Consider the following 56,589-nt stretch of genomic DNA (forward strand, 5'->3'; position numbering starts at 1 on the left):
TGTCGCCGAACAGCGCGCCGAGCAGGCGGCCGATGCGGCCGGGTTCGCGGAGCGATGATGGCCGGTCGTGACGCGCAAGCATCACGACCGACCATTCGAGCGCCGAAAAGCCTGCGGGACGGGCTTTCGGCGCCGCGGAGGCCGCCACGGGGGCAAGGGCGGCGACACGAGCGGGGGCAAGGGCGAAGTCGAGCGCTTCGTTGACGGCGAGATAAGCCATGATTGTCCTCCTTGAATGGGGGTGCCGGGCACAAGGGGGCAGAAGCCCCGGGATGCTTGCGCCCGGCGAGGGGAGATTGTGGATGAGCGAAAGGGTTCGTCCGCCGCGTGAAAACGGGGTCCGTCGCCTGATCGCGAGAATGTTGCTTATGTGCCCGGGCGGTCCCTAGGCGGTTCTACATGTCCTGGTGCGCATCGGCGTTCCCTTCGCGTCTTCGCAGCCTGCCTAACCGCCAAGCCACCTTCTGTACTGTCCGGTATATAACCTGAATCAGGATCGCGTCAAGAGTTTTATACCGCCCGGTACGAAATAATTTAATCTGGCGTTCAGGCGCGCATTTGTCAGGAACTGGGCCAGAGCGTCATGCTGGTATCGACCAGCCGTTCGAGCTCGGCGCGGGTCGCGCCGGCACCGGCCTGGACGGTGATGCCCTGGAGCAGCGCATAAAGGACGCTGGTCAGCCCCTCGGCGTCGACATGGGCGGGGATATCACCCTCGGCCTTGGCGCGTTCGAAGCGCTCGACGAGCAGGCGCTGCGACGAGGCGCGGCGGCGGACGACATCGGCCTTGATCGACTCGGCCTCGGGGCTGCAGGCGAGCGACGAGATCAGCCCCATGCAGCCCTTGGGATCGCTAGAGCCGCCATGGATTTCGATCGCGCCGCGCAGATAATATTCGGCGACCTTGCGCGCGGTCGGCTGCTCGAGCGCGGTGCGGCCATATTCGAGCTTTTCCTGCTCGTAGAGATCCAACGCCTTGTGAAACAAGGCTTCCTTGTTACCGAAAGCGGCGTAGAGGCTGGGCTTGGTGATGCCCATCGCCTCGGTCAGGTCGGTCATCGACGCGCCGTCATAGCCCTTCGCCCAAAAGACGTGGAGCGCTTCGGCGAGCGCCTGATCGACGCAAAATTCGCGCGGGCGGCCCTTGGGTGCGGAGATGACATCCTGTTCCATAACGGTCGGTATATAATATGCCGCCCGCGAAAGTCCAGAGGCGCCCCTAAAGCCCCTCGCCGCCGGTCCAATGCGCGTTGACCAGTCGCCGCGCGAGCGCGCTGACCTGGTTGCGGATGTCGGGCACCGCGACGACCTCCCACAAATCGCCGCGCGTCATCGGCCCGATCGCGAGGATATGCTCGGCCGGGCGCCCGTCGCGGCCGACGACATGGCCATCGCGGTCGATGTCGAGCCCGAGGCGCAGCGCGTCGGGGCGGATGAGCCCCTGTTTGAGCAGGCGGCGGACGAGCGGGTCGGTGGCGCGGAGCAGGTCGCCCTGCGGCCCGGTGCAGTTGACGATCCGCGCGACGTCGAGCCGCTGGCGGCGATCCTCGCCGCGTGGGCGCCAGTGCACCGCGACCCCGTCGAGCCCGGCGGCGACCTCCTCGATCTTGCCGGCGCGAAAGACGAGGCGGCGCTCGGCGATCAGCGCGTCGATGCGGTCGGCGACCGCGGGGGCGAGGCGGTGGCGGTGGACATCCCAGAAGGGGCGCAGGTGGCGCAGGAAGCGCGCGCGCTTGTCGGCATCGGCCGACGCCCACATCATCTGGGTGATCGGGCGGATCGAATCGACCGTCAGGCGCCAGTCGCCCTGCTGCGCCGCGGTGCGCGCCCAGCGCACCAGGTCGGACAGTTCGGGGGCGGGTTTGGCGAGCACCGGACGCACCGGCGCGAGGCCATCGACATGGCGATGCGGGCGCAGGCCGCGGCGCGACATCGCGACGATCCGCCCTTCGAACCCGCTGGAGACGAGCCGCAGCACGACGTCGACCGCGGTCAGCCCGGTGCCGACGACCAGCACCGTCTGGTCGGGTTTCAGCCCCTCGCTGAGCGGCCCCGTCCACGGGTCGCCGACATAATGCAGCGGCGTCAGCCCGCCGCGCGCGATCGCCGGATGGTCGTGCGGCGGCAAATTGCCGATCGCCAGCGCGACCTTGTCGGCCTCGATCAACCCGCCGTTGACGAGGCCGAGGGTGACCTTGCCGCCATGTTCGGCGATGTCGAGCACCTCGTCATCGATCAGTTGAAGCCGGCGGCCATATTTCTCCATCGCCAGCCCGAGCGTTTCGCGCAGATATTGGCCATAGGTCGCGCGGCTGACGAACGCCTTATCGCAGCCGAGCCCGCGCGCGGCGAGCCAGTCGCAGAAATGGCCGGGGCGATCGGCAAAGGCGCTCATGTTGCCGGCGCGGACGTTGAGCAGATGGTCGGCATCGGGGCTGCTGTACGCGACCCCGGCGCCCATGCGCCGCCGGTCGCGCTCGATCAGCAGGACCTCGACGTCATCCTGTTCGAGCAGGTTGATCGCGAGCAGGGTGCCCGAAAAGCCGGCGCCGACGATCGCGACGCGGGTCGCGGTGCGAAAGCGTGGACGCGGCCCGAGGAGCATCGTGCCGTCGAACTTCACCGCGTCACCACGTCGCCCGACACGGTCACCCGTTCGAGCGCGCGATATTCGGGCCAATAGTCGCCGACCGCATAATGCTGGGTCGAACGATTGTCCCAGATGCCGATCGCATTGGGGGTCCAGCGGAAACGCACCTGATATTCGGGCACCTTGATCCGGTCGAACAGCAATTTGAGCAGCGTGTCGCTCTCCTCCTCGGGCACATCGACGATGCGGCTGGTGAAGGTGTAGTTGACGTAGAGGATCTTCTCACCGGTTTCGGGGTGGGTGCGCACCACCGGATGGCGCACCGGCGGGAAGTCGCGCGCGAGCTGGGCGCGCTTTTCCTCACTCACACGGCCGCCGAAGCTGCGCACGATGTCATGTTCGGCCTCGAGCTCCTCGATGCGGTCCTTCACGGGCTGCGGCAGCCCGGCGTATGCCGCGGCGGTGTCGGCCCACATCGTGTCGCCGCCGAGCGGCGGCAGCACCCGCGCGCGCAGGATCGAGGCGATCGACGGTTGCTGGCGGAAGGTCACGTCGGTGTGCCATTTGTTATAGGCCTGAAACGGCGCGAGGGTTTCGGCGGTGAGCTGCACCCCCTCGACGCCCTCGATGCGCAGGATTTCGGGATAGCCCTCGACATGCGGGATCACCGGATGGCCTTCGAGTTCGCCGAACATGGTGCCGAGCCGGACATGGCTTTCGTGGCTGATGTCCTGATCGCGGAAAAACACGACCTTGAAGCGTAGCCAGGCGGCATGGAGCAGCTCGGCCTCAGCATCGGTCAGCGGCCGGTCGAGGTCGAGTCCGGCGATTTCGGCGCCGAGCGTCGTCGTCGCGGGCGAGATGGCGATGCCCAGCGAGCGGGCCTGTTCGAAAATATCGGGGGTCTGCGGCAGCGTGGCCATGCACGATCCTCTCTTGTCTCAAAGGGCGGGATCGGTCGACTCGGCTTACGTCCCGACATCCGCCCAACATAATTCAACTGAATTAATTGACAAGAGCGCCGCGACAGCCCGCGCGAAAGCCACGACTGGCCGCAGAAAGCACGGCGAGGCTTTTGCACGGTGCTTGGCCGGTTCGGGCGGGAGTGGCCATCAAAGCTTCCCTGTGGCCGCAAGCCATAGGGAGGGGGACCGCCGCCGCAGGCGGTGGTGGAGGAGCCGAAAGCTTGCACGACGCCTGACGGCGTCGGCCCCTCCGTCAGCGGCTTCGCCGCCGCCACCTCCCCATCGCTACGCGACAGGGAGGATCTTACGTAGCCGCCCGAACGGCAGGAATCAGGCGATCGGCAGCGCGCTGGTCGACTTGATCTCCGACAAGGCCACCGTCGAATTGATTTCCTGCACCCCCGGCAGCTTGCTCAGCCGGTCGAAGAAGAATTTCTCGTACGCGTCGATGTCCTTCGCGACGATGCGCAGCATGAAGTCGGTGCTGCCCATGAGCACAAAACAGTCGAGCACCTCGGGGAAATCGCGGATCGCGGCGCCAAATTCGTCGAGATTGGCGCGGCCATGCGCGTTGAGCTTCACCTGCGCGAAGATATGCGCGTTGAGCCCGACCTTGCGCCGGTCGACCAGCGCGACGCGGGCGCGGATATAGCCCTCCTGTTCGAGCCGGTTGATCCGCCGCCAGCACGGCGTCGCCGACAGCCCGACGCGCTCGGCGAGTTCGGCGGTGGTGAGGCTCGCGTCCTGCTGCAATTCGCGGAGGATTTTTTTCTCGAAGGGATCAAGATCAGTCATATCTACTCACATATCGACAATTTCGAGATAATCCATCCCGTAATAGCGGCATTCGTACGCTATTGAGGCAAGTTTCTCCCCGCCAGCCGCGCGATAAGCGGCGCGCAAGGAGGAGTATCCCATGGTCGTACAGGTTTCCCGCATGACGCCCGCCGCCGAGGTCGTCCGGCTCGAGGATCCCGCATCGGGGCTCGACGGGGTCATCGTCATCCATTCGACCGTGCGGGGTCCGGGCGCGGGCGGCTGCCGGTTCTGGCCTTATCCCGACCTTGCCGCCGCGGGCGCCGACGCCTTCCGCCTGGCCGAGGGGATGAGTTACAAGAATGCGATGGCCGGCCTGCCCTTCGGCGGCGCCAAGGCGGTGCTGCGACGCCCGGCGGGCGATTTCGACCGCGAGGCGCTGTTCCGCGCCTTCGGCCGCGCGGTCGCGGAGCTTGGCGGCTCCTATGTGACCGCCGAGGATGTCGGCACGACCGTTTCCGACATGCACAGCATCGCCGCGGAGACGCGCCACGTCGCGGGGCTGGCCGCCGAGGGTGGACGCGCGGGCGGCGATCCCTCGCCCTGGACCGCGCAGGGCGTGTTCGACGCGATGGAAGCCGGTGCGGCGCACGCTTTCGGATCGAGCCTGCGTGGGCTGACCGTCGCGGTGCAGGGCACCGGTAACGTCGGCGGCGAACTGTGCCGCCGCCTTGCCGATGCCGGCGCCGACCTGGTGATCGCCGACGTCAATCCCGAGCGGCGCGATCGGCTGGAAAAGATCCTCGGCGCGCACGTCGTCGATGTCGCCGACATTCATCGGGTCGAGGCCGACATCTTCGCCCCCTGCGCGCTCGGCGGCGCACTGACGCCCGAAAGCGTCGCGGCGATGAAGGCGAAGCTCGTCTGCGGCGGAGCCAACAACCAGCTGGCGTCGCCCGAGGTCGCCGACCTGATGCTGGCGCGCGGCATCGCCTATGTCCCCGACTATGTCGCCAATGCCGGCGGCATCATCAGCGTGTCGGCCGAATATCTGGGCGAAAATCGCGCCCATGTCGTCGCCCGCGTCGCACAGATCGGCCCGCGGGTGGCGGCGCTGCTCGAGGCGGCGGCGCGCGACCGCCGGTCGCCCGCGCTGGTCGCCGACCGCCTGGCCGAACGATTGATCGGCGGCGTCGACCGGATCGCGGCTTGAGCCAGCGATTCGAGATATGGGTGCAGGACGACCCGCAAGCCCTCCTGCGCGTTGTCGGGCTGTTCGCACAGCGATCGCTGATCCCCGAGACGATGACCGTCAGGCGCGCCGACGACACCCTCCATGTCGCGCTTGTCGCCGAACTCGACGCGGCGCGCGCCGACATATTGGTCGCCAGGCTGCGCGAAGGGGTGATGGTCATCGCCGCATCGCGGCACGACGCGGGCGCGGCGCTTGACGGGGCGCCGCCAGCCCGGATGGACTCCGGTACGGGAATGCCGTCCCCGGCTCGCGGGTACGATCGAGCAAGCGCATCCGAGCCACAGCAGATTGCATGCCCCCCTCGCCAAATCCGGCTGTGATGTCTCCGCGCCGCGAGCGGCTTAGCAGCCCTGAAATTCGGGTCGCCGTTTCTGCATGAAGGCGCGCGGCCCCTCGCGTGCATCCTGGGTCGCCGAAACAACCGCCGTAAGCCTGGTTTCGATTTCGAACGCCTCCAGCAGCGGGAGTCCCGTCGTCAGCAACATGGCTTCCTTGGCTTTCTCGAGCGCGACCGGTGCACCAAGGGCGACACGCTCTGCCATTTCGAGCGCAACCCGCATGAGATCGGCGGGCGCGGCTATCTTGTTCGCGATGCCAAGCTGCCGGTGCAGCCGCGACGGCGCGGCGCCGCCCGCGATCATTCCGCGTCGCTCTTCGGTACAGGCGAGGCTCAATCAACGCAGGGCCAGCGACCTTCGTTCGGCGTATAGCGAACGCGAAGCTCCGATACGGGAGGCCCAGATCGGTAAAATCGCGAAGGCCGGCAAATTTTTTCAAGCCATCGGGTCGCTCTGTCGGCAATGGGCCGGTTGCCGCCTGTCCGGTTCTGGCGCGTCCGTTCAAAACGCGGACGGCGTGGGTTGCCTCTGGACCGCCGAAATGCGCCATTGACGCGGCGACAGGCCGAACATCTGGCTGTGCCAGCGGGTGTAGGCGCCGATCGATCCATAGCCGAGCATTTCGGCGACATCGGTGATCCGCGTGCGCGGATTGGCGAGATATTGCGTCGAAAGCTGCATGCGCGCCCGGTTGAGAAGGTCGCTGAAGCTTGTCCCGTCGGCGTCGAGCATCCGCTGCAGCGTCCGCACCGTCGTTCCCATCGATTCGGCGCAATATTGAATCGTCGCGCGCCCCGAAGGCAGGAGGAGCATGATCAGCTGCTCGACCTCTTGCGAGGCGGTGCGCATCGCGGGGTTCATCACCGACGAGATCAGCTCGCGCGCGTGGCCGGCAAGCGCGGAATCGGCATGCGCCGCCGGCCGGTCGAGATCGGCCGCCGCGATCACGAGACCGTTGAACTCGCAGTCGAAGGTGACCGTGCAATGGAACAGCCGCCGATAGACCTGCATCTCGGGCACCGGCGGCCTGGCGCGCGAAAAACAGACCGAGAGCGGCGACCAGCCATCGCCCAGCACGCTCGCGCAGAGGCGCGCGAGAACGCCCAGCGCGAGATCGGAGGACTGCCGATGCGGTTCCGGACTGCTCAGCGCGAAATCTTCGCGCAGCACGACCTCCTCACCGAAGGGTTCGACATGCAGGACGAGGGTCGAGTTGATCTGGTTGCGAAATTCGGTGATCGCCTGAAGCGCGAGGCGAAGCGTCGGCTGATGCGCGATCAACAGGCTGGCGACGCCGAGATTGGCGAGCGCCCGCTCCTCGGCCATGCGAAGGCCGAGCGTCTCGCACCCGGTCGCTTCGGCGCTGCGTTCCAACAGGCGCATCGTGGCGCGCGCCGAAATCAATTGTTCGGGATTCGCGAACAATTCGGGCGACAGGCCGCATTCGCGGAGCAGGGGCCGCGGGTCGGCGCCCAGCCCCTGCATCGCCGGGAAATAGCCGGTCAGCGCCGCAACGCGGACGAGTTCGGCCACGCTTCTCTCCTTCGATCGCGCCATTGGCGTCTATTGCCAAAATTATGTCATGAAATGTGAAAAGTACAAGGGAGCGCTGCTCTACCTCCATCGAAACGGGAGAGTATGAGATGGCAAAAGCCGTTCGCTTTTATGAAACTGGTGGCCCCGAAGTTCTGCGGGTCGAGGATGTGGCGGTCGGCGACCCCGGTGCGGGCGAGGTCCGCATCCGCCATGCCGCCGTCGGCTGCAACTTCGCCGACACCTATTTCCGCTCGGGCTATTATCCCGCACCGCTTCCCGCCGGGATCGGCGTCGAGGGTGCCGGGGTGATCGAGGCGGTCGGCGACGGCGTCACCGGCTTCGCGCCCGGCGACCGCGTCGCCTATAACGGCAGCCCGCTCGGCGCCTATAGCGAGGCGCGCGTCATGCCCGCGGCGCCGCTGTTCAAGCTGCCCGATTCGATTTCGTTCGAGGACGCCGCCGCGTCGACGATGCGCGGCCTGTCAGCGACCTACTGGCTCGCGAAGACCAACCCGTCGATGAAGGCGGGCGACACGATCCTGCTCCACGCCGCCGCCGGAGGGGTCGGGCTGCTCGCGGTCCAGCTCGCCAAGCTGATGGGGCTGCGCGTCATCGGCACCGTGTCGAACGAAGCCAAGGCCGAAAAGGCGCTGTCGCTCGGCTGCGACGAAATCATCTTCTACCGCCGCGAGGATGTCGCGGCGCGGGTCAAGGAATTGACCGACGGCGAAGGCGTGACGACGGTGTTCGACAGCGTCGGCAAGGACACGTTCGTGGGGTCGCTGAAATCGCTGAAGCGCCGCGGCGTGTTCGTCGCCTGCGGCACCGCGTCGGGGCCCTTCCCGCCGGTCGACGCCTTCCAGCTTCTGATGCAGGGGTCGGTCTATTTCACCCGCCCCGGCTTCGCCGACTATTATGCCGACCCCGCCGAGCGCGCCGAATTGTCGGACCTGTGGTTCGGCCATCTGGCGGCAGGCCGCGTCAAGGTCGAGATCGGCCAGCGCTACGCCCTCGACGACTGTGTCGCCGCGCATCGCGAACTCGAAGCCGGCCAGACGATAGGATCATCCATCTTCGTGCTCTGAGGGAGAGAGGCGATGAAGATCGAAAAGCTCACCACCCATATAGGTGCCGAAGTCCGCGGCATCGACCTCGCCGAAGTGGCGCGCAGCGACGATCTGTTCGGCGAAATCCGCGCCGCGCTACTCGCCCACAAGGTCTTGTTCCTGCGCGATCAGGACATCGCCCGCGCCGACCATGTCGCCTTCGCCAGCCGCTTCGGTGCACTTGAGGATCATCCCGTGGTCGGCAGCGACCCCGATCATCCGGGGCTGGTGCAGATCTACAAGGACGAGACGTCGCCGCCCGATTATTATGAGAATAGCTGGCATTGCGACGCCACCTGGCGAGATGCACCGCCGCTGGGCGCGGTGCTCCGCTGCGTGACCTGTCCGCCGGTCGGCGGCGACACGATGTGGGCCAATATGGCCAAGGCCTATGCCGACCTGCCCGACCCTGTGAAGACGACCATCGCGCCCCTGAAGGCACGCCATTCGATCGAGGCGAGCTTCGGCGCGCGGATGAGCGAGGACCAGCGCCACGCGCTGAAGGCACGCTTCCCCGATGCCGAGCATCCGGTCGTCCGCACCCATCCCGAAACCGGCGAGAAGATCCTGTTCGTCAACGGCTTCACGACGCATTTCACCAATTTCCACACCGCCGAGAATGTCCGCTACGGTCAGGATTATGCGCCGGGAGCCAGCCAGCTCCTCGCCTTCCTGATCGGCCGCGCCGCGATCCCCGAATATCAGGTGCGCTGGCGCTGGCAGCCGAACAGCGTCGCGATCTGGGATAACCGCTCGACGCAGCATTATGCCGTCATGGATTACCCGCCCACGATCCGCCGCATGGAGCGCGCGGGCATCGTCGGCGACCGCCCCTACTAATTTCGTTCAAGGAGAGAGAATATGCAGTTTCTCGACGACAGCCTGCGTCCCGAAACGCAGGACAAGCTGGTCATCACCGTGGCGCCCTATGGCCCCGAATGGCACCCCGACGATTTCCCCGAGGATATTCCGCTCACCATGGAAGAGCATATCCAGAAGGCGGTCGACTGCTACAATGCCGGCGCCACCGTGCTCCACCTCCACGTCCGTGAAGAGGATGGATCGGGGTGCAAGCGCCTGTCGAAATTCAACGAGCTGATCGCCGGGGTGCGCGAGCGTGTGCCAGACATGATCATCCAGGTCGGCGGCTCGATCTCCTTTGCCCCCGAAAGCGAGGAGGAAGGCGCCGAAGCGAAATGGCTGTCGGACGAGGTCCGCCACATGCTCGCCGACCTCAAGCCCGCGCCCGATCAGGTGACGATCGCGGTCAACACGACCCAGATGAACATCATGGATCTGATGACCGACGAGGAATATGGCCAGACCTCGCTCGCCAATCCCGCGCTGTATCAGGCCTATCGCGAGATGGTGGTGCCGGCGGGCCCGCAGTGGGTCGAAGAGCATCTGCGCCGGCTGACCGCGGCGGGCATCCAGCCGCATTTTCAGCTCACCTGCATGCCTGACATGGAAACGGTCGAACGACTCGTGCGCCGCGGGCTCTACAAGGGTCCGCTCAACCTGACCTGGGTCGGCATCGGCGGCGGCTTCGACGGGCCGAACCCCAATAATTTCATGGAGTTCATCCGCCGCGCGCCCGATGGATCGACCGTCACGCTCGAATCGCTGATGCGCCATGTGCTGCCGGTCAACGTCATGGCGATGTGCCTCGGCCAGCATGTCCGTTGCGGCATCGAGGACACGCTCTACGACCAGCACGGCAACAAGATGACTTCGGTGCAAGGAGTCGAGCAGATCGTCCGCATCGCAAAGGAGCTCGGCCGCGAGGTCGCGACCGGCAAGGAAGCGCGCGAAATCTACAAGATCGGCGTGCAGTATAATTCGGTCGAGGAAACGCTCGCCAAGCTCGGCATGGCGCCCAACCGCCAGCCCGGCCAGCGCGCGCTGCCGCTGCGCTACGCGGCCTGAGGCGGGAGCGCGGCGATGGCCTTCGGCGGCGACACGACGATCCTCTTCGTTCCCGGGCTTCGGGATCATGTCGAGGATCATTGGCAGACCCATGCCGCACGGGCGATCCCCGGCGCGGTGACGGTCGCGCCGCTCGCCGCCGACCGGCTGAGCCGCGCGGGGCAAGTCGCGGCGCTCGACGCCGCGCTCCGCGCCATCGACGGCGAGGTGGTGATCGTTGCGCATAGCGCGGGGTGCCTGACGACCGTCCATTGGGCGCTGGCGCCGACACGGCCGATCCGCGCGGCGCTGCTCGTCGCCCCCGCCGACATCGAAAACCCGCTTCCCGCAGGTTATCCCGAACCGCCCGCGCTCAAGCAAGGCGGCTGGTTCCCGATCCCGCGCAAGCCCCTCCCCTTCCCGGCGATCACCGTCGCGAGCCGCAACGATCCGCTCGCGGCGTTCGATCGGGTCGCCGGGTTCGCCGACGCGTGGGGCACGGCGCTGCACGACGCCGGTGAGGTCGGGCATCTCAATCCGGCGGCAGGCTATGGTCCATGGCCCGAGTTGTTCGGGTTGCTCGGCCGGCTTGACGATCATGCCCGGAGGGCGGCGCTGTGAGCGCCACCCCGATCAGCGACGCGATGCGCGCGGGCGGCCAGTGGAACGCCGCGTGGGACGAGATGGCGGCGCTCGACCCCGAATGGCTCGAAACCTTCCTCGCCGCGGGCACCTTGCCGTTGCGGCGCGGGGTTCTCGATCCCAAGATTTACGAATTTCTTGCAATCGCGGTCGATGCCTCGTGCACGCATATGTATGCGCCGGGCACGCGCCGCCACATCGCCGCCGCGCTCGACAAGGGCGCGACGCCGGAGGAAGTGATGGCGGTGCTCGAAGCGGTTGCAGTGCTCGGACTGCACTCGGTCGCGCTCGGCGCGCCGATGCTGGCCGAGGAAATGAAGGCACGCGGACTGACGATGGCCGACGGCGGGGCCGACTGACATGCAATCGCCCGCCCATCCTCGAACGACGCAAGGGAGGCGGCAATGGCGGTAATGGCACCTGCGGCGAGTCCCGGCGTCGCGATGAGCGGCCCGCGCGATACGACGCTCTATGGCTGGATCGTCTTCGCGCTGAGCTTCGGGCTCCTGATCTCGGACTATATGGCGCGGCAGGTGCTCAATGCGGTCTTCCCGCTGCTCAAGGCCGAATGGGCGTTGAGCGACGCCGAACTCGGGCTGTTGTCGGGGGTCGTCGCGCTGATGGTCGGGCTGCTGACCTTCCCGCTCTCGCTTGCCGCCGACCGCTGGGGCCGGGTGCGCAGCCTCGCGTTGATGGCGGCGCTGTGGAGTTTTGCGACGCTCTTTTGCGCGGTCGCCGCGAGCTATGAGCAAATGCTCTTCGGCCGCGTGATGGTCGGGGTCGGCGAGGCGGCCTATGGCAGCGTCGGCATCGCGGTCGTGATCAGCGTCTTTCCGCAGCGGCTGCGCGCGACGCTGTCGGCCGCGTTCATGGCGGGCGGGCTGTTCGGGCAGGTCCTCGGCGTCGCGATCGGCGGCGAGATCGCCGCGAGCCACGGCTGGCGCACGGCTTTTGCCGTGATCGGACTCGGCGGTCTCGCGCTTGCAATCCTCTATCCGCTGGTGGTTCGCGAGAAGCGGATCGCCGAGATCGCCGGGTCGACCGGGTCGCCAACCGATGCGCCCGGTGCCGCCCCGCGCGCGTCGCTGCGCGCGCTGTTCGCCAACCGCAGTGTGCGGCTGGCCTATCTCGCAAGCGGGGTGCAGCTCTTTGCTGCCGGCGCACTCCCGGCCTGGCTGCCGAGCTATTTCAACCGCTACTATGCGATGCCGGTCGACGCGGCCGGGCGCATGGCGGCGCTGTTCCTGCTGATCTGCGGCTGCGGCATGGTGCTGTGCGGCATGGCGAGCGACCGCGCGGCGCAGGGCCGACCCGACCGCAAGATATTGCTCGCTTCGGGCTATGGCTTCGGCAGCGCGATCGCACTCAGCTTCGCGCTGATGCTGCCGCCGGGGCTGCCGCAACTCGTGCTGCTCGGTATCGCGATGTTCCTTGTCGCCGGGACGACCGGCCCCGCCGGCGCGATGGTCGCGAACCTGACTCCCGCCGCGCTCCACGGTTCGGCCTTCGCGACGCTGACGCTCGCGCACAACCTGCTCGGGCTCGCGCCGGGGCCGATCCTGACCGGGCGGATCGCCGACACGGTCGGGCTGCTCGACGCGCTGCGTTTCCTGCCCGCCGCCGCCGTCATCGCCGCGCTGCTCTTTCTCGCCGCGCGGCGCAGCTATCTCGCCGACCTCGATACGGTCGCCGCCCAACCCTAGGAACCCGCCTCATGCCATCCCTTGTCACGCGCGTCGCCGCACCGGTGCCGGGCCTTGCCATCGCGCTCGTCGTCGCCGCGACCGCGACCTTCCTGTCCCAACATTATGACGCCCCGGTCATGCTTTATGCGTTGCTGCTCGGCATGGCGCTCAACTTCGTGACCGAAGCGCCGCGCGGACAGGCGGGGATCGACTTCGCCGCCAAGGGACTGATGCGGATCGGGGTCGCGCTGCTCGGCTCCCGCATCGGCTGGGATCAGGTCTCGGCACTCGGCTGGGGGCCGGTGGTGATGGTCGTGACACTGGTCGGCGCGACGATCCTGATCGCGACCCTCGCGGCGCGCGCGATGGGGTTCAACCCGCTGTTCGGCTTCCTGTCGGGCGGCGCGACCGCGATCTGCGGCGCCTCGGCGGCGATGGCGCTGTCGGCGGCGCTGCCCCCGAACGACCGGAAAGAGCAGGCGACCCTGTTCACCGTCATCGGAGTATCGGCGCTGTCGACGACCGCGATGGTGCTCTATCCGCTGATCACGCGCGCGCTGGGGCTGGGCGATCATGCCGCCGGCATCTTCATCGGCGCGACGATCCATGACGTCGCGCAGGTCGTCGGGGCGGGTTATGCGATCTCGCCCGATGCCGGCGACACCGCGACGATCGTCAAGCTGCTCCGCGTCGCGATGCTGCTGCCCGTCATCCTCGTCGCCGGACAGATCAGCCGGCGCGAGGCGGGTGCGGCCGGGACCGAACGCCCGCCGCTGCTGCCCTGGTTCGTCGTCGCCTTCGTCGCACTGGTCGCGCTGAACAGCCTCGTCACGCTGCCATCGACGATCACCGAGGCGGGAAACACGCTGTCGAGCTGGTGCCTCGTCACCGCGATCGCCGCGATCGGCATGAAGACCCGGCTCGGCGACCTGGTGCAGGTCGGCTGGAAGCCGGTCGCGCTGATGGTCGGCGAGACCGTGCTGCTCGCAGCGATGGTGCTCGGCTGGCTCGCCATCGCGCCACTGTGACGCGCATTGCAAAAAACCTGTCGTGAAATGTGAAATATCGCCGCCCGAGCGCCGATAGCTTTCGATCAAAGATCGCCAATAGATCATCCTGGGAGGGAAATATGAAGACGATTGCCTGCACGAGCCTTGCCGCCTTCGCCGCCGCACTCGCGGCCACGCCCGCCGCCGCACAAGACGCGCGCGCCGCCGACGTCGCGGCCGACATGGGCGACACGATCGTCGTCACCGCGCAGAAGCGCGCCGAGAATATCCAGGACGTGCCGATCTCGATCGCAGCGGTCAGCGGCGAGGCGATGGAAAGCGCCAATGTGCTGACCGTGATGGACCTCGGCCGCGTCGCGACCAATTTCCAGACGGTGCGCTCGTCGAACACCGGCTCGACGCGCATCGGCATCCGCGGCGTCGGCAGCCTCGCCAACACCCTGATCGAACCGAGCGTCGCGGTGTTCGTCGACGGCGTCTATGTCCCGCGCTCGGGCTCGATCCTCGGCGCCTTCCTCGACATCGACGGGGTCGAGGTGCTGCGCGGGCCGCAGGGCACCCTGTTCGGCCGCAACGCGAGCGTCGGCGCGCTGTCGATCCGCAGCGCACTGCCCGAGAATGAATTTTCGGGCGCGGTCTCGGCCGAAGCCGGATCGTTCGATCGCTACAAGCTGTCGGGGCACATCAATATTCCGCTCGGCGAAAACGTCTCGGCACGCGTCGCGGCGATGGGCCAATGGTATGACGGACCGTGGAAGAACCGCTACGACGGCAGGACCTATGGCGGGTCCGACGACGTCGCGGTGCGCGGCACCGTCAAGGCCGAGTTCGGCAATCTCGAATGGATCGTGCGCGGCGATTATGTGCGGCTCGACGGCGACGGCGTCGTCAATTTCGACTTCGACCCCGCCTCGGTCGCCCCGGCGCGCCTCGCCTTCCTCCGCGCCGCGTTCAGCGGTGGCCCCGACACCAATTTGAACGACCGGGTGATGAACCAGTCGGTCGCATCGGGGCTGCTCGACAAGAATTGGGGCGTGTCGAGCACCGCCTCGCTCGACATCGCCGGCGGATCGACGCTGCGCCTCGTCAACAGCTATCGCAAATGGACGAACGACCAGCTCGACGGCGACATCATCTTTCTGCCCGTCCCGCTCGCGACACGGCGCAGCCTGTTCGATTCGGGCAGCTGGAATCACGAGCTGCAGTTCATCTCGCCCGAACGCGAATGGCTGGACGGTCATTTCGACATGGTCGCCGGCGTCTATTATTTCGAGGAAAAGTTCGCGCTCGGCGAGCAGCTCAATATGGACACGCAATATTGCAACGTCCTCGTTCCCGCCGGGCCGGGGCGCACCGCCTGCGCCGCCTATTACGCCAGCACCGGGGGCATCGCCGCGACCGATCAGGATGTGTTCCAGAAGGTCCGCAGCATCGCCGCCTATGCGCAGGGCAACATCTACCTCGCCGACGCGCTGACGCTGACGCTCGGCGGGCGCTGGACCAACGACCGCAAGCGCGGCAGCTATTCGCAGCTCTCCAGCCCGTTCACCCAGACGATCCGCGCGCCCGAAGTGCTGGACTATCCCGGCCTCTCCGAAAGCCGTTTCACCTATCGCGTCAGCCTCAACTACAAGCCGGCCGACGATGTGATGCTCTTCGCCACCCATTCGACCGGCTACAAGTCGGGCGGCTATAATTCGGGCGGCGGCATACCTTCACTGTCGACCTTCGACCCGCAGGGCAATCTGATCTCGACGCGGCGCGTGTTCGATCGCGAGACGGTCAAGAATTACGAGTTCGGTGCCAAGACGAGCTGGCTCGACCGCGCACTGACCGCGAACATCACCTTTTTCCGCATGGACATCGCGGGCTTTCAGGATCGCGCCTTCGACGGGGTCAGCTTCGTCGTCCGCAACGCCGGAAATTTGCGCCAGCAGGGCTTCGAACTCGATCTGCGGCTCGCGCCGACCAATCGCTTCTCGCTCTCGGGCTCGCTCGCCTATCTCGACTCCGAATTCACCGATTTCGCGGGTGCCTCGGGCCTGCCGGGCATCGGCGGCACGCAGGACCTCACCGGCAAACCCAACAGCTTCTCGCCCGCCTGGTCGGGCAATGTCGGGGTCGACTGGAACGGCGACATCGGGTCGAGCGGATGGACCTGGGCGGCGAACGCCAATGTCGCCTTCGTGTCCGACCAATATGTCGGCACCGTCAACGACGCCAATCCGCAATCGATCGCCGACGGTTATGCGCTGCTCGGTGCGCGGCTGGCGCTGAACGGCCCCGATGACCGCTGGTCGCTCGCGATCTTCGGCAGCAACCTCACCAACACCCATTATCGCCCGCTCGCGGTCTATCAGCCGCTCGGCGGGGCGCTCGGCCTCAACAACGGCGCCTTCCCGGGGAGCACGGCGAATCGCGTCCTCGCGAACGAACCGCGCACCTATGGCGTCAGCGCAACGATCCGGTTTTGAAGCCAACGCTGCGGCACGTTGCTAGCGACGTCGTGCCGCAGTTGGCCGTTTGCGGACATTCAGCTTTTAGTTTGAGATTCGGCAAAAGCAGACGCCGCTGCGGCCGCTGCGGGTCACGCACGTCATAGCAGGAGTACCGTCCAACAACCCCGGAGCCAGTGCCACCCGACCGTCCCGCCACGAACGAGACATTGAAGAGCAGGCTTCCGGGCGTGGGGATTCACCACCGATTGCATGGTCAGGCTGCCGCGCTAAAGTCGATTTATGCGTATCGAAAGAACCGGTAAAGTCGAACCGCTGACACCGCGCGTCATGGCATTTCTCGAGACAGCACTCCACGGCGTTTCGCTCGACGACGTGCACTCGGTCGATGCAAGACGGATCGACTATAGCTGTATGCACGGCCTTTTGGCGGTTGAGCTTAAAACGCTTGAAGAGCCCGGCACCGGACGAATTGACAATCTCACCGATGAACTGCGGCAGCGCGATGACTGGCCGATGTTCCTTGGATCCGCCCCGCTTGAATCCTTCATCGCTAATACCGGCGACCCAGACGGCATCCGCCGCCAAATGATCGAACGCGTCGGTCGCGCGATCATCAATCATCTCAAAAAGGCGAACCGTCAGTTCGAAGCTCATGCGACTGACTTTCCGCGCAAGAACATGGTAAAGCTATTGGTGCTCGTGAACGAGGACCATGAAATCTACGATCCGCACACCGTGTCGTATATTTTATGGCACGCGGTTCGGCGAGAGAAGGATGATCGGCCGCTGTACGAGCATGTCGATGCGATCTTCTACTTAACCCAAAGACACGCGACGGTCCGCAACGACAAACTGGCCTATCCTATCATGACGGTCGAAGGCGAAGGCTGTTACTACAATCCTTGGAAAGGTGATGTGATCGCGCGGGTTGCGGAGCGCTGGGCCGGCCGCAACGGATACGAAGCGATGGGTTTTGATTCAGTTGAGGAATTCACGACGATTGATCACATTCCCGACCAGGCTCCGCGGCATGAACGCTGGCGGACCGAATATAAGCGAGCTCCCTATTTGAGCGGCCTCACCAAGGAGCAGCTTCGCGATCGGTTCGATGAGGTCAACGTACTCTCGATGCTCAGTTTCCTCAAGAATCCGCCGATCAAACTCGACGTCGAACAGTCGACGAACGTCATTCGCCAGTTCGGCGATCTTACGCTAGAGATGGGCAATCGCGGCATACCAATCACTGAGTTCCGGCACGAGCGCGCGCGCGAACTCGCAGCAGCGCGGCGTCTCGGCATGCCCGACCTCGTCCTCGACTGGCTGGCCAAAATTGAACGACAACGTTGATCGATTGGGAAAAACGTCACTCCCGCGCGGGTGAGACCGCGATTGGCCGTGCCACCAGCGCGAAGCTTATCTATCCTTTGCCGGCTTGGTCTTCGACTTGGCAGGGCCGAAACTGATTCCCGACAGGAAACTTCCGTCGGGCTGCTGATTGATACTTAAATACTCAATCTCGCCTTCGAAGCCGGGAAATTCATATCCTTCGCCTTCGAACTTCCGGAGAGCCATCAGCAGCGCCTCGAGTGCTTGGATTATCAGCAACTGCTTCGTCTTGGTCTGCAGGATCCCGATAACGGCGACCATGATCCACTTAACCCGTTCGAGCCGCAACAAGATGGAGGCATCGGGAAATTCGGCCCCAGGCATGCCCTTGTCGGTGGCGTAAAGCAGCCGGTTCCGGATGTTCGCCTCGGTCCTGATGTGGCCTATGATGGATTGTTCGGCACCCAATATCTGCCCGAGCTCCTTCGTCCAGCGATGCGTCTCGAAGGGGCCGTTTTCATCCGAGCGAACCACGAAGTGGAAAGGATCTGGAGAATGCGCCCAGAATGGCCCATCATGCCCGATCATCGGCCCGATATCGATCTTCGCCGAAACGATCGGCCTTCCCTCTCGGGAAACCGATATGACCGGGGGCGGCAAACCCTTGTCCGTGTATCCACGCGCGATCGCCTCAAAGATTGGCCAGACCGCTCCCTTGTGCATGTGGCTTTGGGGATCAAGCAGCTTGGCCCCCGGATAGCGCTGCTGCTTTAGCGCAAGAATGAGTGCACTTGCCGCCTCTTCTTCAGCGGTCAGGGCGCAGAATAGTGACATTTCGGAATCTATCGGATGAAGCTTCCATGCCTTGTGAAGATGGTTGAAGGCGTTGCGCGCCGAATGGCGAGCCCGCGCCGGCCCGATCCGTTCAACGGCATCGGCAAGGGTCTTCAATTCCGCGCCCATCGGCAGGGTTTCAGGCCGATCAGGTGGCGCGACAAATGGTTGCGGCTTCCTCTTCGTCATGACGTCCCTCGGTGCATCTTTCCCTTATTGTCCCCGTTCCGGGGGCGTAAGGGGATTGAAGTTTGAACGGAATGGCAACACTCATAGAAAAGAAATGACAAGGGCTATACTTCCCAGAACATTATGGCACGAGCGGGAGCGCGACATCGTTCGCGTCGATCGCTCGTTCCTGCTTGGCGACCCGCGCTCGATGGTCATCCTCGGCGAAGCCGGCATGGGCAAGACGACGCTCCTCGAAACCTTTCGGGGTGAGCCCGGTTACAACATCTGTACCGCCCGTCAGCTGATCAACCGGCATAATCCGTCGAGCCTGCTCGGGGACGCCCAGAGCCTCGTCATCGACGCGCTCGACGAGGTCAGTGCCCAGACCGAAGGCGATGCCGTCGACCTTGTCATGCGAAAGCTCGGGGAGCTTGGCTATCCACGCTTCCTCTTGAGCTGCCGTGTTGCCGATTGGCGGAGCGCGACTGCGGCGCAGGGCATCGCCGAGCAATATGGCGCGGCTCCGATCGAGCTGCATCTCGATCCGCTCAGCAGGGAGGATGCGGCCACGTTCCTCGCTACGTCGCCGGGCGGCAACATGGCTAGGGCGGAAACCGCATTGTCGGGTCTTGAAAGCCGCGGCCTCGAGGGCCTCTGGAAAAACCCGCAGACTCTCGACCTGATCTCGGACCTGATCACCGCCGACACGCTTCCGACGTCGAAGGGCGAACTTTTCGAACGCGCCATCGCCAAGATGTGGGCTGAGCATCGCGCCGAGAAAGAGGGCAGCGACTTCGCGAAACTCAGCGAGCAAGAAGTCCTAGATGCGGTCGGCGCGGCCTTCGCGGCGTTAATCCTGACCGGCAGGGAAGCGATGTCGCGCAACATTCCCGTTGGCGACGAGGATTTGTCGCTTTCCGAGATTGCAAAGCTGCCGGGCGCGGGGCCGATCGCCGACGCGCTCGATGCACGACTATGCGGCAATCGGGGCGCCGGTCGATTTACTTATGCGCATCGTGCGATCGGCGAGTTTCTCGGTGCGCGCTGGCTTGCGCGGCAGGCGGACACGCCGCGCAAGGAACGTCGTGTATCGGCGCTATTTCATGAGCATGGCCTCGTCCCCGCAAGCTTGCGCGGCCTGCACGCATGGCTGGCATGGCACAGCACGTCGATGGCGGTTGCCGTCATCCGGGCAGACCCGATGGGGGTCGTCGAATATGGCGACGCCAATCAGCTCGATCTCGCGCAGGCTCGGGCGATGCTCGACGGGTTGCAAGCCGTGTTCAAGGAGCAACCAATATCCCCGCATTCGCGGGACTATGCGATTGGCGGGATTATACAGCACCCACTCTTGCCGGACCTCGCGGAACTGATCACCTCGCGCGAAACCGATTTCGGGCTGCGTCTCCTGATCCTTCAAGCTCTCGAGGGGTCCGACCTGCTCGGCGATCTTGCCGGCTTTCTCGAGCAAATTGTTCGCGATCCGTCGCATTATTTCGCGACCCGGAGCGAAGCCGGGAGCAGGCTTGTCGAATTTGGGGGTGAGACCGACTGGCGCGCGCTGATCGACAAGCTCGCGGACGAAGAAGGCGATCCGGAAGACGAGAGCGACGAGTATGGTCCGCGCCTCGCGCTCGAGCTGATCGATCTCGTCGGCTATGATCGGTTTGACGACGCCCTGCTATCTAAAGTGGTCGCGGCGCAGATCGGCCGGGCCGAACGCACCGTCGGTATCTTCTTCCGGCTCGAGAAGAATCTTCCCGTAGATCGCATAAATGCGATGCTGACCTTTCTCGGCCCACTTGCCCGCGTTCGGCCGACCGAAGATGAAGCCCGTACCGGTAATTATCGGGTTACCGACTTGGCCTATGCGCTTCTCATCCGCCGCCTCGAGGCGGGCGGCGTCACTGCTCGGCAATTTTGGGACTGGATCCAGCCCTTTCATGCCGACGTAGGATATGATCGCGATGATCGCAAAGAGTTGGCAAAATATCTTCAAGGCGATGCGACGCTCCGCCGCGGCGTTCATAAGATTGTTCTGCTCGAAACGCCCGGCGACCAGGGTATCTGGCACCGATTTTGGCGGATGCAGCGCCGATCAAGCGGCCTCGGCATGGAAAGCGGCGACGCAGCCGCGTTGCTCGACGCTCTCGATCCCGGCAATCGCCAAGATGAGCGATGGCGCCAAGTGCTGCGTCTTGCGCACCATAATTCTGCGGATAGCGAGGAAACACGCGCGGCCGCCAAGCGCTTCGCAGCGCACCGCCCGGACCTTCTGCAATGGATCGATAAGCTCGCCGAGCCGAAGATTCCCGAATGGGAGATAAAGCAGGCCGAGAAGCAAAGAAAAAGGCGCGCAAGGCAGGCCGTCAAATTCCGTGAGCATCGGCAAAGTTTCAAGGCAGCGATCGATAAAATGCGCTCGGGGCACTATGGCCATATCGTCGGTCCGGCCCAAGCGTATCTTAAACTGTTCAGCGACATGGGCGATGACGCCCCGGACGGCATCGGACGGCTCGACGAATGGCTCGGCGAAGAGCTTCGCGATGCCGCGCTGGAGGGGTTCGATGCCTTCCTGCTCGTCACACCCCCGCATCCCGACGCGACTGAAATCGCGAACAGCCATGCGGACAGCCGCCACTGGAATGCTGCCTATATCATTGTGGCGGCGCTCGCCGAGCGAGCGAAAAGCGACCCGACCTTCCCGGGACTCCCTGACGAACGGCTGAAGGCAGGGCTCTACGAGCTTCGCTACACGCGCATCGACGATCATGCTGGGATTGCTGAGCTCGACCAGCAGATCGCAGCGGCCCTGCGCACCCGCGGGGGCTGGGCAGCTGCAATGCGCGAATATTATGAGCCGCAGTTTGCGCTGCGTCGGGCACATGTCGACGGCCTCCACACACTTATGCAGGAACCACTCGATGACGAGCTGGCAATCGTACTCGCGAGCGAGTGGCTCGAACGCTATCCGGACATGCCGGAAAGCCCCGAGGGCTGTCTCATCGACAAGCTTCTAACCGCGGGACGCTATGATCGGCTGAGGGAGCTGGCGAGCATCAGGCGCAAAGCCGGCGGCCTCGACGATGCCCGCACGCGGCGGTGGGACGCCGTCGCCTTCCTCACTGATTTCAACAATGACAGGGAAAGGCTCTCGGACCTCGCCGCGGCGGACCCGGAAATGCTTTGGGACATCCGCGACCGGCTCGGCGGACGCGAGGACAAGCGCCGCTCGCTCACGGTCGCCCAGCTTCTTTGGATCATATCGACTTTCCGCAGCGTCTGGCCGTTCACCTATCATCGGACGGGAATGTCGAGCGGCAATCAGAACAAGTGGGACGCAACCGACTTCATCGCCCGGGCGATAAACCAGCTCGGGGAGACTGTGTCGGATGAGGCGATCGGCGCCCTTCACGGTCTTCGCGACGCTCCTGAGGACAGCTATACGGCGAAGCTGCGCGAAGTGGCGGGGGACCAGCGGCGCAAGAGGGTCGAACAGGATTACCGGCCGCCCGCTCTCGACGAAGTCTCCGGCGCGATCGAAGATGATGCGCCACGGTCCGCGGGTCAACTGGTAGCCGTTCTTCTCGAGGAACTGAAAGAGGTCCAGAAGGAGCTTCGCGGCTCGGACATCGACTGGTACGCCGATTTCTACTCGAACGGACTGCCGCGCGGCGAGGAAGACTGCCGCGACAGCCTCTTGAAGATGATGCGGCCACTGCCCTTCGGCATTCAGGCGCTTCCGGAAGTACATCTCGCAGACGACAAGAGATGCGACATCAGCTGCCTGCTCGGTAAGCTGATGGTTCCCATCGAGATCAAGGGCCAGTGGAACCGCGAGATTTGGACCGCTGCCGACAGGCAGCTCGACAGGCTTTATGTCAACGACAGCCGCGCCGAAGTCGGGATTTACTTAATACTCTGGTTCGGGTCAGTACCGGGCAAAGCCATTCCTAAACGCGTCGATGATCCCGCACCGACAACGCCGGAGGCGCTGGAAGATGCCCTGCGTCAAACCAGCCGCGCCGTCGCCGAGGGCCGCGCCCATGTCGTCATCCTCGACCTGACGCGCCCGGCTGCATGACGCGCGCCGGGATAGCCGATCTCCTCGACGATGCGGTCGCCACGCGACGGATCGTCGCGCTCGCCGGATTGCCGCGCGTTGGTCGTACACTTGCGCTACGGCGCTGGGCGACGTCCAACGGTGGGGTCGTCGTGTCGCATGTCCGCGATGGTACGGGCCGGCTGGTCGTGGTCGATCATGTCGATGAGGCGGGCACGACCGACATCATCGAGAAATATCGAGCCGACGATGTGGCCGAATGCGATACGCGATACGTCGTCGCGCCAACGAACCTGAACGCGCTGCACAAGCTAACCTCGGAATTGACCGGCGCCGTCGCAACTATCACCATGCCTCCAGTTTCGCTTCCCGACTATATTGCGGAGCGCATGCCGGAGATCGCGCCAGGTGGGCCCATTGATGACATGGCGGCGGGACCCGAGCCCACGAACCGCTCGCAGATCGATCTTGATGATCATTGGCTTAGAGGCGGCCTACCCGAGAGCCATGATATTGGACCGCCGCAGACCAGCCTCGCGTGGCGCCGCAGGCTCATAGAGGACGTGATCCGGCGCGATTATGGTCGATTCGGGATCGCCCCCGGAGCCCGGATCGAGGACGTCCTTCAAACGCTCGCCAATCAGAATGGCGGTGAGTTCAACCGCACCAAGATCAGCTGGATGAAGGGACAGGAACTGAACTCGGTCCTGCACGTCTTCGATCGTCTCGGCCTCACACGAACGCTCGAGAATTTCCCTGCCCGCAGCAGCTCGAGCATCGGCAAGATGCAGAAAATCTATATCCGCGACAGCGGTCTTCTCCACGCCTTGCTCGGGATCGAGACCGTGGAACAGCTTCGGAAGCATTCGAGCGTCGGCGAGTGCTGGGAGGGATATGCGATCGGGGAATTGATCGCCGCCGCCGGCCCCGGCTCTACTCCGCAATTTTTCCGGTCAGACGATGGCAACGAAATCGACCTCCTCCTGACTTTTTCGCGCTCCAGACAGAGCATAGCCATCGAATGCAAAACGAACCCCGATTCCGATCCGCGCCAAGGCTTCTGGAAAGCCACGGACCATCTAAAGCCCGACGATCAGTTCATCGTCCATTCGGGCACGGCGTCGCGAACCAGCGGCAGCCTTCATCGCCTGTCGCTGACCGATGCGATGCAGCGGGTCTCGGCGATGGCGCGGCGCGCCCGCGGCGCAGGATAGGGCGCGAAGCCGCTGCCTCCGGTCTGTCAGGCGAAGGCCCATCTCAGCGCATCATATTGCATCGAGTCATTGAGGCTGAGAGCATTCCCCTACCCGCACTGCAGCCCAAAGGCTGCAACAACGCAGCGGTCGCAATGACCATTGCGAAACCCTCGTTGCGGCCCCTCCCAATGATGTTTCCCTGCAATCTCCGGCTGGGTTCCGACTGCGGCGAAAATGCCTATAGTGCGCCGAAGCAAATCCAAGCGGGGGAGAGCGCAAAATTCGTCACCAGACACCGAGCGGCCATCGAACCGATGAAAAGCGCTCTCTGATCCGCGGCCGCCGATGACCCAATCGCCAGAACTGGCCGGCGGTGCGGGCTTCACATTCGCAGATCAAATCGCCGCACGCTATCTGGCGAGCCTTCTGGCGAGTGCTCCCGGCCCCGGCACAAATGAACGCCGCGTCTCGAGAGTGGCACTGGAGCAGCGCGCGGCGGGCGAACCGCTTGACGATATCATCGTGGACGCCACCGCGCCGGACGGGTCCATTCAACGCCTAAGCCTCCAAGCCAAGCGCAAGCTCACCATCAGCGCGGCGGCGAGCAACACTGATTTTCGCTCCATAATTCGGGATTGCTGGGCGACTTTGGACAAGCCCGACTTTCGGACGGGAACCGATTATATTGGCGCGGCCGTGGGTGCCTCAACAGCAGTCGGCACCGCCCGTGATCTTCAGGCCGTGGCAGAGTTCGCACGGGCCAGCGCTACCGCTTCCGACTTTGCTCGACGCTTTGCGAAAGGCGGAAGTGCTTCAGCCGCTCACGCGACCGTCCTTGGCTATGTGGAAAAAATTACCCGCGAAATCGGACGCGAAGCGTCGATCGAGGAGCTGTATCGACTCCTCTCTCATTTTATCCTGATACGATTCGACACCCTTCACGCGGGCGCAACCGACGACCCTGCAACTGTCTCGCTGATAGACCAGGCTCTGGAACCGGGCCAAGATGCCCAAGCCTCCTTGCTATTTGATCGGCTCCAGACGCTCATTAGGCGCGGCGCCGGAACGGCGCGCTCGTGGAGCACGCAAACTGTGCGACGCGAGGTCGCGCCTTGGTTCCGGTTAGCCACAAACCGCTCCCTCGCACCCGATGTCGAAAAGCTTGCCGCCGAAGCACGGCAAGCCGCGGAGAGTATCGCTGATCGGATCGGGGATGCCTCCATCACGCGCCCTGCGTTGCTACAAAAACTCAATGAGACGCTCGCGAAGCACAGTCTAGTGACGATCCGCGGCCTGCCCGGCTCCGGAAAATCGGTCCTGCTGCGTCATGCGGTCGACGAGGCGCTGTCAAATGGCCCCGCGATACTACTGAAAGCCGACCGGCTAACGGGAAATAGTTGGGGGCAATATGCTTCCGCGCTCCACGTGACGAACAGCGACCTAGGCGCGCTGCTCGGCGAGATCGCCGTGGTCGGCACTGCGACCCTGTTCATCGATGGCCTCGACCGCATCGACAAGGCGCAGCGAGGCATTGTGATCGACCTTCTAAATATGATCGAGCGCTCGCCGGACCTTTCGGACTGGCGCATTCTAGCGACACTCCGGGACTCGGGTGTCGAGCCGGTCAGAACTTGGCTTCCGCAGCTATTCGATGGCGGCCGGATGGCAACGATCCAGGTCAACGGCCTTGACGAAGACGAGGCACAAAGTCTCGCCGCCGCCCGACCTCATCTTAAATCGCTACTGTTCGGAGGTGATCCCGTAAAGACGCTCGTTCGCCGGCCCTTCTTCGCAAAAATTCTCGACCAAGCAGGAACTCTCTCCGGAGGGATTCCTCGCTCGGAGGTGGAATTGATGGCAGGTTGGTGGGCTCGCGGTGGCTTTGATGCGGAAGGCGGGGATATCCTGTTGCGGCAACGCGCTTTGCTTCGGCTGGTGCGACTACGCGCGCTTCAGCCTGAAACGCCCGTGTCCGTCGATACATTCGATTCGCCGCTTCTTCCGGTCGTTCACTCATTGATCGTCGACGGCATCCTCGAGGATGCCGGCGGAGGCCACTTCGTGAGATTCGCGCATGATATCTTCTTCGAATGGTCATTCGCGCAGTTGCTTGCCAGCGCTGGAAACAGCTGGATTGGCGAGCTGAAGTCCGCAGGCGAGCCGCCTGTTATCGGCCGGGCAGTAGATCTGCACGCGCAGGCAATGTTCGTTGCGGATCAGTCAAGCTGGGCACAAAATCTCGCTCCCCTGTCGGACCAAGGCTTGCGCAGTCAATGGCGCCGCACCTGGCTGCTCGCTCCACTCAATCATCCGGAGTTTCAACGAAAGGCAGCCGCTTACCAAGCCACCGTCTCGGCAGATGACTTCGCCTTATTGCGAATGGCACTAGTGTGGTTTCAAGCGCAGCACACAGTCCCGAACGCTGGAGTACTCGACGGCTCGCTCGGCGACATAAAGGACCGGAGCGATCGCCTCCGTGTCGCCGATCGCTTGGGATGGCCCGATGATTTCTGGCTTTGGATGCGCTTTCTGCACTTCATCGACACGCGTCTGACCACGATACCACGCCGATTGTATCCGCATGTGCTGACGCTGTTCGAAGTGTGGCAGAATGCAATGGCTGATATCGCAAATCCGATCTCAGCCATGATCGTAGCCAATGCCTCGGACTGGCTGAGCGAACTGGAAAGCCGTCGGGAAATCCGGACTCGTCTTCGCATACCCGCCGAAAAAGAAGCTCCAGACCCTTGGGGAGACGTCGAGGACAGGGAGGAATTCGAGCATGCTCTCCGCCGCCTACTTTTGCGCGCATCGCGCACCGAACCCGACCGCGTCAGAACCTATCTGAGCTCATTCACCAAAGAGCGGCCGGTCGGATCGAAGACGTTCGATGATATTCTGAACTTTGCGCCGCTATTGTCGCAGACCCACGCCGCCGACCTCGTCGATTTCGCACTCGGTCACTTTCTCCGCGAATTGCCCGAAGACCATCGCGCCCGGAGACTCGAGGAAGATCGCCGGGCCGCTGCCTATCGCAAAGAATTGCGAAACAAGCCCGAGGAGGAACTTGACTGGTCTGAGCAGATGTCCCTGTCCAGTCCCAGCCTTGGATATTGGGGACCCGACCAATGGGATTGGGAGGCGTTGGCGCTCGAACGCGACCCGGGAAGATATTTTCCAGCATCCCCTCTCTACCAGCCTTTCAGTGCCTTGTTCGATGCGGCGCCAGATGAAGCCCTGCGCCTCATAAAGGCGATGACCAATCATGCAGTCGAGGCCTGGCGCCAGCTTCACCGACTACAGCCCGGCCGCGGCACTCCAGTTCCTATTGCCATCGCCTTTCCTTGGGGCGAGCAGACGTTCTGGGGAGGCGTTCGAGAATATCTATGGAGCCGCGGCCTTTGGGCGCCTAAGCCGCTCGCCTCGGCCTATCTTGCGCTCGATCGATGGGCACTCGACCAAATGACGCGCGGTACCGACACTGATGCTCTCATCGAGCGAATTGTGGCCGGCAACGACTCGATAGCGGCACTTGGAACAGCTCTAAACGTCGCTCAGACGCGACCCGCCGTTAGCCCCGTGAGCGAGGCGCTCATTTCCCACCAGCGCCTTTGGCGGGCCGATATCGAACGCTGCGCGCAGGAGTTCAGCATCAAGACGTCGAGCCAGATTGGCTTTCATCGCGAAGATCAGCGCGATAGCGCCTTGGCCGTAGATGCCCTCAACACGCTGGATGTTCGGGCCGAAGACCTTCGAAGCATCGCCGCTCTGCACGTCCTGCAGAACGACGCCGCGGCGGCAGTGCGCGCGCGCAAGACCATCCAAGGTTTCGTCGACGCTCCCGACTTTGAGTTCGAAGAGCTTCGAGATCAACCGGGCGCGCGAGAATATGCAGACGAGCAGGCGCGCACTTTCGCAGCGTGGGGCAGTCTGGAGCATTATCGCCTGGTCGACCTGCCCGACCAGCCCGACCAAAAGGCGATCGTCATGGTCAATCCGATCGTTGAAGAGCCGTTGGTGAGGACCCGGCTGGAGGAAGGCCAGCAACATTTGCGCACCTTCGGCTTGTTCCATTGGGCACAAAAGTCCTTCGAGGCCGGGGCTCTTCACGAAAGCATGACTGCGGATCAAGCGATGGATACTGCCCGATCGCTCGACAGCCCGACGCTCTTCGAGCCGGGCTCTGGCTCAGACGATATTTCGCTGCGACGCGGCGCCGTCGCCGGCGCAGCAGCGGCCCTAATTGCCTTTGCCCCGATGCGCGGCGCTGATTGGGCAACCGATATAGTCACACGCGCTGCAGCTGCCCGCGAGGAAAAGGGCCCATACTGGTCTTCGGTCGGCATCGTCAGTTGGCACCATTCGATCTTCGTAGCACGGGCCGCAGCGGCGCTGCTGCGCCGCGATCCGGCCAATCGATCCCATGTAGCAACCCTGTTTGCCGGACTCGCCCACCCACTCGATTGCGTCGGTCTTGAAACGGCAAAGGCGATCGCTTCGCTTTGGGATATCGCGCCTCAAATCAGCTGGGCCGGGCTCGGACTTGCACTCGAACTATGCATCGTCGCTCCGGACGCCATGGAAGAGGACATGATGCACAATCCCGATGGCGGGGATGAGGATCGGCAGCAAAAGCTGAAGGCGGCGCTTGCAGCGCTCGATTTCGAGCCTGCTCCGCTTCCGATACCACCTGCGCCTTGGGTGCGGATCGAGACTCCGGCACCCCGACGACGGACTTATGCCTCGACCGACAATGATGAAGGGTGGCGGCTGGCTGATGGCTGGTGGCGCTCTGATCGCGCCAGTGAGATTCTCCGCGCCCAACCGCTCAAGGTCATGTTCGCTCAAGGGTATCAGCAGCCCTTCGTCGACTATTCCCGCACAATGCTTGCATGGACGATCGAGCGGAAGGCGCCGAGTTGGGCAACCCGTTCCAGCGATATCGAACGGTCAGATATATTCGAATGGACGCACCGATTTGCCGGGCTGACCGGCGGACTCATCGGAATGATTGATCCCCAGACCGCCGAGGACGACTTCCTGGCACCCATTTGCGCGGTAACGGCGGAAGATCCTTGCTTCGATCTGCTGGAACCTCTGGTGACAATGTTCCTTTGCCAGCACATGCTCGACGTGCGCGAGGTCGCCTCGGTTACGCCGGTCGTGCTGAGGCGCGCTCTTGACAGATTTCTGGAATCCCCGACGTTTTCGCGAGGCGGCTATCGTTCCGGCGAAATCTACGGCACGTCGATGCCCGATCTCGCGCGCTGGCTCATGTTTGTTGGCTTCGGTGAGGCAGCCTTGTCGTGCCGCTTTGCGAATGGTGACTGGTCGGACATTAATCTGATTTTGCCGACCGTCGGCCGCTTCGTCCGCGAGGCAGGTTGGGCGCCAACCATACTTCAAAACTATCTGACCCTGACGGAACGTGCAGGAGAGCATTTTCCAGCCGAAGAGTTTGCGGACGCGATTCTGGCGACATTGTCGTCGATGCCGGATCCTGGCTCCCGCTGGCGTGGCACGCAGATCGCTGCGCGAATTGGGGCGCGCGTGCAGGTATTTGCGGATCACGCCGCACCGCTCGGGCTCTCCTTGGGACAGAAGTTCCTGCGCATCCTCGACATCCTCGTCGATCAGGGAGACAGGCGCAGTGCGGCCCTGCAAATCAGCCCAGCGTTTCGAGATTTGCGTCTGCCCGCAACCGTTGCAGTGGCGTCGGGAGCGAGCTGATAAGATGTAGTCGCATAGCGCTTCGGCATCTGGTTTCTTGGCAATTGAAGGCCACGCATGACAACGAAGAATGAGCTTTCCCGCCGTATCGTCGCCGACATGCTCAACGAGCAGCGGCACCCGACCCCGTTCGCCGAGCGGCGCGACGATTCGCTACCGCTGAGTTTTCCGCCGCAGCTTCCGGTCGGAAATGGCCGCTTTATACCGGTCACGAAGGCAGCTCTTCAGGACATCTGGGAATATGGGACCATCCTTCGGAGCAACGATCCTGCGCTGGCCCTGTCGCATACCGATGAGCAGATCAGTAACATCGTCGGAAGAGCCTTTGGCGGCGCGTTTGCGGTGGTCGACATCGATCAGCCAGATGAGGAGGTCCATGACCGGACGATGGCGGCGGTCAACGAGTATCTGGCAAAGGAATTGGTGCCGGGAAAACATGAAGAGGAATTTGTATTCGGGTGCTGGGCGCTCACCGGTCCCGGGACCGACGATTTGACTATTGGCCCGGTGCGTATCGAGGCGCGCGAGCATTGGCTCGCACGGGAGACCGAACTCGGGCGCATCTCTCTAATTTCCGCAAAGCGTATCCGCAAGAAGTGGAACGGCGGTTCGCTGTCCCGCCGCGTCCCGTCTCTCGACTCCGAGAAGGAACGAATGGTTATCGACACCGTCGAAGACTGTTCGACCGTCTGCTCGGTTGCAACGAAGGGCCTCTCGCAAAAGGTCGCCGAGCACAAGGCTCCGCTGGCGGCCCGCCTCGCGCTTACTGCGCTGGCCTTGTCATGGGAAACCCCCTCCAGAGCGCTGGATCGGATGGGCCTTCTGGTTGACGGCCCGATCTACAAGAAGCGTGCAATAAGTTTCGCGCCAACACATATGTCCGGCCTCTTTACGCGAATGTCGCATATCGGTGGACAGTTCGTGACCGAGGAATGGCTTTCGCTGTGGCCATCGCTTGATTGGCTGATCGGACCGATTGGAGATGCGCTCAGCGCTTACGTGCAGCCTAATATGCCGTCTGCACGACCGCGCATCAACAATGCGCTCTTCATTAGCCTGTGGTGGTTTCATGAAGCTTGCCGCGAGGAGGCCCCGCTGTTTGCCATCGTCAAATATGCAGCTTCCCTGGACGCATTGGCAGGCGGCGGCGAAACGCGCGGTATACAGGAACTTGTGAACGCACGCCTCTCGATTGCGCCCGGTGATCCGCTAACGATGGACGGACGCACGACCCTGGAGGTGGTAAAGGAGATTTACAGCGAGGCACGAAGTCGTGCCATTCACGGTTCGACAGACCGCCACGGCCACGATTGGCAGCGAACCCGGAGCATGGCGGAGAGGCTGGCTCGCCTTTGTCTCAGCCTCTCCTGCGAATGGATTTGGGAAAATCAGGGTTCGGACGATCTCGCCGCACTGCGCCGTTCGGACGTTGCCAAAAGCGCACCGAATGTCGGTCGCAATGGATAGAAGCGCATCGGGCATATCGGAGCACGGAACGACCGCATAAGGGATGTCGATCTTTCTAACTTTCTAAAGTAGCAAATGGCCGCAGCCTCGGAACGACTGCTTCTGATCGTAGTCCGATGGGTACTGGAAGGACCGACATCGAGGCGCAAAGCAGACCCTCTGGTACAAGGGTGCGCCGAATCATTTTGCAGCCAACGCAGCGGCCCAAGTCGATTTTGCGATCCACTTGTTTGGCGCATGTATCGCAGATGTGGAAGGAGACGCACGGAGGAAGGAGCTTCCCCAGCATTTCAATAGTTTATTGAAGCTCTGGATGCCCCGCGAGGATTCGAACCTCGATAGGCGGTATCAGAAACCGCAGTCTTACCATTAGACGACAGGGCAGCAGAGGCGGGCGCATTATGATTCCGCATGCCCGCTGTCAAGGCCGTTGCGGCCTGTCGATCGCTGCCCCTTGCTCTGTCGCAAATCGCCGCTAGCATCGCCGCATAACAAGACAAGGGGGCCGCTGACCCATGCGGACACCCCGAAGGAGTGGGCTGAATGCGTCATGTCGCGATCGTCGGTTCGGGTCCGGCCGGCTATTATACCGCCGAAACCTTGCAGAAAGCCGAAGACATCGCTGTCGACGTCATCGACCGCCTGCCCGTCCCCTATGGCCTGATCCGCACCGGGGTCGCGCCCGACCACCAGTCGATCAAGGCGGTGTCGCGCCGTTACGAAGGCGTCGCGCTCGCCGACAATGTCCGCTTCGTCGGCCATGTCTCGGTCGGCACCGACGTGACGATCGACGAGCTGGTCGGGCTTTACGACGCGGTCGTGCTCGCGACCGGGGCACCGAACGACCGACCGCTCGACATTCCGGGTGCCGATTTGCCCGGGGTGATCGGCAGCGCAGCCTTCGTCGGCTGGTACAATGGCCACCCCGATTTCGCAGGCCTCGACCCGCAGCTGACCGCCGCCGGGGTCGCGGTGATCGGCAACGGCAATGTCGCATTGGACGTCGCGCGCATCCTCGCCAAGACGCCGGGGGAATTCGCCGGCAGCGACATCGTCGCGCACGCGCGCGAGACGCTGGCGGGCAGCGCGGTGCGCCATATCCATATCCTCGGCCGCCGCGGGCCGCACCAGATCGCGATGACGCCCAAGGAACTCGGCGAACTCGGGCATCTCGAACGCGCCAGCCCGCGCGTCGACCCCGCCGACCTGCCGCCCGAGGGCGACGATGCGCTGCTCGAGCCCGGGATGCGCAAGTCGGTGACGCATTTGCGCAGCTTCAGCGCCAATCCGGTCGCCAAGCCGGTGACGATCGATTTCGATTTCTTCGCGATGCCGGTGGCGATCGAGGGGGACGGCAAGGTCCAGCGCGTCGTCGTCGAACGCACCGCGCTCGACGCCGAACTGCGCTCGGTCGCGACCGGCGAAACCTACACGATCGAGGCCGGGCTGGTGGTGAGCTGCATCGGGTACCAGACCCCGCCGATCCCGGGCGTGCCCTATGAGCATGGTCGCGGACGCTTCGCCAACACCGACGGGCGGATCCTGCCGGGCCTTTATTGCGTCGGCTGGGCGCGGCGCGGGCCGTCGGGGACGATCGGCACCAACAAGCCCGACGGTATCCGCATCGCCGAAATGGTGATCGAGGATGTCGGGCGCGGCGGCGGCAAGGCGGGACGCGCCGGACTCGACGCCTTGCTCGCGAGCCGCGATGTCGTGCCGGTGACCTTTCGCGACTGGCGCAAGATCGAAGCCGCCGAAGTTGCCGCCGCGCTCGACGGCAACCCGCGCGAGAAATTCACCAGCGTCGAAGCGATGCTGGCGGCGATCGGACGGTAGGGGCCAGCTTCTCTTTCCGCTCGTGTCGAGCGAAGTCGAGACACGCGACCGCATAAGCCGCCAAACGTATCTCGACTTCGCTCGATACGAACGGGGGTGGGGAACCTAGGGCGCTTCCGCCAGCAGCGGGTCGAGCGCCGCCTTGAACTCGCGGTCGGTGTAAGCACCCTTCTTCGCGTGGCGGACGATGCCCTTGCGGTCGATGATATAGGTCGAGGGCACAGCATTATCGATCGACCCATAATTGCCGGTCATTCGGTTCGACAGCGGATAGGAGAGCACGTCGCTGACCTTCTTCAGCTGCGCCTTGGGAACGCTGTCCTCGGTCGTCACCCCGAACATCTCGAGTCCGCGCGCCTGATTGGCTTTGAAATAGCGGTGCATCATCGGCATTTCGGCCTTGCACGGCGCGCACCAGGTCGCCCAATAGTTGATCACGACGACCTTGCCCTTCATCTCGGCCAGCGTCACCTTGCGCTTGTCGAAGGTGGTGAGGGTGAAGGCCGGGGCGGCAAAGCCCGGGGTCGGCGTCTTGCCCGGCGAGGCGCCGAGCAGCAGCAGGGCAGCGAGCGGCGCGAACAGCAGGCGGGCAGGAATGATCTTCATGGCACGACTAGACGAAAAAACATGAGCCCAGGCAAGCCCGAAAGCCCGGTCCGCACCGCGCTGCGCTGGCTGCTCGCGCTCGCTTATGCCTATGCGGGCTATCGCCACCTCGCGACCCCCGCGCCTTTTCTGGCGATCACCCCGTCCTGGGTGCCCTTTCCCGCCGACGTCGTCGCCGCGACCGGCGTCGCCGAACTAGCCGGCGCGATCGGACTGATGATCCCGCAGACGCGCAAGGCCGCGGGCTGCGGCCTCGCCCTCTATGCGCTGTGCGTCTGGCCCGCCAATTTCCACCACGCCTTCGCCCACATCGCGATCGGCGGCGAGACATTGAGCTGGTGGTACCACGGCCCGCGCCTCGCGCTGCAGCCGGTGATCATCTGGTGGGCGCTGTGGGTGGGCGGCGTGACCGACTGGCCGTTCCGCCGCCGCTGAGCCCTATTTCGCGACCGGCGTCTCGATCGGCGGCTGGCCCTTCTGGCTCGCGGCATAGGCCTCGACCGCCTTCAGCACGCGCAGCATATTGCCGCTCGAAATCTTCTCCAGCTCGGCCTGGGTATAGCCGCGCCGCGCCAGTTCGGCGAACAGGCGCGGATAGCCGGTGACATCCTCCAGCCCGACCGGAGTCGCGTCCATGCCGTCATAGTCGCCGCCGATGCCGATGTGATCGACGCCGATCGTCGCCTTGATATGGTCGATATGGTCGGCCGCGAGTCCGATCGGGGTCTGCGGCGGCGGGTTAGCCGCGTCCCACGCCTTCAGCGCCGCCGTGGCAGCGTCGGGATTGCCGACGTACTGCGCGTCGAGCCGCGCCTTTTCGGCGGTGCGCGACAGGCCGTGTTCGCGCAGCTTGGGATCGAGGAAGGCCGCATAGAGCACCACCATCACGACGCCGCCGTTCGCCTTCACAGCAGGCAGCACCGAGTCGGGGACGTTACGTGGGTGGTCGTTGACGGCGCGCACGCCCGAATGGCTGAACATCACCGGCGCCTTCGACACCTCGAGCGCATCCTTCATCGTCGCCTCGCTGACATGGCTGAGATCGACGATCATGCCGATGCGGTTCATTTCGCGAACGACCTGCTTGCCGAAATCGGTCAGCCCGTCATGTTGCGGCGCGTCGGTCGCGCTGTCGGCCCAGGGGGTGGTCTTGCTATGGGTCAGCGTCATGTAGCGCACGCCCATGCCATAGAGTTCGCGCAGCACCGCGAGCGACGAGCCGATCGACTGGCCGCCCTCCGCCCCGAGCATGCCCGCGACCTTGCCCGCCTTCATCTGGCTTTCGAGTTCGGCCGAGGTTTGGGCAAAGCCGAGGTCGTTGGGGTAGCGCGCGATCAGCCGCTTCGCGACGTCGATCTGCTCGATCGTCTGCTGCACCGCCTGTTGTTCGTTGGTGTTCGACGGCACATAGACCGACCAGAATTGCGCCCCGACATGGCCCTTGCGCAGCCGCTGGATGTCGGTGTGCATCACACTTCCGTCGGGTTTGGGCTTGGTGGTGTCGTTGAAGTCGAAATCGTTGATCACATTGCCGACGCTGCTCCGCAGCTCCCACGGCACGTCGTTATGCCCGTCGAACACCGGCGCCTTCTTGAGCGCCGCCTCAGCGATCGCCTCGGGCGTTTTCTGGGCCAGTGCCGGGGTGGAGATCAGGGCGAAGGCGGCGAGGCCGGCGAGCAGGTGCGACTTGTTCATGGCGCGACCCTAACCGCTTGAGGGCGCGGCGCAAGCCCGGGGCGGAACGGATGACCGACGGGTCGCGCCATTTGTTTCACGCAAAGGCGCGAAGAAGGAAGAAAAAAGGATCTCTCACAAAGACACAAAGAGGGCGCGCGCCGAGCGAACGTATCTTGTCGCCGCAGGCGACCGTGAAAAGGCGCTTCGCGCGATTCTTGCGCCACGGTTGCTGGCGTCCAACACCCTCTTTGTGTCTTTGTGTGAGATTTTCTTCTTTGCGCCTTTGCGCCTTTGCGTGAGATTTTTCTGCACTACGCCGCAGGCAAAGGCGACTTGACGTTTACGTCAACCCCGCGCAGCATCGCGCCATGACAGCTTTCGACGACTGGCGCGCGCGTTCGCCCTATTATGACGAAACCCATGAAGCGCTGGCGCAGAGCGTCCGCCGCTTCGTCGCCCGCGAGATCGCGCCGCATATCGATCGCTGGGAGGCTGAGGGCGAATTGCCGCGCGAGCTGCACAAGAAGGCGTCCGAGGCCGGCATATTGGGGCTGCGCTGTCCCGAGCAATATGGCGGCCATTCGGAAGGCTTCGACAATTTCCACAGCCTCGTGCTGACCGAGGAACTCGCGGCGGTCGGCGCGGGCGGGCTTGGCGCGTCGCTGATGACGCATGGCATCGGCCTGCCGCCGATCCTCGCGCTCGGTTCGGAAGAATTGAAGCAGCGCGTCGCGCCGCCGGTGCTCGCGGGCGACAGGATCATCGCGCTCGGCATCACCGAGGCGAGCGGCGGCAGCGATGTCGCCAACCTCAAGACCACCGCCGTGAAAGACGGCGACGATTATATCGTAAACGGCGGCAAGATGTTCATCACCAGCGGCATGCGCGCCGACTGGCTGACCTGCGCGGTGCGCACCGGCGGGCCGGGCGCGGCGGGCATCTCGCTGCTGTTAATCGAGATGGACGCACCCGGGGTCGAGCGCACGCGGCTCGACAAGATGGGCTGGCGCTGCAGCGACACCGCCGCGATCCACTTCGGCGACGTGCGTGTTCCCGCGACCAATTTGATCGGGGCGGAAAACGCCGGCTTCATCGGCATCATGCGCAATTTCAACAGCGAGCGGCTCGGCATGGCGATGGGCTGCTGCGCTTTTGCCCGCGTCGCGATGGCCGAGGCCGCCGCATGGGCGCAGAACCGCGAGACCTTCGGCAAACCGCTCGTCGGCCACCAGTCGATCCGCATCAAGCTCGCCGACATGGAGCGCCAGATCGAAGCGACGCAGGCGTGGGTCGACCTCGCCGCCTGGCAGGTCAAGAATGGCAAGGACCGCCCCGCCGACTTCGCGATGCTCAAGGTCCAGGCGACGCGGATGCTGGAGGCGGTCGCGCGCGAGGCGGCGCAGGTGCTGGGCGGCGCGAGTTACATCACCGGCAGCAAGGTCGAGCGCATCTACCGCGAGGTGCGCGTCAACGCGATCGGCGGCGGCAGCGAGGAAATCATGCTCGACCTCGCGGGCCGGCAATTGTTCGGGGGCAAGCGTTAGGTCGTCGGGTCACAACAGGTCGGCGCAGCGCTGGAACCATAGCTTGGCCTCGTGCTTCACCCTTGCTTCGATGTCGGTGAAGGATGCGCCTTCGTCGAAGTCGAAATTGAACATCACCCGCGCCATGACGCCATAACCCTTGGCCTGCTCCCGCGCGACGAACGCGACCTCGCCGTTGAGGGGGTGTCCCACTTCCGGCTTGCCCACCGACAAGGTCGACAGTTTCAGTTCGGTCGTCATCATGCGTCCCTTTCGTGCGCTACACCGCCGCCCGCAGGCGGGGCGTCGGGTTTGACCATCGCCAGCCACGCCAGCAGCGGCGCGGTGACGGCATCGACCGCGGGCGCGTGCGCCGTGCCGCCCGACAGCTCCGCCAAAGCGGCGATCTGGGCTTCCCAATGGACGACGCGGCAGCGCCACAGGTCGAGCAGCGCCTCCGGCACCGGATTGCCCTGATCGAGATAGGCCGCCTGCATTCCGCCGAGCTCGGCGCGCGCTTCGGCGGCGGCGTCGCGCGACAAGGTCATGATCGCGCCGAGCAGCGCGAGCGGATCGACCATATCAGAGGTTGCCACGATCGCCCCCCGGCTTGCGCCCCTTGATCGCGCCAAGGATGCCGTCGCGGATCGCGTCCACCGCATTGCGGTGCGTGACGAGCGCATAGCGATCGGCGGCATCGGCGGCACGGTGCTTGGCATCGAAGCTATCGAGCGCATCCTGCGACACTTCGTCGGGGTTTTTGCGTTGCCATTCGGCGCCGATGACGATCGAGGCCATCACCGCGTCGAACAGCGCGGCGACCGCCCCCCGCGCGTCGGGCACGCAGCGGAAGCCCGATATATATTCGACCTGCCAGGTGTCGCCGGGGTTGCCGCCGCCGAAAACGACAAGCTGGATCTGGCCGACGAAGCGCCCGTCGATCGACGCGAAGCCGGCATCGCAGGCGTCGATATAGGCGGGATAGACCCCGGCGTCGGCGGCGCCCTTGCGCGTGTCGTCGAGCAGTTTCTGATGCGGCACGACATGGGTCAACACCAGGTCGCCGAAGCGCCGCGTCGCGAGATGCTGCGCCATCTGCGGCGCCGTCGCGAGCGGCGCCGGGAGCAGCCATTGCGCGGTCGGCCCGTCACCGAACTTCGCGCGCCGCCCCGGCTGCAGCATCCCGTGCCACGGTGCGGGAACGAGATAGCGCTGCGGCAGGTCGGGATGCCCGCAAAAGATCAGCGCATCGTCGGGTCCGGTGGCGTCGAGGATGACATAGCGGTTCGCGGGCGGTTCGACCTGGATCGCCCCCGTCGCCTGCCACCCCATGGGCACGAGGAAGCTCAGCTCGCCGTCCTTGGTACGGAACGGCTGGGGTCCGGCGGGCGACGGCGGTGGGCCGCGCGGGGTGAACAGGGGGTTGGCCATCGCCTTGCCGCCTAGTCGCGGTTCATGTCGACGCTGATCGCGCTGTTGCCGGCGAAGAAGGAAAGCCCGTGCCGCGCATGCGTGCTGTTGCCCCCGACATATTGGCCATAAGCCCAATAATGGCCGTCCTTCTGCAGATTGAAGTTCGCGCTCGCGACCCCCGGCGCTTCCTGATTTCCGCCCGGACCCTCGACGAAAATCTTGTAGTTTCCGGATCCGTGAACATAGTTCGACAGATAGACATTGACGCTGATTAATTCGGTCATGATCTCGACTCCGCATTGAGGATGAGGCATTTATTGGCCGGGAACGGGGGATGAATACCCCTCGGATTCGAGAGTTGCCGGGCGAGGCGCGACGATGGAAAACCGTTCATTGCGCGATTGAGTGGCACTATTCGCGGAGAACGCGATGATTACGGCCGAGATACTGGACATCGTCGACCCATGGCAGGACAGGTCTCCGGCCGAGGCGAGCGACATCTTTTTCGCCGCCGCCGCGCCGCTCGGCGTGACCTATCTGCAGACCCGCGTCTATCGCCGACCGACGACCCGCCTCACCGCGAAGAGCCACTGGGCCGCGGGCGGCGTCGTCCGCCGCGTCGCGCCCGAAAGCTGGCCGGGCAGCGCCGCCTTCAACTATGTCTGTTTCGACTGCAATCCGTTGCTGCGACCGATCATGGAGGGGCGGACACGCTACGCCTTTGGCGATTTCGCGCCGCACGGCGATCCGCGCTTCGGCGCCTATTGGGACGCGCTCGGCGAGGCCGGGGTGAGCGAGGCGCTGTGCGCGACATCCTATGGGCCGAAGGGCGCGATCGCGTCGGCGCATATCGGCTTTTCCGATCGCGACGCCGACCCAGCGCGGCGCGCGGTGCAACTCGCCGGGCTGCTCCTGACCGAATATCTTCTGGAAGCGGCCGTCCTCGCCGACGATCCCGACCCCGATCTCACCGCACGCGAGCGCGACTGCCTTGCCTTCGTTGCCGAGGGCAAGACCGACTGGGAGATTTCGGTGATCCTGGGACTCGCCGAATCGACCGTACGCTTCCATGTCGACAATGCGCGCCGCAAGCTCGACGCGGTCAATCGGGCGCAAGCGGCGGCAAAGCTGGTCCTGATGCGGCTGGTCTAGACAGCGACATCCCGCCGGTGGCCGAGGCTAGTCGCCCGCCGCTTCGCCCTTCTGCTTGTCGGCCAGCGCGCGCGATTCGGCCTTCAGCGGACGCGAAACGGGGCAAACTTCCTGAACATAGCCGTTGAGCACATTGGTCAGCGCATCGGGCACAAGCCGATAAAAGACGAACTGGCCGCGCTTTTCGCTGACGATCAGCCCGGCGTTTTCGAGCACCGACAGATGCTGCGACACCGCGGGCTTGCTCATGTCGAAGCGCGCCGCGATGTCACCCGCGCTGAGCTCGGCATGCGCGAGATAGGCGAGAATCTGCCGCCGCGGCGTCGACGCCAATGCCTGAAAAACCCGTTCCATCGTCCTAAAATGGGCAAGCCCACCGCCCTTGACAAGCAATAATTTATTTAAGTAATTACTTATATTATTTGTGTGAGAGGAGTCGGGCGATGCGCAGCGAACAGGACCCCCATGCGGTGAACTTCCTGATCGACGAGTCCGGCCCCGACCCGCGCGCCGGGACCGTCCGCGCCGATCTGCCGAGCATCGTCTGGAACGGCGGCATGGCGCTGATCGCGCTGATCGCCGGCCCCTTCTTCGTCACCCCTTCGGCGATCCTGCTCTTTTTCGCCACCACCGGCGCCGCGCTGCTGCTGGGGCACAGCGTCGGGTACCACCGGATGATGATCCACGGCAGCTTCGCCGCGCCGCGCTGGCTCGCGCGCACCCTCGTCTGGTTCGGCGCCTTCGTCGGCATGGCGGGCCCCTATGGCATCGTCCGCGCCCACGACACGCGCGACTGGGCGCAGCGGCAGGCGACATGCCACCCCCTCCTGCGCCACGGGACACACATCGCACGCGACGCCTGGTGGCAAATCTATTGCCGCCTCGACCTCGACCGCCCGCCGCGCTTCGATTTCGCCGAACTCGAACGCGACCCTTTTTACGGCTGGCTGGAAAAGACGTGGCGCTGGCAGCAATTGCCCGTCGCCTTGCTCTTTTTCGCGATCGGTGGCTGGGGCTGGGTAATCTGGGGCGTCGCGGCGCGCGTTGCGGTCGCCAATCACGGCCATTGGCTCGTCGGCCATCTCGCGCATAATCGCGGGCCGCAGCACTGGACTGTCAACGCGCATGGCGTGCAGGCGTTTGATGTGCCGTGGGCGGCGATCCCGACGATGGGCGAGGCGTGGCACAATAATCATCACGCCTATCCGGGCTCGGCGCGGATCGGGCTGCACCCGGGGCAGAGCGACTGGGGTTACGCCTTCATCCGCCTGGGCGAGCGGCTCGGGCTGATGTGGAACGTCCAGACCCCCGCGACGCTCGGCGCGCGGCACGGGCTGAGCATCGTGGCGCCCGGCGCAGCGCCTGCCGCCCCGCTCGCCGGGGCCGGCGCGTGATGAAAAACCTGCTGCACCGCCTGCTCACCGAACTGCCCGATGCCATTCATTATGCGCTGGCCGCCGCGGCGCTGATCCTGTCGCAACACGGCCTCGTCGCGCTTGCCTTTTACGGCCACGCCGCCCCGCTGGCGTTCGACCGGATGTTCTGGTTCTTTCCGATCCGCCAGCTCGCCATGCTGCCCGGGATTTCACCGCTCGTCGCGATCGGCGGCTTCGCCTTCTGCCTCGCGATATCGACGGCGCTCGTTTTCCTGTCGCTGCGCCGCGCCGACCGGCTCGGGCGCGGTGGAGGGCTGGCGCTGCTGACGATGGTGCCGACGATCCAGATCTTCGCGGCATTCGTCCTGACCCTGTTATGGCGCCGCCGCGCGGGAGCGCCCGCGCCCGAGCGCGTCGGCAACCCCGCCCCGCCACATCAGCTGGCGCGCGGAACCGTCGCGGGAATGGCGCTGATCGTCCTCGCGGTCGCGGTGTCCGGGGCGACGATGGGCGCCTATGGCTGGGGCCTGTTCGTGCTCACGCCCTTTCTGGTCGGGGTCATCACCGGCTATATCGTCAACCGCGGCACGTTGCGCAGCCGCGGCGAAACCCTCGTCGCGGTGGCGCTAGCGGGGCTGCTCGGCACGCTCGCCTTGCTGATGCTCGCGCTCGAAGGCCTGCTCTGCATCCTGCTGATCGCGCCGCTCGCGGCGGGACTCGCGATCGTCGGCGGACTCATCGGACGCGGCGTCGCGAAGCCGCTTGGACCGCAGGCTCCGCTTTACAGCGTCGCGGCCCTGCCCTTGGTCTTCCTGGTCGACGCCGCGATGCCGCCCGAGCTGCCGATCGTCACCCGCACCAGCATCACCATCGCCGCGCCGCCCGGGGCGGTGTGGGCCAGCCTGACCGCGAACCGCCCGGTCGCCGAAAGTCCCGGGCTCGTCGGCCTCGCGGGCCTCGCCTATCCCGTCGCGAGCCGGATCACCGGCGAAGGCGAAGGCGCGCACCGAATCGGCACCTTTTCCACCGGCACCGCCGACGAGCGCGTCACCGTCTGGAAAACCGGCCGCACGCTGGCGTTCCGCGTCGTCCGCCAGCCGCCCGCGATGGAGGAAATGAGCCCGTACAGGAAACTCCACACCCCGCATCTGATCGGCACTTTCGACACCGGCGAGACGCGCTTCGACCTGGTGCCGCTTCCCGGCGGTCGCACCCGGCTGACCGCGCGCGCCGACCATGTCCTGCGCATCGACCCCGGCCTCTATTGGGAACCGATCGCGCGCTGGGCGATCAAGCAGAATGTGACGCGGGTCCTCACCGATGTACGACGCGACTCCGAGGCTCGACAGGAGGCACGCGCAGCGGCACACTCGCCACATGGACAATCCAACGCACAGCTGGCCGACTGAGGCCGACACCATCCTTCCCGACCTCGTCGACCTGCGCCGCGCGATCCACCGCGAACCCGAGCTCGGCCTGCAGAACCCCAAGACGCTGGCGAAGATCAAGGATGCGCTCGCCGGGCTGCCGCTCGAATTTCGCGAGGGGCCGTCGACGACCGGGCTGGTCGCGATCCTGCGCGGTCCCGCGAACGGCCGCACCGTGTTGCTGCGCGGCGACATGGATGCGTTGCCGCTGGTCGAGGATACGGGACTCGACTTCACCTCCGAAACCAGCGGCGCGATGCATGCCTGCGGGCACGACACCCATGTCGCGATGCTCGTCGGTGCGGCGAAACTGCTGTGCGCCGCGCGCGATCGCCTGCCCGGCACCGTGATGTTCATGTTCCAGCCGGGCGAGGAGGGGCATCATGGCGCGCGCTTCATGCTCGACGACGGACTGCTCGATCCGCTGCCCGATGCGGCGTTCGCGCTCCATATCATGCCCAACGCGCCGCACGGGGTGTTCGCGGGGCGTGCCGGGGCACTGCTTGCCTCATCCGACGTTCTGTCGATCACCGTCAAGGGCGCGGGCGGCCACGCCTCGATGCCGCATGACGCCATTGATCCCATTCCCGTTGCTTGTGCGATCGTCACCGCGATCCAGACGATGGTCACGCGCCGCGTGTCAGTGTTCGACCCCGCGGTGGTGACGATCGCCAAGATCGCGGCGGGCACGACGAACAACATCATCCCCGAGACCGCCGAACTGCTCGGGACGATCCGCACCCTGTCGCCGCACCGCCGCGCCGCGGTCGCCGCCGACCTGCGGCGCCTCGCCCCCGCGATCGCCGAGGCGCATGGCTGCACCGCCGAGGTGACGATCGACGAAGGCTTTCCGGTCACGGTGTGCGACAGCCGTGCGGCCGCCTTTGGCCAGGCGGTGGTCGAAGCGACCTTTGGCGAGGCGGCGTGGATGACGATGGACCATCCGGTGATGGGCGCCGAGGATTTCGCCTATGTGCTCGAAAAAGTGCCCGGCGCGATGTTCTGGCTCGGCGCGAGCGAACAGGGGAGCGACTGGCGGAGCTGCTGCGGCCTGCACTCGAACCGCATGGTCCTCGACGAAAAGGTGATGGCACGCGGCGCGGCGCTGCACGCGGCGCTGGCCGAGCGGTTTTTGAACGAGGGGTTCAACGCATGATCAACATCCTCAGCGCCGTCATTTCGGGTCTGCTCATCGGGGCGCTCGCACGGTTCTTCTATCCCGGCGCGGTCGCCATGGGCTGGATCGCGACGATCCTGCTCGGGATCGGCGGCTCACTGCTCGCGGGGCTCGTCACCTCGCGCGGACAGCGCGAGTTCCATGGCGCGGGCTGCTTCGCCTCGATCGTCGGGGCGATCGTGCTGATTTTTGTGGGGCGGTTGCTCGGCATCGGCGGCTGAGAATCCGTCAATGCACCCGAGCTTCGAGCATATCGTCCGGGATTTACCGGCCAGTCTGACAAAGCTCCTCGCCTGCGAACCGATTTCCGGAGGTGCCCCACTTCCCGCCGGCACGCCTTCGCGCGCCGTCTATCTCTTCACCGAAAACGGCACCCATCTTTACGTCGGTCGGACCAATCGCCTGCGCCAACGCTATCGCGAACATTTGAGCGGCAGGAACAACGATGCCCCATTCGCCTTCAAGCTGGCGCGTCACGAAACCGGCCTATTCAAGGCGAAAGGGATGCCCACGCGAAAAGCTCTGGAACAAGACCCCCGCTTCTACTTGGCATTCCAAAGGGCCAAGGCCCGGGTCGGTTACATGGAGTTCCGGTACGTCGAAGAGATCGACGATTATCGCCAATGCCTGCTCGAAATCTATGCCACCGTAGAACTCGCGGCGCAGTTCAACGATTTTGCCAATCACTGATCACGGCACCAGCACCGTATCGACCGCCTTCGGCAGCATCGCGGGATAGTCGAGCGTGTAATGCAGCCCGCGGCTTTCCTTGCGGTGGAGCGCGCTCTTCACGATCAGTTCGGCGCATTGGAGCAGGTTGCGCAGTTCGATCAGGTCGGTGGTGACGCGGAAATGGCCGTAATAATCCTCGACCTCATGGGTCATCATGTTGATTCTATGTTGCGCACGTTCCAGCCTTTTGGTGGTGCGCACGATGCCGACATAATTCCACATGAAGCGGCGGATTTCGGTCCAGTTCTGCTTGATGATCACCTCTTCGTCACTGTCGGTGACGCGGCTTTCGTCCCATGGCCGGATCGGCGGGGGAGTCTCGAGCTGGTCCCAGCGCGCGACAATGTCCTTCGCCGCCGCCTCGCCGAACACGAAACATTCGAGCAGCGAGTTGGAGGCAAGGCGGTTGGCGCCGTGCAACCCGCTCTCGGTACACTCGCCCGCCGCGTACAACCCCGGCAGGTCGGTGCGCCCGTCGAGGTCGATTAGCACCCCGCCGCAGGTATAATGCTGCGCGGGCACCACCGGGATCGGCCCCTTCGTCATGTCGATGCCGAGCGTCAGCAGCTTTTCATAGATGTTCGGGAAATGCCCCGCGACGAAATCGGGGTCGAGGTGGCTGATGTCGAGATGGACATAGTCGAGCCCCGAGCGCTTGATCTGGTCGTCGTTGGCGCGCGCCACGACGTCGCGCGGCGCCAGTTCGGCGCGCGCGTCATAATCGGGCATATAGCGGTGGCCGGTGACCGGATGCTTGAGGATGCCGCCCTCGCCGCGCACCGCCTCGGTGATCAGGAAATTCTTGACCTCGAGATTGTAGAGGCAGGTCGGGTGGAACTGCATCATTTCCATGTTCGACACCCGCGCCCCGGCGCGCCAGGCCATCGCGATACCGTCGCCGGTCGCGCCTCGGGGGGCGGTCGAGAATTGGTAGACACGCCCCGCGCCGCCGCTGGCAAGGATCGTCGCGCGGCCGACATGCGCATGGACCTCACCGCTCTTTTCATCGAGCGCATAGACACCCCAGACGCGGCCCGATCCTGAGTAACGTTCCTCGTGGCGGCCGGTAATCAGGTCGATGCACGCCTGTCCGGGCATCAGCGTGATGTTCGGATGCGCCTCGGCGGTCTTGAGCAAGGCAGCCTGCACCGCCCAGCCGGTCGCGTCGTCGACATGGACGATGCGGCGGTGCGAATGGCCACCCTCGCGCGTCAGGTGCAGCGCGTCGCTGTCCTTGTTGAACGGCACCCCCATCTCGACGAGCCGCTCGATCGCGTGCGGCGCATTCTCTACGACGAACTCGACCGTCTCGCGCCGGTTGAGCCCGGCGCCCGCGACCATCGTGTCCTCGATATGATTTTCGAAGGTGTCGCCAGCATCGAGCACCGCGGCGATCCCGCCCTGCGCCCAGGCGGTCGAGCCGCCGGTGAGCTCGCCCTTGGCGAGCACGAGCACGCGGCAATGGTCGGCGAGCGCGATCGCGGCGGTGAGCCCCGCAGCGCCGGAGCCGACGATGATGACGTCGTGGGTCTCTTTATCTGACATCAAATTTCCGTTCGCATCGAGCGAAGTCGAGATGCCCTCGGCCTCGCGCGCCTTCGATGAGTGTCTCGACTTCGCTCGACACGAACGGGATCAGGGATTCACCCATTCGCCGCGCGCGTCAGGTTGAGGAACACATCCTCGAGGTCGGCTTCGCGGGTCGAGACGTCGACGATGCCATGCCCCATCGCGTTGACCGCGGCGAGCACTTCGCCCGCGTTGGTGCGGTCCTTGTTGTAGTGGATCGCGAGGCCTCGCTCGCCTTCGCGCTCGACCTTGTCGAAGGCGGGGTGCGAAGGCAGGGCGGTGACGTCGGCGTCGAGCGTCACGACGACGATCTTCTCGCGCGCCATGTCGACCAGTTCGCGGGTCGGCTTGTTCGCGATCAGCCGCCCGTGGTTAATGATCGCGATGCGGTCGCACAGCTGCTCGGCCTCTTCGAGATAATGCGTCGTCAGCACCACGGTAACGCCGCGATCGTTGAGTGACTGGACGTAGGACCAGAGCTGCTGGCGCAGCTCGATATCGACCCCCGCGGTCGGCTCGTCGAGGACGATGATCGGCGGCGAATGGACCATCGCCTTCGCCACCAGCAAGCGCCGCTTCATCCCTCCGGACAACGTCCGCGCATAGGCGTCACGCTTGTCGCTCAGGTGGACCGCGGCGAGCAGTTCGTCCGAAATGCGCTTCGCCTTGGGCACGCCATAGAGCCCGGCCTGATTCTCCAGCGTCTCGAACGGCGTGAAAAACGGGTCGAAAACGATTTCCTGCGGCACGATGCCGATCGAATATTTGGCGTTGCGCGGATCGGCGTCGATGTCGAAGCCCCAGATGCTGGCCGACCCGGCGGTCTTGTTGACCAGCCCCGCGAGAATGTTGATCAACGTCGACTTGCCCGCGCCGTTTGGCCCGAGCAGCCCGAAAATCTGCCCGCGCGGCACGTCGAAACTGACATTGTCGAGCGCCTGCTTGCCGCCGGCATAGGTTTTGGAAACGGCGTCGATGCGGATGGCGGCTTCGGTCATGGCCGCTTCCATAGCCGCGCCGCGCGGCTCGCGAAAGCCCGTGTTCCGGCAAGGAAATCTTTACCATGGCGGGTAAGCATATTTTGTCACATCGCCCTTATGAGGGGTGATGTGAGGACCAGACACATCATCTGCCCGCCGCTTCGCCGGCGCGGCCTAGCCGCCCTGACGCTCGCTTTTGCGCCGTTCGCCGCTCCGTCGGCGCACGCGCAGAACAACGCGCAGGGCGAAGCCGAAGCCATCGTGCTGCGGCCCCTTTCCTTCTTCAAGGTTAACGACCTCGATTTCGGCGACATCATCGCGTCGAACGCGGCGGGGACGGTGCGCATCCTGCCCGACGGCTCCCGGACGCGGACCGGTGGCGCGACGCTGGCCGGGAATGACGGCGAACCCGCGCGTTTCGCCGGGCTCGGCTCGTACAACCGCGAGGTCAATATCTCGCTCGGCGCGAACCAGATCTTCATCACCGGCCCCGGACAGCAGATGCGCGTGCGTAATTTCGAGATCGGCAGCACGCCCACCGCGATCCTGTCGACCACCCCGACGCGCTTTCGCATCGCCTCGACGCTCGGCAACTATAATTTCCCGGTCGGCGCGACGCTCGACGTCAACGCCAACCAGGCGCCGGGCGACTACAGCGGGACCTTCACCATCACCTTGAACTATCTCTGATCGCCGTATGTGGGGCGACGGCACCGGGGGACCACTGGCGCGTTTCGGGGGGAACGCGCTTGCCGGTGCCGTCATGGCGGCGCTCTGGACGATGCCGGCGGCCGCGCAGCAGACGCAGGGCCAGACGAGCGCGCTGGTGCTCGAAGCCATGTCGCTGACCAATATCGAACAGCTCGACTTCGGATCGATCATTCCGTCGGCGACGATCGGCACTGTCACCGTCGCCCCGTCCGGCGCGGTCACGACCTCGGGCGGGGTGATCGCGGCGTCGGGCGACGCGCGCCCGGCGCGCTTCGCGGGTCAGGGCAGCGCCAATCGCGTCGTCATCAAGACCGGATCGAACCAGATCGCCCTGACCGGCCCGGGCGAGGCTATGCGCGTCGACGATTTCGAGATCGGCGCGCTCACCGGCCTGTCGCAGATCGGCAACGGCAACAATTTTCGCATCACCGGCACCAACGGCATCGTCGGCTTTGCGGTCGGCGGCCGGCTGCGCGTCAACGCCAACCAGGCCGAGGGCGACTATAGCGGCAGCTTTTCGGTCACCTTCAACTATCAATAGCCCGCGCAGACCCGATTGCGGCGCTGCCGCGCGCTTGCTATGGGCGCCGTCGATGACCCAGAACACGCCCGAAACCATCCGCACGCCCAAGACCCGCATCGCCTGCGACGGCACCGGCGACGGCCTCGCCGACGCCGCGCTCGGCCATCCGCGCGTCTGGCTCGAGATCGACACCGACGCGGGTTTCGCCGACTGCGGCTATTGCGACCGGCGCTTTGTCCTGATCGGCGGGGTCGCCGACCACGGCTAGACGTCGGCGGGGTCGCCGACAGCGGCCGAACACCCCAAGGCGTAAACGCCGCCTTTACCAAGGCCGCGCATCATCGGTTCACACCCAGCTGGCATAAGATGTGCCAGACAGGAGCAGAATCGTGGGGATTCCAGGGACCAGCCATCGTCGGGCCGCCGCGCGCGTCCCGGCCATCGCCGCAGCGCTGATCGCGCTGGCGGCGCCTGCACACGCCGCCGACATGCCCGGGACGACAACCGCGACGGTCGTCCGGCCGAACAGCCTCGTCAAGACCGACGATCTCGATTTCGGGACGATCATCAGCGGCGCCACCGGCGGCACCGTCAGCGTCAACGCCCTCACCGGCGCGCGCACGACCAGCGGCGGCGCCACCGCGGTCGGCAACGACGCGCAGCGCGCGCAGTTCCAGGGCACCGGCGGCATCCTGCTGATCACCGTGTCGGGCAGCACGTCGGTGACGCTGGCACGGGCCGGCGGCGGCGCGACGCCCATGACCGCCACTTTGGTCCGCGCCGCGAGCACCAGCGGCGGCGGCATCGCGCTGCTCGGCGCGACCCTGCTGCCGAGCGGGGTGCAGACCTATTATATCGGCGGCACGCTCACCGTCCCCGCGAACCAGCCCGAGGGCGATTACAGCGGGACGTTTACGCTGACGGTCAATTATCTCTGAGCCTCCCGTCATTGCGAGGAGCGCAGCGAAGCAATCTCCAGCCATCGATATCGCGCAAGTCGGATAGCTGGAGATTGCTTCGCTGCGCTCGCAATGACCATGAGCATTTGCGGACCGTCGGACGCGCGCCTATATCGGCCTCATGACAAGCCCCACCGATCCCCGCCGCTTCCTCTATCGCGCCGATGCGCTCGACCCCGATCTTGCGCAGAAGCTCGCGAAGGAAGCGCTCGCCAAGGCCGATGACGGTGAGCTTTACCTGCAATATCGCGCGACCGAGAGCTTCGGCTTCGACGACGGGCGTCTCAAGACGGCGGATTATTCGACCGATGCGGGCTTCGGGCTGCGCGCTGTGTCGGGCGAGATGACGGGCTTTGCCCATGCCAGCGACATCAGCGCGCCGGCGATCCGCCGCGCCGCCGAGACGCTCGCGCTGCTCGACCCTGCGAACCAGCCGCACGCCGCCGCCCCCGCGCGGACCAATCGCCATCTTTATGGCGAGGCCAATCCGCTCGACCTGATCCCCTTCGCCAAGAAGGTCGCGCTGTGCCAGCAGATCGACGCCGCCGCCCGCGCGCGCGATCCGCGCATCGCGCAGGTCTCGGTCGCGCTCGCCGGCAGCTGGTCGGTGGTCGAGATCGTCCGCGCCGACGGCTTCCTCGCGACCGACATCCGCCCGCTCGTCCGCCTCAACGTGTCGATCGTGGTCGAGGAGAATGGCCGGCGTGAGAGCGGCTATTTTGGCCTCGGCGGTCGTTACATGTACGACCATCTGTTCGAGGAAGCGCAGTGGAACCGCGCGATCGACGAGGCGCTGGCGCAGGCGCTCGTCAATCTCGAGGCCGTCGACGCCCCGGCGGGCGAGATGACCGTGCTGCTCGGTCCCGGCTGGCCCGGCGTGCTGCTCCATGAAGCGATCGGCCACGGGCTCGAGGGCGATTTCAACCGCAAGGGCACCAGCGCCTTTTCGGGCCGTATCGGTGAGCGCGTCGCCGCAGCGGGCGTCACCGTCGTCGACGACGGCAGCCTCGCCGAACGGCGCGGTTCGCTGAGCATCGACGACGAGGGCACCCCGACGAGCGAAACCGTGCTGATCGAGGATGGCATCCTCAAGGGCTATATGCAGGACCGGCTCAACGCGCGGCTGATGGGCATGGCGCCGACCGGCAACGGGCGTCGCGAAAGCTTTGCCCATGCGCCGATGCCGCGCATGACCAACACCTTCATGAAGGGCGGCAACGACGATCCCGCCGAACTGCTCAGCCGCGTCAAGAACGGCATCTTCACGAAAAGCATGGGCGGCGGCCAGGTCGACATCGTGTCGGGCAAGTTCGTGTTCAGCTGCACCGAGGCGTATAAGATCGAGAATGGCAAGCTCGGCGCCCCGATCAAGGGCGCGACGCTGATCGGCGACGGCCCGAGCGTGCTGACGAAGGTCACCGGAATCGGCAACGACATGGCGCTCGACGAGGGCATCGGTGTGTGCGGCAAGGGCGGCCAGAGCGTCCCCGCGGGCGTCGGCCAGCCGACCCTGCTGGTAAGCGGGCTGACGGTGGGCGGGACGGCTTAACGCCCCTCTCCCCGTCATTGCGAGCGAAGCGAAGCAATCCAGAGTTAGGCGTACACCGCTCTGGATTGCTTTGCTTCGCTCGCAATGACGGGATTCTGTGACGCGCATCACTTGGCCTTCGCCAATCTCGCGCCTATACGCCTCTCAAACATAAAGCAGAAATTGGGTCGCATGAGCTTTTCCCCGGGGGCAGAACCTCCGGTCGCAGGGAGGAATTATGCGCAAGACTTTCCAATTCACCTCGCTCGCGGTCATCGCCGCGATGCTGACCGCGCCCGTCGCGGCGCAGCAGAAGACCACCGGTCCCAAGGAACGCTATGAGATGGACGCTGCGACGATGTCGGGCTTCGCCGCGATGGGCGGCGGCAAGGGCGGCATGGGCGGCGCGATGAGCATGATGTTCGGCGGCGGCCCCGACAGCGCGTTGGCGCGCCAGCTGGTCCTGCGCCTCGGCTCGAACGAGTTGCCGACCGCGCCGCCGCCGAAGGGCGATCATTTTTTCCTGCCGCAGGCCAAGCTTGGCAAATCGGTGCCGCTGATCGCGCCCGAGCGCAAGGACGGCACCTACCCGACCGAATTCGAACGGCCGAAGGGTCGCCTGCTGCTCTATTGGGGCTGCGGCGCCAAGGCGGGGCCGGGGCAGCCGGTGATCATCGATTTCGCCAAGGTCGCGGCGGGACAGGTGCCGCCGAACCTCTTCTCGACCGCGGTGCCGATCGTCCGCGAAGTGTCGCCGTCGAACAGCAAATCCTATATGGAATGGCCGAACGGCAAATCGACCAAGATGCCGTCCAAGGACAGCAGCCTGCTCGGCGCGCACCGCGTCGCGAGCAATGTCGGCAACGACATCAATTTCACCCTCGCGCAGGATTATATGCCCGCGCTGCAGGCCTCGACCGCCGACCAGGCCGACGGGTCGGTGACGATCCGCTGGAACCCGGTGCAGAACGCCACCGGTTATGCCGCCTGGACGATCGGCGGCATGGGTAACGGAAGCGGCAAGAACGACGTCGGCGACATCGTCTGGTGGACGAGCAGCGCGACCAAGGAATTCGGCGGCGGGCTGTGGGACTGGCTGCCGCCCTCGGTGGTCGCCAACCTGATCACCAAGAAGATCGTGATGCCGCCATCGCAGACGACGTGCCAGATCCCCGCCGAGGTCAAGAAATCGTCGGGCGAGTTCATGATGGGCAACCTCAACGCCTTCGGCCCCGAGGCGAACTTCTCCTATCCGCCCAAGCCCGCGACGGGGGTGTGGAACATCGACTGGACCGCGAAGGTGCGCTTCCGCTCGTACACGATGCTGATGGTCGGCGCCGATTTCGGCGGCATGAGCGGCGGCGGCGCGTCGAGCGGGAGCAGTAGCGGCGAGGCTGCTCCGCCCGCCAAGAAAAAGAAATGCAAGGGTCCGCTGGGTATTCCGCTGCCCGACGGCGCCTGCTGATACCGCGTGCGACGGACGCCTGGCCGAGTCAGTTGTCGTTCAGACGAGATGCCCTATATTATCGATAGAGGGTGTGTGTTGAATGACAGGAGTCGAACCATGCGTCCGTTGATCGCCACCATTATCGCCGCCGCCACGGTGGCCGCCGCGCCCGCCGCATCGGCGAAGGAAAAGCTGACCGGCGAGCAGCAGCTCGAAAAATTGCTCGATGGCCGCGTCGCGGGTGAGCCGCAAAACTGCATCCAGCTGACCGGATCGAACAGCACCACGATCATCGACGGCACCGCGATCGTCTATCGCATCGGTAGCACCCTTTGGGTCAACCGGCCGAAGGGCGGCGCCGAATCGCTCGACGACGACGATATTCTCGTCACCAAATTGACCAGCAGCCAGCTGTGCAGCATCGACACCGTCCAGCTGCGCGACCGCACCAGCCAGATGTACAGCGGCTTCGTGTCGCTCGGCGAGTTCGTGCCGTACCGCCGTCCCAAGGCCGAATAGCGCCAAAAAGCCCCGTCATTGCGAGGAGCCGAAGGCGACGAAGCAATCCAGGGTTGCGCAAACGGCTCTGGATTGCTTCGCTTCGCTCGCAATGACGGATGAAATGAAAGCCCCCGCCCCGCCCGCCGACTGGCCGGCGCAACTCCTGACCTTCTGGTTCGACGCGCATGGCATGGACAACTGGTATGGCGGCGGGCCGGATTTCGACACCGACACCCGCGCGCTGGCCGGCGACTGGCACGAAGCGCTGCGCGCGCTGCCCGCCGCCAGCTTCCTGACCGACCCCGACACCGCGCTGGCCGCGGCGATCCTGTTCGATCAGGTGCCGCGCAATATCTTTCGCGGATCCGCCGATGCCTTTGCTACCGACGATCTCGCCCGCGCGATCGCGCGCGGCATCGTCGCGCACGGCTGGGACAAGGCCTGGCCCGACGCGCGGCGCCAGTTCGCCTATCTCCCCTATCAGCACAGCGAGGACCTCGCCGACCAGCGCGAATCCTTGCGCCTGTTCGGCCAGCTCGCAGATCCGATGTTCCAGGACTATGCGCAGAAGCATTTCGCCATCGTCGACCGATTCGGCCGCTTCCCGCATCGCAACGCGGTGCTCGGCCGCACGACACGCCCCGAGGAGCAGGCGGCGGTGGAGGAAGGCAAAAATTGGTGATAAGCCCGCCACACCGATCTTGCGGAGCCCCGACATGGCCGATTTCACCGACAGCCTGACCGACAAGCATATCGCTTTCATCGAGAAGCAACCGGTCTTCTTCACCGCGACCGCCGCCGCCGATGCGCGGATCAACCTGTCGCCCAAGGGCTATGCCGACACGTTTCGGGTGCTGTCCGAAAACCGGGTCGCCTATCTCGATTTCGGCGGATCGGGCAACGAGACGCACGCGCATCTCGCCGCCGACGGGCGCATCACCATCATGTTCTGCGCCTTCGACCGCAGCGCGCTGATCCTGCGCATCTATGGCCGCGGCCGCGCGGTGCTGCCGCAGGACGATGAATGGGAGACGATCGCCAGCCCTTTCACCCTGATCCCCGGCACCCGCCAGATCTTCGTGATCGACGTCGACAGCGTGCAGACGAGTTGCGGCTGGGGCGTGCCGATGATGGAATTGCAGCACGAACGCGACACGCTGCAGAAATATCACCGTCAGGCCGACCCGGTGCTGTGGGTCGAGAAATTCCAGGAACGCACCAGGAGCATCGACGGCCTGCCGACGCGCCCGACCGACCGTTTCATCACCGGCGACCCCGCCTGATGGGGCTCGTCGAGCTGGTACGCCTGCCGAACGGGGTCGAGGCCGAATTGCTGCGTGGCCGGCTCGAAAGCGCCGGCGTCCATGCCGTGTGTTTCGACGCCGGCATGAATATCGCCGAAAGTGTCGGCCTGCTCATCCCGGTGCGGGTGATGGTGCTCGACGACGATCTGGCCGACGCGCAGGCCTTGATGGCGGAGTTCGGCGCCGGTTGAACGCAACCTAAGCCTTGCTCAGACGTCCATAATCCTGTGAAAACGCCCGCCATGATCAAGGTCGCCAGTTACAATATGCGCAAGGGCATCGGTCTCGACCGGCGCCGCGATCCGGGGCGGGTGCTGTCGGTGCTGCGCGAACTCGACGCCGATATCGTCGCGCTGCAGGAGGCCGACCGCCGCTTCGGCACCCGCGCCAGCGCGATCCCGCCGCATATGTTCGAGGAGCATAGCGACTATGTGCCGGTCGACCTGCTCGGCGGGCGTCCCTATGCCATCGGCTGGCACGGCAATGCGCTGCTGGTGCGCAAGGGCGCCGAGGTCGAGGAAAGCCACGCGCTCCACCTGCCGACGCTCGAACCGCGCGGCGCGGTCGCGGCGACGGTGCGCATCGGCGACACGCGGCTGCGCGTCGTTGGCATGCATCTCGACATTTCGGGGCTGCGCCGCCGGCAACAGGCGCGCGCAATCCTCCATCACCTCGCGGCGGGCGAGGACCTGCCGACGATCCTGATGGGCGACTGCAACGAATGGCGCAACCAGGGCGGCTGCCTCCATGATTTCGGCGAACGCCATCGCCTCGTCGACACCGGCCACAGCTTCCACAGCCGCCGCCCGGTGGCGAAACTCGACCGCATCTTCGCCTCGCCCGACCTGCAGGCGGTCGACGCCGGGGTGCACCGCAGCGCGCTCGCGGCGCGCGCGTCCGACCATCTGCCGATCTGGGCGCGCTTCGAGCGGGCGGGATAGCCTGGAAAAGCCCCTCCCCTAAGGGGCGGGCGGGTTACGTCCCTGCCCATAATTTAGGCATGGCGCTGCCTCGCCTGCCCATTCCGCTGACTCAATCGGTCGCCTGCGCGCGCCAATTCGTCACAAAATGTTAACTCATCCCCCGCCCGCGCAATTTGGCACGGCTGTTGCAGTGCAACATCTGCCAATAATCACAAGGGGGCGTCATGAAGCTGATCCTGGCTATCATCAAACCGTTCAAGCTCGATGAGGTGCGCGAAGCCCTCACCGGCTTGGGCATTGCCGGAATGACCGTGACCGAAGTCAAAGGCTTCGGTCGTCAGAAAGGCCAGACCGAAATCTACCGCGGCGCGGAATATGCCACCAACATGGTGCCGAAGGTGAAGATCGAGCTCGTCTGCGACGACGCGCTCGCACCGCGGGTCGTCGAAACGCTGCAGCAAAGCGCCGGAACCGGGTCGATCGGCGATGGCAAGATTTTCGTCCTCGACGTCGGTCAGGCCGTGCGCATCCGCACCGGCGAGACCGGCGAGGCGGCTCTGTAATGATAAAGGGGGAAGCAATGACGTTCGCAAACAAATTTGCGGCGACCGCCGGGGCCACGGGCCTCGCACTGTTCGCCGCGCTGCCCGTGTGGGCGCAGGAAGCGGCAGCCGCCGCCGCGGCGCCCGCCGCCGAAGCCGCACCCGCGGTCGCCAACCCGGGCAATAACGCCTGGATGATGACCGCCACCGTCCTCGTCCTGCTGATGATCCTGCCGGGCCTCGCGCTCTTCTACGGCGGCCTGACGCGCACCAAGAACATGCTGTCGACGATGACGCAGGTCGGCGCCGCCGCCTGTCTCGCGATGCTGATCTGGGTCAGCTACGGCTATGGCCTCGCCTTCGGCCCCGAGGGCAACGCCTTTATCAGCTGGGGCAAATTCTTCCTGTCGGGCGTCACCGCCGACTCGACCGGCGCGACCTTCACCGACGAAGTGATCAGCGAATATGTGTTCATCTCGTTCCAGATGACCTTCGCCGCGATCACCCTCGCGCTGGTCCTCGGCTCGGTCGTCGAGCGCCTCAAATTCTCGGCCATGCTCGTGTTCGGCGCGATCTGGCTGACCATCGTCTATTTCCCGATCGCGCACATGGTGTGGGCGGGCGGCGGCCTGTTCTTCGAAGGCGGCATGTTCGGCACCGACACGCCGGCCGCGCTCGACTTCGCCGGCGGCACCGTGGTCCACATCAACGCCGGCGTCTCGGCGCTGGTCGCCGCGATCATCCTCGGCAAGCGCATCGGCTACCAGAAGGAAATCATGGCGCCGCACTCGTTGACCATGACGATGATCGGCACCGGCCTGCTGTGGGTGGGCTGGTTCGGCTTCAACGCCGGCTCGGCACTCGAAGCCAATGGCTCGGCGGGCCTCGCGATGATCAACACGATGGTCGCCACCGCCGCCGCCGCGCTCGTCTGGATGCTCGCCGAAAAGGTCAGCGGCCACAAGCCTTCGGCGCTCGGCTTCTGCTCGGGCGTCATCGCCGGCCTCGTTGCGATCACCCCGGCCGCCGGCAACGCCGGTCCGTTCGGTGCGATCCTGCTCGGCGCGATCGCCTCGGTCGTCTGCTACTTCGCGGTGACCAAGCTCAAGGCCAAGCTCGGCTATGACGACTCGCTCGACGCCTTCGGCATCCACGGCGTCGGCGGCATGGTCGGCGCGATCGGCACCGCCTTCACCATGCTGGTCGCGCTCGGCGGCCCGGCGGGCGAAGACTATGCCCTCGGCCCGCAGATCACGACGCAGGTCATGGCGGTCGTCACCACCATCATCTGGTCGACCATCGGCACAGCGATCGCGATCTACATCGCCAAGGCGCTGACCGGCCTGCGCGTCAGCGAAGAGGTGGAGCGCGAAGGCCTCGACCTCGGCGAACATGGCGAGCGTGCCTATAATTATTGACGAGACTGGACACCCGCCGCCGCTCTCTCCTCTTTAAAAAGGCGGCGGGGTCCAACCCAGGTTCCTCCTGCGAACCACTGGCCGGGGCTTGTCCCCGGCCTTTTTTTTCGATGGCGGCCGGGGCGGCAGCGGGTCCGGACCAGGTCTCCGGCCTTTTTTTGCTTACGGCCCAGCGGCCTAGAGGCGACGCATCCGGGCGGCCTGGCGCGTCGGTATGTGGCAGCAATGCAA

The 56,589-nt window shown here is 64.9% G+C and carries 54 protein-coding genes and 1 tRNA gene (1 of these 55 cut by a window edge); 37 read left to right on the top strand and 18 right to left on the bottom strand.

Going from position 1 to position 56,589, the window contains the following annotated elements; all coding sequences use genetic code 11:
* The 5 genes from AC3WS4_RS19500 to AC3WS4_RS19520 all read right to left on the bottom strand — a co-directional run.
* On the bottom strand, positions 1-220 hold the 5' portion of the coding sequence (locus AC3WS4_RS19500) for a hypothetical protein (RefSeq protein WP_492737538.1). It extends 194 nt beyond the left edge of the window; the window shows 220 of its 414 coding nt (coding positions 1-220); the start codon lies at positions 218-220; the stop codon falls past the left edge of the window.
* A gap of 341 nt (positions 221-561) precedes the next feature.
* Positions 562-1,173, bottom strand: a complete 612-nt coding sequence (locus AC3WS4_RS19505; protein WP_492737540.1) for a TetR/AcrR family transcriptional regulator — start codon at positions 1,171-1,173, stop codon at positions 562-564.
* Between the two features lie 46 nt (positions 1,174-1,219).
* Positions 1,220-2,623, bottom strand: coding sequence for an FAD/NAD(P)-binding protein (locus AC3WS4_RS19510; protein WP_492737542.1), 1,404 nt, complete (start codon positions 2,621-2,623; stop codon positions 1,220-1,222).
* Positions 2,620-3,513, bottom strand: a complete 894-nt coding sequence (locus AC3WS4_RS19515; RefSeq protein WP_492737543.1) for a TauD/TfdA dioxygenase family protein — start codon at positions 3,511-3,513, stop codon at positions 2,620-2,622. Before AC3WS4_RS19515 ends, AC3WS4_RS19510 begins: the two co-directional genes overlap by 4 nt.
* A gap of 372 nt (positions 3,514-3,885) precedes the next feature.
* Entirely contained in the window at positions 3,886-4,350 is a 465-nt protein-coding gene (locus AC3WS4_RS19520; RefSeq protein ID WP_187141245.1) for an Lrp/AsnC family transcriptional regulator, read from the bottom strand.
* Between the two features lie 121 nt (positions 4,351-4,471).
* Here AC3WS4_RS19520 and AC3WS4_RS19525 point away from each other — a divergent pair, with 121 nt between their 5' ends.
* Positions 4,472-5,524 (top strand): Leu/Phe/Val dehydrogenase, encoded by a 1,053-nt coding sequence (locus AC3WS4_RS19525; protein WP_492737546.1) that lies wholly within the window; start codon positions 4,472-4,474, stop codon positions 5,522-5,524.
* Positions 5,521-5,886 carry an ACT-like domain-containing protein gene (locus tag AC3WS4_RS19530; protein WP_492737548.1) on the top strand — a complete coding sequence of 122 codons (366 nt, stop codon included), beginning with the start codon at positions 5,521-5,523 and terminating at the stop codon, positions 5,884-5,886. The genes AC3WS4_RS19525 and AC3WS4_RS19530 overlap by 4 nt, the downstream gene beginning before the upstream one ends.
* Before the next feature lie 21 nt (positions 5,887-5,907).
* Here AC3WS4_RS19530 and AC3WS4_RS19535 read toward each other — a convergent pair whose 3' ends face one another.
* Complete coding sequence (locus tag AC3WS4_RS19535; RefSeq protein ID WP_492737550.1) at positions 5,908-6,207, bottom strand: enoyl-CoA hydratase-related protein; 300 nt, start codon at positions 6,205-6,207, stop codon at positions 5,908-5,910.
* Positions 6,208-6,405: 198 nt separating this feature from the next.
* The gene (locus AC3WS4_RS19540; protein ID WP_492737552.1) at positions 6,406-7,437 is read right to left on the bottom strand and encodes an AraC family transcriptional regulator; all 1,032 of its coding nucleotides are present in this window, start codon (positions 7,435-7,437) and stop codon (positions 6,406-6,408) included.
* Between the two features lie 110 nt (positions 7,438-7,547).
* Here AC3WS4_RS19540 and AC3WS4_RS19545 point away from each other — a divergent pair, with 110 nt between their 5' ends.
* The 9 genes from AC3WS4_RS19545 (at position 7,548) to AC3WS4_RS19585 (ending at position 17,594) form a co-directional block, all read left to right on the top strand.
* Complete coding sequence (locus AC3WS4_RS19545; protein ID WP_492737554.1) at positions 7,548-8,525, top strand: quinone oxidoreductase family protein; 978 nt, start codon at positions 7,548-7,550, stop codon at positions 8,523-8,525.
* Between the two features lie 12 nt (positions 8,526-8,537).
* Positions 8,538-9,386, top strand: coding sequence for a TauD/TfdA dioxygenase family protein (locus AC3WS4_RS19550; protein ID WP_492737556.1), 849 nt, complete (start codon positions 8,538-8,540; stop codon positions 9,384-9,386).
* Between the two features lie 21 nt (positions 9,387-9,407).
* Positions 9,408-10,472 (top strand): beta-keto acid cleavage family enzyme, encoded by a 1,065-nt coding sequence (locus AC3WS4_RS19555; protein WP_492737558.1) that lies wholly within the window; start codon positions 9,408-9,410, stop codon positions 10,470-10,472.
* 15 nt (positions 10,473-10,487) lie between these two features.
* Complete coding sequence (locus AC3WS4_RS19560) at positions 10,488-11,072, top strand: RBBP9/YdeN family alpha/beta hydrolase (protein WP_492737560.1); 585 nt, start codon at positions 10,488-10,490, stop codon at positions 11,070-11,072.
* A complete protein-coding gene (locus AC3WS4_RS19565) occupies positions 11,069-11,452 on the top strand; it encodes a carboxymuconolactone decarboxylase family protein (protein ID WP_492737562.1) in 384 nt (127 codons plus the stop codon). Before AC3WS4_RS19560 ends, AC3WS4_RS19565 begins: the two co-directional genes overlap by 4 nt.
* A gap of 45 nt (positions 11,453-11,497) precedes the next feature.
* Complete coding sequence (locus tag AC3WS4_RS19570) at positions 11,498-12,796, top strand: MFS transporter (RefSeq protein ID WP_492737564.1); 1,299 nt, start codon at positions 11,498-11,500, stop codon at positions 12,794-12,796.
* A gap of 11 nt (positions 12,797-12,807) precedes the next feature.
* Complete coding sequence (locus tag AC3WS4_RS19575) at positions 12,808-13,806, top strand: YeiH family protein (protein WP_492737566.1); 999 nt, start codon at positions 12,808-12,810, stop codon at positions 13,804-13,806.
* A gap of 101 nt (positions 13,807-13,907) precedes the next feature.
* Positions 13,908-16,262: a TonB-dependent receptor gene (locus tag AC3WS4_RS19580; RefSeq protein ID WP_492737568.1), complete on the top strand. Its 2,355-nt coding sequence runs from the start codon at positions 13,908-13,910 to the stop codon at positions 16,260-16,262.
* Between the two features lie 264 nt (positions 16,263-16,526).
* The gene (locus tag AC3WS4_RS19585; protein WP_492737570.1) at positions 16,527-17,594 is read left to right on the top strand and encodes a hypothetical protein; all 1,068 of its coding nucleotides are present in this window, start codon (positions 16,527-16,529) and stop codon (positions 17,592-17,594) included.
* A 66-nt stretch (positions 17,595-17,660) separates the two neighbouring features.
* On the opposite strand, the gene AC3WS4_RS19590 is transcribed toward AC3WS4_RS19585, so the two are convergent.
* Positions 17,661-18,596, bottom strand: a complete 936-nt coding sequence (locus AC3WS4_RS19590) for a hypothetical protein (RefSeq protein ID WP_492737572.1) — start codon at positions 18,594-18,596, stop codon at positions 17,661-17,663.
* A gap of 94 nt (positions 18,597-18,690) precedes the next feature.
* On the opposite strand from AC3WS4_RS19590, the gene eruA reads away from it, so the two are divergent.
* The 4 genes from eruA to AC3WS4_RS19610 all read left to right on the top strand — a co-directional run bounded on the left by eruA (position 18,691) and on the right by AC3WS4_RS19610 (position 31,034).
* A complete protein-coding gene (gene eruA, locus AC3WS4_RS19595) occupies positions 18,691-22,662 on the top strand; it encodes an NACHT domain-containing antiphage protein EruA (RefSeq protein WP_492737573.1) in 3,972 nt (1,323 codons plus the stop codon).
* Entirely contained in the window at positions 22,659-23,855 is a 1,197-nt protein-coding gene (locus AC3WS4_RS19600) for an ATP-binding protein (protein WP_492737575.1), read from the top strand. The genes eruA and AC3WS4_RS19600 overlap by 4 nt, the downstream gene beginning before the upstream one ends.
* Positions 23,856-24,182: 327 nt before the next feature.
* Entirely contained in the window at positions 24,183-29,567 is a 5,385-nt protein-coding gene (locus AC3WS4_RS19605) for an NACHT domain-containing protein (RefSeq protein WP_492737577.1), read from the top strand.
* 57 nt (positions 29,568-29,624) lie between these two features.
* Positions 29,625-31,034 carry a hypothetical protein gene (locus AC3WS4_RS19610; RefSeq protein WP_492737579.1) on the top strand — a complete coding sequence of 470 codons (1,410 nt, stop codon included), beginning with the start codon at positions 29,625-29,627 and terminating at the stop codon, positions 31,032-31,034.
* 310 nt (positions 31,035-31,344) lie between these two features.
* Here the strand turns inward: AC3WS4_RS19610 and AC3WS4_RS19615 are convergent.
* Positions 31,345-31,418 (bottom strand) — tRNA-Gln (locus AC3WS4_RS19615).
* Between the two features lie 159 nt (positions 31,419-31,577).
* Here AC3WS4_RS19615 and AC3WS4_RS19620 point away from each other — a divergent pair.
* Positions 31,578-32,870, top strand: coding sequence for an FAD-dependent oxidoreductase (locus tag AC3WS4_RS19620; RefSeq protein WP_492737581.1), 1,293 nt, complete (start codon positions 31,578-31,580; stop codon positions 32,868-32,870).
* A gap of 105 nt (positions 32,871-32,975) precedes the next feature.
* On the opposite strand, the gene AC3WS4_RS19625 is transcribed toward AC3WS4_RS19620, so the two are convergent.
* Positions 32,976-33,476 carry a TlpA family protein disulfide reductase gene (locus tag AC3WS4_RS19625; protein ID WP_187139585.1) on the bottom strand — a complete coding sequence of 167 codons (501 nt, stop codon included), beginning with the start codon at positions 33,474-33,476 and terminating at the stop codon, positions 32,976-32,978.
* Positions 33,477-33,497: 21 nt separating this feature from the next.
* Here AC3WS4_RS19625 and AC3WS4_RS19630 point away from each other — a divergent pair, with 21 nt between their 5' ends.
* Positions 33,498-33,911 carry a DoxX family protein gene (locus AC3WS4_RS19630; RefSeq protein ID WP_492737582.1) on the top strand — a complete coding sequence of 138 codons (414 nt, stop codon included), beginning with the start codon at positions 33,498-33,500 and terminating at the stop codon, positions 33,909-33,911.
* Positions 33,912-33,914: 3 nt separating this feature from the next.
* Here AC3WS4_RS19630 and AC3WS4_RS19635 read toward each other — a convergent pair whose 3' ends face one another.
* Entirely contained in the window at positions 33,915-35,171 is a 1,257-nt protein-coding gene (locus AC3WS4_RS19635) for a dipeptidase (protein ID WP_492737583.1), read from the bottom strand.
* Between the two features lie 350 nt (positions 35,172-35,521).
* On the opposite strand from AC3WS4_RS19635, the gene AC3WS4_RS19640 reads away from it, so the two are divergent.
* Positions 35,522-36,697, top strand: a complete 1,176-nt coding sequence (locus AC3WS4_RS19640; RefSeq protein ID WP_492737584.1) for an acyl-CoA dehydrogenase family protein — start codon at positions 35,522-35,524, stop codon at positions 36,695-36,697.
* Positions 36,698-36,706: 9 nt separating this feature from the next.
* Here AC3WS4_RS19640 and AC3WS4_RS19645 read toward each other — a convergent pair whose 3' ends face one another.
* Genes AC3WS4_RS19645 through AC3WS4_RS19660 form a run of 4 tightly spaced genes read right to left on the bottom strand, consistent with a single transcriptional unit; the run spans position 36,707 to position 38,373 of the window.
* A complete protein-coding gene (locus AC3WS4_RS19645) occupies positions 36,707-36,937 on the bottom strand; it encodes a hypothetical protein (RefSeq protein ID WP_492737585.1) in 231 nt (76 codons plus the stop codon).
* Positions 36,937-37,272, bottom strand: a complete 336-nt coding sequence (locus AC3WS4_RS19650) for a hypothetical protein (protein WP_492737586.1) — start codon at positions 37,270-37,272, stop codon at positions 36,937-36,939. The genes AC3WS4_RS19645 and AC3WS4_RS19650 overlap by 1 nt, the downstream gene beginning before the upstream one ends.
* Positions 37,259-38,107, bottom strand: a complete 849-nt coding sequence (locus AC3WS4_RS19655) for a hypothetical protein (RefSeq protein ID WP_492737587.1) — start codon at positions 38,105-38,107, stop codon at positions 37,259-37,261. Before AC3WS4_RS19655 ends, AC3WS4_RS19650 begins: the two co-directional genes overlap by 14 nt.
* A gap of 11 nt (positions 38,108-38,118) precedes the next feature.
* A complete protein-coding gene (locus AC3WS4_RS19660) occupies positions 38,119-38,373 on the bottom strand; it encodes a hypothetical protein (protein WP_492737588.1) in 255 nt (84 codons plus the stop codon).
* Between the two features lie 145 nt (positions 38,374-38,518).
* Here AC3WS4_RS19660 and AC3WS4_RS19665 point away from each other — a divergent pair, with 145 nt between their 5' ends.
* On the top strand, positions 38,519-39,241 hold the full coding sequence (locus AC3WS4_RS19665) for a helix-turn-helix domain-containing protein (protein WP_492742939.1): 723 nt from the start codon (positions 38,519-38,521) through the stop codon (positions 39,239-39,241).
* 27 nt (positions 39,242-39,268) lie between these two features.
* Here AC3WS4_RS19665 and AC3WS4_RS19670 read toward each other — a convergent pair whose 3' ends face one another.
* Positions 39,269-39,595 (bottom strand): metalloregulator ArsR/SmtB family transcription factor, encoded by a 327-nt coding sequence (locus AC3WS4_RS19670; RefSeq protein ID WP_492737592.1) that lies wholly within the window; start codon positions 39,593-39,595, stop codon positions 39,269-39,271.
* 89 nt (positions 39,596-39,684) lie between these two features.
* On the opposite strand from AC3WS4_RS19670, the gene AC3WS4_RS19675 reads away from it, so the two are divergent.
* From AC3WS4_RS19675 to AC3WS4_RS19695, 5 genes are read left to right on the top strand one after another with little or no spacing between them, the layout of a single operon-like run.
* Complete coding sequence (locus AC3WS4_RS19675) at positions 39,685-40,635, top strand: acyl-CoA desaturase (RefSeq protein ID WP_492737593.1); 951 nt, start codon at positions 39,685-39,687, stop codon at positions 40,633-40,635.
* Positions 40,635-42,026: an SRPBCC family protein gene (locus AC3WS4_RS19680; RefSeq protein ID WP_492742941.1), complete on the top strand. Its 1,392-nt coding sequence runs from the start codon at positions 40,635-40,637 to the stop codon at positions 42,024-42,026. Before AC3WS4_RS19675 ends, AC3WS4_RS19680 begins: the two co-directional genes overlap by 1 nt.
* Positions 41,995-43,200: a M20 metallopeptidase family protein gene (locus tag AC3WS4_RS19685; protein WP_492737597.1), complete on the top strand. Its 1,206-nt coding sequence runs from the start codon at positions 41,995-41,997 to the stop codon at positions 43,198-43,200. Before AC3WS4_RS19680 ends, AC3WS4_RS19685 begins: the two co-directional genes overlap by 32 nt.
* On the top strand, positions 43,197-43,442 hold the full coding sequence (locus tag AC3WS4_RS19690; protein WP_492737599.1) for a GlsB/YeaQ/YmgE family stress response membrane protein: 246 nt from the start codon (positions 43,197-43,199) through the stop codon (positions 43,440-43,442). Before AC3WS4_RS19685 ends, AC3WS4_RS19690 begins: the two co-directional genes overlap by 4 nt.
* A gap of 10 nt (positions 43,443-43,452) precedes the next feature.
* Entirely contained in the window at positions 43,453-43,911 is a 459-nt protein-coding gene (locus tag AC3WS4_RS19695) for a GIY-YIG nuclease family protein (RefSeq protein WP_492737601.1), read from the top strand.
* Here AC3WS4_RS19695 and nadB read toward each other — a convergent pair whose 3' ends face one another.
* Both nadB and AC3WS4_RS19705 read right to left on the bottom strand, forming a co-directional pair.
* The gene (nadB, locus tag AC3WS4_RS19700; protein WP_492737603.1) at positions 43,912-45,498 is read right to left on the bottom strand and encodes an L-aspartate oxidase; all 1,587 of its coding nucleotides are present in this window, start codon (positions 45,496-45,498) and stop codon (positions 43,912-43,914) included.
* 98 nt (positions 45,499-45,596) lie between these two features.
* Positions 45,597-46,520 (bottom strand): ABC transporter ATP-binding protein, encoded by a 924-nt coding sequence (locus AC3WS4_RS19705; protein ID WP_492737605.1) that lies wholly within the window; start codon positions 46,518-46,520, stop codon positions 45,597-45,599.
* A 111-nt stretch (positions 46,521-46,631) separates the two neighbouring features.
* Between AC3WS4_RS19705 and AC3WS4_RS19710 the strand changes: the two genes are divergently transcribed.
* The 13 genes from AC3WS4_RS19710 to AC3WS4_RS19770 all read left to right on the top strand — a co-directional run bounded on the left by AC3WS4_RS19710 (position 46,632) and on the right by AC3WS4_RS19770 (position 56,358).
* The gene (locus tag AC3WS4_RS19710; RefSeq protein WP_056342604.1) at positions 46,632-47,192 is read left to right on the top strand and encodes a DUF4402 domain-containing protein; all 561 of its coding nucleotides are present in this window, start codon (positions 46,632-46,634) and stop codon (positions 47,190-47,192) included.
* A 73-nt stretch (positions 47,193-47,265) separates the two neighbouring features.
* A complete protein-coding gene (locus tag AC3WS4_RS19715) occupies positions 47,266-47,754 on the top strand; it encodes a DUF4402 domain-containing protein (protein ID WP_492737607.1) in 489 nt (162 codons plus the stop codon).
* Positions 47,755-47,806: 52 nt separating this feature from the next.
* Positions 47,807-48,004 carry a zinc-finger domain-containing protein gene (locus tag AC3WS4_RS19720; RefSeq protein ID WP_492737609.1) on the top strand — a complete coding sequence of 66 codons (198 nt, stop codon included), beginning with the start codon at positions 47,807-47,809 and terminating at the stop codon, positions 48,002-48,004.
* Positions 48,005-48,125: 121 nt separating this feature from the next.
* Positions 48,126-48,674 (top strand): DUF4402 domain-containing protein, encoded by a 549-nt coding sequence (locus AC3WS4_RS19725; protein WP_056342594.1) that lies wholly within the window; start codon positions 48,126-48,128, stop codon positions 48,672-48,674.
* A 142-nt stretch (positions 48,675-48,816) separates the two neighbouring features.
* On the top strand, positions 48,817-50,244 hold the full coding sequence (gene tldD / locus AC3WS4_RS19730) for a metalloprotease TldD (RefSeq protein WP_492737611.1): 1,428 nt from the start codon (positions 48,817-48,819) through the stop codon (positions 50,242-50,244).
* Positions 50,245-50,461: 217 nt separating this feature from the next.
* Positions 50,462-51,688 (top strand): hypothetical protein, encoded by a 1,227-nt coding sequence (locus AC3WS4_RS19735; RefSeq protein ID WP_492737613.1) that lies wholly within the window; start codon positions 50,462-50,464, stop codon positions 51,686-51,688.
* A 99-nt stretch (positions 51,689-51,787) separates the two neighbouring features.
* Positions 51,788-52,189, top strand: coding sequence for a hypothetical protein (locus tag AC3WS4_RS19740; RefSeq protein WP_492737615.1), 402 nt, complete (start codon positions 51,788-51,790; stop codon positions 52,187-52,189).
* Positions 52,190-52,292: 103 nt separating this feature from the next.
* The gene (locus AC3WS4_RS19745) at positions 52,293-52,853 is read left to right on the top strand and encodes a DUF924 family protein (protein WP_492737616.1); all 561 of its coding nucleotides are present in this window, start codon (positions 52,293-52,295) and stop codon (positions 52,851-52,853) included.
* Positions 52,854-52,887: 34 nt separating this feature from the next.
* Positions 52,888-53,454 carry a pyridoxamine 5'-phosphate oxidase family protein gene (locus AC3WS4_RS19750; RefSeq protein WP_492737618.1) on the top strand — a complete coding sequence of 189 codons (567 nt, stop codon included), beginning with the start codon at positions 52,888-52,890 and terminating at the stop codon, positions 53,452-53,454.
* The gene (locus AC3WS4_RS19755) at positions 53,454-53,666 is read left to right on the top strand and encodes a putative signal transducing protein (RefSeq protein ID WP_492737620.1); all 213 of its coding nucleotides are present in this window, start codon (positions 53,454-53,456) and stop codon (positions 53,664-53,666) included. The genes AC3WS4_RS19750 and AC3WS4_RS19755 overlap by 1 nt, the downstream gene beginning before the upstream one ends.
* A 51-nt stretch (positions 53,667-53,717) precedes the next feature.
* Positions 53,718-54,416, top strand: coding sequence for an endonuclease/exonuclease/phosphatase family protein (locus tag AC3WS4_RS19760; protein WP_056342578.1), 699 nt, complete (start codon positions 53,718-53,720; stop codon positions 54,414-54,416).
* Between the two features lie 206 nt (positions 54,417-54,622).
* Entirely contained in the window at positions 54,623-54,961 is a 339-nt protein-coding gene (locus AC3WS4_RS19765; RefSeq protein WP_003043080.1) for a P-II family nitrogen regulator, read from the top strand.
* Positions 54,962-54,978: 17 nt separating this feature from the next.
* Positions 54,979-56,358 carry an ammonium transporter gene (locus AC3WS4_RS19770; RefSeq protein WP_492737623.1) on the top strand — a complete coding sequence of 460 codons (1,380 nt, stop codon included), beginning with the start codon at positions 54,979-54,981 and terminating at the stop codon, positions 56,356-56,358.
* Positions 56,359-56,589 lie beyond the last annotated feature (231 nt).

The sequence above is a fragment of the Sphingopyxis sp. EU05-FHT14B03 genome, assembly GCF_058790875.1.

Bases quoted from the DNA above. Each gene is read 5' to 3' on its own strand.
- AC3WS4_RS19690 (WP_492737599.1), top strand. From the start codon at position 43,197: ATGATCAACATCCTCAGCGCCGTCATTTCGGGTCTGCTCATCGGGGCG.
- AC3WS4_RS19590 (WP_492737572.1), bottom strand. From the start codon at position 18,596: ATGACGAAGAGGAAGCCGCAACCATTTGTCGCGCCACCTGATCGGCCT.
- AC3WS4_RS19670 (WP_492737592.1), bottom strand. From the start codon at position 39,595: ATGGAACGGGTTTTTCAGGCATTGGCGTCGACGCCGCGGCGGCAGATT.
- AC3WS4_RS19550 (WP_492737556.1), top strand. From the start codon at position 8,538: ATGAAGATCGAAAAGCTCACCACCCATATAGGTGCCGAAGTCCGCGGC.
- AC3WS4_RS19735 (WP_492737613.1), top strand. From the start codon at position 50,462: ATGCGCAAGACTTTCCAATTCACCTCGCTCGCGGTCATCGCCGCGATG.
- AC3WS4_RS19570 (WP_492737564.1), top strand. From the start codon at position 11,498: ATGGCGGTAATGGCACCTGCGGCGAGTCCCGGCGTCGCGATGAGCGGC.
- nadB (WP_492737603.1), bottom strand. From the start codon at position 45,498: ATGTCAGATAAAGAGACCCACGACGTCATCATCGTCGGCTCCGGCGCT.
- AC3WS4_RS19655 (WP_492737587.1), bottom strand. From the start codon at position 38,107: ATGGCCAACCCCCTGTTCACCCCGCGCGGCCCACCGCCGTCGCCCGCC.
- AC3WS4_RS19750 (WP_492737618.1), top strand. From the start codon at position 52,888: ATGGCCGATTTCACCGACAGCCTGACCGACAAGCATATCGCTTTCATC.
- AC3WS4_RS19640 (WP_492737584.1), top strand. From the start codon at position 35,522: ATGACAGCTTTCGACGACTGGCGCGCGCGTTCGCCCTATTATGACGAA.
- AC3WS4_RS19660 (WP_492737588.1), bottom strand. From the start codon at position 38,373: ATGACCGAATTAATCAGCGTCAATGTCTATCTGTCGAACTATGTTCAC.
- AC3WS4_RS19520 (WP_187141245.1), bottom strand. From the start codon at position 4,350: ATGACTGATCTTGATCCCTTCGAGAAAAAAATCCTCCGCGAATTGCAG.
- AC3WS4_RS19555 (WP_492737558.1), top strand. From the start codon at position 9,408: ATGCAGTTTCTCGACGACAGCCTGCGTCCCGAAACGCAGGACAAGCTG.
- AC3WS4_RS19610 (WP_492737579.1), top strand. From the start codon at position 29,625: ATGACAACGAAGAATGAGCTTTCCCGCCGTATCGTCGCCGACATGCTC.
- AC3WS4_RS19755 (WP_492737620.1), top strand. From the start codon at position 53,454: ATGGGGCTCGTCGAGCTGGTACGCCTGCCGAACGGGGTCGAGGCCGAA.
- AC3WS4_RS19620 (WP_492737581.1), top strand. From the start codon at position 31,578: ATGCGTCATGTCGCGATCGTCGGTTCGGGTCCGGCCGGCTATTATACC.
- AC3WS4_RS19625 (WP_187139585.1), bottom strand. From the start codon at position 33,476: ATGAAGATCATTCCTGCCCGCCTGCTGTTCGCGCCGCTCGCTGCCCTG.
- AC3WS4_RS19740 (WP_492737615.1), top strand. From the start codon at position 51,788: ATGCGTCCGTTGATCGCCACCATTATCGCCGCCGCCACGGTGGCCGCC.
- AC3WS4_RS19680 (WP_492742941.1), top strand. From the start codon at position 40,635: ATGAAAAACCTGCTGCACCGCCTGCTCACCGAACTGCCCGATGCCATT.
- AC3WS4_RS19665 (WP_492742939.1), top strand. From the start codon at position 38,519: ATGATTACGGCCGAGATACTGGACATCGTCGACCCATGGCAGGACAGG.
- AC3WS4_RS19545 (WP_492737554.1), top strand. From the start codon at position 7,548: ATGGCAAAAGCCGTTCGCTTTTATGAAACTGGTGGCCCCGAAGTTCTG.
- AC3WS4_RS19770 (WP_492737623.1), top strand. From the start codon at position 54,979: ATGACGTTCGCAAACAAATTTGCGGCGACCGCCGGGGCCACGGGCCTC.
- AC3WS4_RS19645 (WP_492737585.1), bottom strand. From the start codon at position 36,937: ATGACGACCGAACTGAAACTGTCGACCTTGTCGGTGGGCAAGCCGGAA.
- AC3WS4_RS19585 (WP_492737570.1), top strand. From the start codon at position 16,527: ATGCGTATCGAAAGAACCGGTAAAGTCGAACCGCTGACACCGCGCGTC.
- AC3WS4_RS19515 (WP_492737543.1), bottom strand. From the start codon at position 3,513: ATGGCCACGCTGCCGCAGACCCCCGATATTTTCGAACAGGCCCGCTCG.
- AC3WS4_RS19505 (WP_492737540.1), bottom strand. From the start codon at position 1,173: ATGGAACAGGATGTCATCTCCGCACCCAAGGGCCGCCCGCGCGAATTT.
- AC3WS4_RS19630 (WP_492737582.1), top strand. From the start codon at position 33,498: ATGAGCCCAGGCAAGCCCGAAAGCCCGGTCCGCACCGCGCTGCGCTGG.
- AC3WS4_RS19715 (WP_492737607.1), top strand. From the start codon at position 47,266: ATGGCGGCGCTCTGGACGATGCCGGCGGCCGCGCAGCAGACGCAGGGC.
- AC3WS4_RS19685 (WP_492737597.1), top strand. From the start codon at position 41,995: ATGGACAATCCAACGCACAGCTGGCCGACTGAGGCCGACACCATCCTT.
- AC3WS4_RS19575 (WP_492737566.1), top strand. From the start codon at position 12,808: ATGCCATCCCTTGTCACGCGCGTCGCCGCACCGGTGCCGGGCCTTGCC.
- AC3WS4_RS19605 (WP_492737577.1), top strand. From the start codon at position 24,183: ATGACCCAATCGCCAGAACTGGCCGGCGGTGCGGGCTTCACATTCGCA.
- AC3WS4_RS19720 (WP_492737609.1), top strand. From the start codon at position 47,807: ATGACCCAGAACACGCCCGAAACCATCCGCACGCCCAAGACCCGCATC.
- AC3WS4_RS19760 (WP_056342578.1), top strand. From the start codon at position 53,718: ATGATCAAGGTCGCCAGTTACAATATGCGCAAGGGCATCGGTCTCGAC.
- AC3WS4_RS19705 (WP_492737605.1), bottom strand. From the start codon at position 46,520: ATGACCGAAGCCGCCATCCGCATCGACGCCGTTTCCAAAACCTATGCC.
- AC3WS4_RS19525 (WP_492737546.1), top strand. From the start codon at position 4,472: ATGGTCGTACAGGTTTCCCGCATGACGCCCGCCGCCGAGGTCGTCCGG.
- AC3WS4_RS19695 (WP_492737601.1), top strand. From the start codon at position 43,453: ATGCACCCGAGCTTCGAGCATATCGTCCGGGATTTACCGGCCAGTCTG.
- AC3WS4_RS19765 (WP_003043080.1), top strand. From the start codon at position 54,623: ATGAAGCTGATCCTGGCTATCATCAAACCGTTCAAGCTCGATGAGGTG.
- tldD (WP_492737611.1), top strand. From the start codon at position 48,817: ATGACAAGCCCCACCGATCCCCGCCGCTTCCTCTATCGCGCCGATGCG.
- AC3WS4_RS19745 (WP_492737616.1), top strand. From the start codon at position 52,293: ATGAAAGCCCCCGCCCCGCCCGCCGACTGGCCGGCGCAACTCCTGACC.
- AC3WS4_RS19635 (WP_492737583.1), bottom strand. From the start codon at position 35,171: ATGAACAAGTCGCACCTGCTCGCCGGCCTCGCCGCCTTCGCCCTGATC.
- AC3WS4_RS19675 (WP_492737593.1), top strand. From the start codon at position 39,685: ATGCGCAGCGAACAGGACCCCCATGCGGTGAACTTCCTGATCGACGAG.
- AC3WS4_RS19600 (WP_492737575.1), top strand. From the start codon at position 22,659: ATGACGCGCGCCGGGATAGCCGATCTCCTCGACGATGCGGTCGCCACG.
- AC3WS4_RS19560 (WP_492737560.1), top strand. From the start codon at position 10,488: ATGGCCTTCGGCGGCGACACGACGATCCTCTTCGTTCCCGGGCTTCGG.
- eruA (WP_492737573.1), top strand. From the start codon at position 18,691: ATGACAAGGGCTATACTTCCCAGAACATTATGGCACGAGCGGGAGCGC.
- AC3WS4_RS19580 (WP_492737568.1), top strand. From the start codon at position 13,908: ATGAAGACGATTGCCTGCACGAGCCTTGCCGCCTTCGCCGCCGCACTC.
- AC3WS4_RS19535 (WP_492737550.1), bottom strand. From the start codon at position 6,207: ATGATCGCGGGCGGCGCCGCGCCGTCGCGGCTGCACCGGCAGCTTGGC.